Origin of the sequence: Leclercia adecarboxylata (genome assembly GCF_006171285.1) — a bacterium.
In the GTDB taxonomy this organism is placed as follows: Bacteria; Pseudomonadota; Gammaproteobacteria; order Enterobacterales; family Enterobacteriaceae; genus Enterobacter; species Enterobacter barmai.
In genome coordinates, this window is the sequence record NZ_CP040889.1 from 112,825 (window position 1) to 169,721 (window position 56,897).

The window sequence follows — 56,897 nt, forward strand, 5'->3', positions numbered from 1 at the left end:
GCGCCTTTGGCGTTGACGAACTGATCGTCCACCGCGATGACTTTCATGTCATAGCCGCGCGCTTTCGCCACGATGGCGGAGCCCAGTTTTGGGTCCGGAGTACAGATGACAAACCCTTTCGCGCCGCTGGCTGCCAGGCTGTCGATGGCGTTCAGCGTTTTTTCACCGTCCGGCACGGCAATTTTGATCACTTCAAAGCCCAAATCCTTCCCGGCTTTATCGGCAAATTTCCACTCCGTCTGGAACCACGGCTCTTCCGGTTGCTTCACCAGAAAACCGAGCTTTAAGTTCTCCGCCATAGCGGATTGTGACATAACGGCAGCCAGACCGATGGCCGCCAGCGCTTTAGTAAATTTGTGCATGGTTAACTCCAGCTTTAGCGTTCTAATTTGTAGGGGAAAAACAACTCAAATTGGTTTAATCGGACTTAAAACAAGGCATTAGCGCCAGACATGCAGGAAGCGCGTTTGCTTGAGATAGTTTTAGCGGGAAATTAATCATCCATAAGAGAGCGCCATCACACCGCAGAATTACAGTAATTGCGTACATACATTCAGCGAAAAATGACATAACTATGCGGGTATTTGTCGGACAATTAGAAAGGGTGAAAGCAGATTAGTCCATAAGATTAGCTAAGATATCCTTGTGATCCGGGCGCGCTGGCGCCCGGCGTTCTTTTACCAGGGATAATAGATGTGTTCGGCGTGATCGCGCACCGGGGTTTCATCGCCCAGCAGGCGTGCAGAGAGGGTCAGCGCGAAGTCGAAGGCATGGCCCAGGCCTTTGCCGCTGATGAGGTTGCCATCTTCCACCACCGGAGCATCAACGTACTCGCCGTCATGGATATCCTGCCAGAGGTCGCCCGAGCAGACGTAGCGACGGCCTTTCAGCAGGCCATTTCCGCCCAGCACGCGTGCAGCTGCGGAGCAGATGGGGGCGATGAGTTTGCCCGCTTCGTCATGGGCCGCAACAAAACGCACCACGTCGGCACTGGCGGCCAGATTCACGCTGCCCTGCGGCCCGCCCGGTAACACGACGGCGTCATAGTAGCTGTCGATGTTTTCACTGAGGGTGCTGTCCGCGACCATCGGGATATCATGGTAGCTCACTACCGCGCGCGACTCGGCGCAGGCCAGGGTTTCTACCTCAATGTGGAGACGGCGCAGGATATCAATGGTGATAATCGCTTCCGCCTCTTCAAATCCGGGTGCCAGCAGCACCGCAACTTTTGCCATGATGAACTCCATTTGATAAAAACATAAAACAACGTTTCATTTTCACAGAGAGCAGAGCGTTAAACTCCTTGCTGGATCACATTACGCACTATTTCCTGCGAAAATGATCTCGCGCAATTTTCAGCAGTTGTAAAAAGAAATTAATCATCAGAATTATCCCATCTCACGCATGTTAATTAAGGTTCATATGTCTGCTAGGCACAATTCTGCGAATAATCAAATAAATCCCCAAATAATGTGAATAACCACATAGGGTTAATTAGCAATAAATACATAAATTTCAAGTATTTCATTATTTTTACCATCCGGTTGGTCATGTCATTCTCTTAAACTATTTTAATTTCCTGATGAAAGGTAAGGTTTAGTAAGGATATATTTATAAGGATTTTCTTATAAGCGCACGGCTGATATTATGAATTCAGCCGGTGCCAGAAATGAATATCGGATCACATACACGGAGAACAGAATAACTTTATTCTGTGGTGAACTATCATTAACGCTGATGATTTACCAGGTTACATAAACGAAGATAAGGGAATGGTTATGGCAGTCTCGGATATGATTAACAAGCTCAACACACAGATGAACCTTGAGTTTCACGCATCAAACCTCTACTTGCATCTCAGCGACTGGTGTTCAGAACATAAGCTAAATGGTTCCGCAACCTTCCTGCGGACCCAGGCGCAGAGCAACGTCACGCAGATGATGCGCGTTTTTGATTTTCTGAAACAATCTGGCGCGATGCCGGTTCTGAAGCCAGTGGATATGTCGGATGAATATTGCACCTGCCTGGAAGCCGTTTTCCAGCGCACCCTCGAAGAGTACGAGCAACGCTGCCAGACGCTTCATCAGTTAACCGATGAAGCGCGGAAAATGCAGGACATCTCCACGCTCAACTTCCTGAATGACATTGAAAAAGATCAGCTGCAGGATGGCGTATTACTGAAAACCATCCTCGAAGAAGTTCGCCAGGCGCGCCGCACCGGCATGGGCCTTGAGCAGACCGATCGTCACCTGCTTAACGTTGTAAACTACCAGCATCACTAATCCTGCGTATCCTGCTTAATACCCGGCTCTGCGCCGGGTATTTTCGTTAAAAAAACGTTGCCAACTCTTTGCTTTTTCTGAATTTTAACAAATCAGATCTGGCTCCCATCGAATAACCCTTCTTCGTGTAATGATTTGCAAAATTTTGCATTCTTACACGAGGGATACGCATGATTACCGTTGAGTTTCTGGTCATTATTTTGTGCCTGCTAATCGGCACCCGGTTTGGTGGCATGGGGCTGGGCCTGATAAGCGGCATTGGCCTTTTTATTCTCACTTTTGTCTTTGGTCTGCAGCCCGGTAAACCGCCGGTGGATGTGATGCTGACGATCCTTGCGGTTATCGGCTGTGCGGCCACGCTACAAACTGCCGGCGGGCTGAACGTGATGATGCAGTGCGCCGAACGTCTGCTGCGGCGGCATCCACAACACATCACCCTGCTCGCCCCGTTCACCACCTGGATGCTGACCTTCCTGTGCGGCACCGGCCATGTGGTCTATACCATGTTCCCGATTATTGCCGATATCGCGCTGAAAAAAGGTATCCGCCCGGAGCGGCCTATGGCGGTGGCATCTATTGCCTCACAGATGGCCATCACCGCCTCGCCGGTCTCGGTCGCCGTGGTGTCGCTGGTATCTATCCTGGCCGCGCAGCACGGGATTGGTCACGCGTTTGGCATTCTGGAAATCCTTGCCATCTCCGTTCCGGCCTCGCTGTTCGGCGTGGCGATTGCCGCCCTCTGGAGTTTGCGCCGCGGCAAAGATCTGGCCGACGACGAGGAGTTTCAGGCCCGGTTGCGGGACCCCGAGCAGCGTAAATTCATCTACGGCAGCACCGAGACGTTAATGAATGAGCGTTTCCCGAAGCAGGCGTACTGGTCAACCTGGATCTTCTTTGCCGGTATCGCCGTGGTGGTGCTGCTGGGTGCCCTGCCCGAGCTGCGTCCGGCCTTTGAGGTCAAAGGCAAAATGACGGCGCTGTCGATGAACCTGGTGATCCAGATGATGATGCTGATTGCCGGGGCCGTGATGCTGATGGTCTGCAAGGTCAATGCCGCGTCCATCTCAAACGGGGCGGTATTTAAGGCCGGGATGGTGGCGATCTTCTCGGTATTTGGCGTGGCGTGGATGAGCGACACCTTTTTCCAGGCGCATCTGGAGGAGCTGAAGATTGCCCTGGAAGGGGTGGTGAAAAGTCACCCGTGGACCTATGCGATAGTGCTGTTCCTGGTGTCGAAACTGGTCAACAGCCAGGCGGCTGCATTGACGGCGGTGGCACCAATGGGATTAATGCTGGGGATTGAGCCGAAAATGCTGATCGCTTTCTTCCCGGCGTCATACGGCTATTTTGTGCTGCCCACCTACCCCAGCGATCTTGCCTGCATTGGCTTTGACCGCTCGGGCACCACGCGCATCGGCAGGTTCATTATCAACCACAGCTTTATTTTGCCGGGGCTTATCGGGGTAAGCTGTGCCTGTGCGATGAGCTATCTGCTGGTACAGACCTTTATGTAACTGTCATGCCGGGCGACGCTCGTCGCCCGTTCTCATTATTTTCACAAAACCATTTCTAAATTCAAAACGTCGGTTTATTTTAGTGAGATTCGCCCTGCGGCGTGAACTTCAGCTCAATCAGCGCGATGGCTTTCTGTACGGCGCGTAGCGTGACGGGGTCGGCCGATGCAGGATTGCTGGCGAAATCGATGTTTTTCAGCTGGCTCGACATCTTTTCGCGCACCTCTGCGGGGGCGATGATTTCAATCACATCGAGGATTTGTTTGATGACCAGCTGGCATGCAACGACGTCAGAGATCAGCTCCTGATCGGCACTGAGGTTTTGAGACATAGGCTTCTCCTGTTTGAAAGGCCGCCATAGTAGCAAAACGTCAGCGCTGATGCGGCGTACAGGCACAAAAAAACCTGCCGAAGCAGGTTTTTTTATCAGAACATCGCGCCTGGCGGTACGTCCTTGAAGGTCTTGCAGTAGGATTCGAACATGCTTTTCAGGATTTTGCGCAATTTCATCATTATGCTCCGGCTAAATGTTATGCAGGTGTTATTGTTGATGCGCTTATAATGTGACCTGCGTCACAAAAATCAATCTTTTTGTGATATTCATCACGGCAGTTTATTTAAAGCAAAACAGCGTTCCGATTAAAAATAAAAAGAATTCATGGCGTTAGCAGAGAACTTGTTCCTGTAAATTTTTAAAAAAAAGTTTAAGTGGCAGAGGAAAAATGAGCGAAAAACTCTCCGGCAAAGCGGCAAGCGGGATCTCCCCCGCTGCGCTGTTAGTGGCCGGCGCATTCTTTATGGAGTTCCTGGATGGTACGGTGATCGCCACGGCGCTGCCCGACATGGCGAAGAGCTTTGGCGTGCAGGCGGTGGATCTCAATATCGGCATCAGCGCCTATCTCATCACCCTGGCGGTGCTGATTCCGGCCAGCGGCTGGATCGCCGACCGCTTTGGTGCCCGCAAGGTCTTCACCCTTGCCCTGGCCATCTTTACCCTCGCCTCGGTGCTCTGCGGTCTCGCCACCAGCGTCGATCAGTTCGTCGCCATGCGCGTGCTGCAGGGGATGGGCGGCGCGCTGATGGTGCCGGTTGGTCGCCTCGCCGTGCTGCGCACCACGCCAAAACATCTGTTGATTACCGCCATCGCCACCCTCACCTGGCCCGCGCTGGTGGCGCCCATCATCGGCCCGCCGCTGGGCGGCTTTATTACCAGCTACGCCAACTGGCGCTGGATCTTCTTTATTAACGTCCCCCTGGGGCTGATTGCTATTGTGCTTGCGCTGCGCATCATCCCGGATATCTATGAAGAGACGCGCCGCCCGTTCGATACGCCCGGCTTTATCGCCACCTCGGTTGCCATGGTGAGCCTGGTGTATGCCATGGAGATGATGGGGGCGGAGCAGGTGAATACGACGGTTACCCTCGCGCTGCTGGCGATCGGGATGGTGACCATGATCTATGCCCTGCGCCATTTCAGACGCGCCGAGTGGCCGATGATCCGCCTCGATGCCCTGCAGGTGCCCACGTTTCGCGTGACGATGTTTGGTGGCTCGCTGTTTCGTGCCTCCATCAGCGCCGTGCCGTTTTTGCTGCCGCTGCTCTTTCAGGTGGGATTCGGCATGGACGCGTTCCACTCCGGTTTACTGGTGCTGGCGGTGTTCGTCGGCAACCTGACCATTAAACCCGCCACCACGCCGCTGCTGCGCGGGCTGGGGTTCAAAAAGCTGCTGCTGATTAACGGCGCGCTGAACGTGCTGGCTCTGCTGGCCTGCGCCTTCCTGACGCCGCAAACCCCGGTGTGGGTCATCATGCTGATCCTCTACCTGGGGGGCGTGTTCCGTTCCATTCAGTTTACCGCCATCAGCACCCTCGCCTTCGCCGACGTGCCTTCGCCGCAGATGAGCTATGCAAACACGCTGTTCTCCACCGCGACGCAGCTGGCGGTCGGGCTGGGGATTACGCTCGGTGCTATCGGGATCCGCATCGGCGAGCTGTTTAGTGAATTGCTGGGGATGGAATCTCTACCGGGGATCAGCTTCCGGCTGGCGTTTGTCGCCATTGCGCTGGTCTGTCTGCTGGGGATGGTGGATACGCTGCGGCTGGTGAAAGATGCCGGCAGCGCGGTATCCCGAAAACAGGCATAAAAAAAGCCAGCGCAAGCTGGCTTTAACTGATGTTGGCAACTTAGCCGATAATGCCGCGAACAAAGGCTTCGATCTCTTTGTCCTGGCAGTTCTCAAAGAAGCACTGCTGGAAACGCTGACCGGTCACTGCCGTTTTAACCAGCTCCGGATCGATAGCGCGCAGGGTGTCGAGATAGTTCTCTTTCACCACCGCCGCTTTAACCTGGTTCAGGATGCCCGCGTTACGAACCTGAGGCTCTTTACGCTCTGGCGGATAACCTTCGCCATTACGGCCGGTGAAGGCTTTTTCAAAGATAAAGCGCACGTTCAGCTCAGCGCCCCAGCCGAAGCCTTTCGCGAATGGCAGGGAAAGTGCGTTACCGTTGTTGATCTGCGCAAACAGGAAGGCGTCAGCCGGATCGATGCAGTAACCACACACCACGCCCGGGTGGATGTTCAGGGACATCAGCGCGCCCTGGCCGGTACCGCAACCGGTCACCACGAAATCAACTGCTTTTGAATTCAGCAGGATGCTCGCCATGATCCCCAGGTGAATGTAGGTCAGGTGGTGATCGTTTTCGTCGCTCATCCCAACGTTATAAACCGGGAAACCTTTCTCTTCAGCAACGGCGTTCAATTCCTTGAGGATGATGGCGTTTTTTGGCGCCTGGCTGTTTTCCATCATCAGTGCAATTTTCATTCTTCGTCTCCTGAATGCGATGCGGGGCATCCCGCTGTGAATAGCTTACCTGACCAACCTTACTACTAAGCAAACACACTTTCAAATTAAGTGAAAAATAGTTTCAAAAAACAAAGATGCGCTCACAATTTTGCGATCGTAAGGGTTTTCACCGTCGGCTCAGAACCGTATGACACAGGATTGAAGGAAACGGAGGCTCGTGGCAAAGAGAAGGGACAGAACAGGCGGTTATTCCTGGCATTGCGCTGCGCGTCTGGCGCTAGTATAGGTTATTTCAACGCATTCAGAGTGTTCTATGAAGAGATTATGCACGGTCGGACTGGTGCTGTTGCTGGCTGGTTGCGGCATCACCCGCAAGGCTGAAGTCAGCAGCGTCGATGTCAACTCGGGGGTCGTCAGGCTCGATTATGGTCAGCCACTGTTCCAGACCTCTTATGATGATGCTTACGTAACAAGTGGCACGGCAACCCGCGAATGTCAGGCCATGGGATACAGCACGGCACAGGCCTATGGTCAGCCGATCGAAACCTGTAGCGTGATCAGCGGCTCGCTGTGCCTGAATAAAACCGTGACTATCCAGTATCAGTGCCACGGCTATGCCCCCGCCCCTGCCGTTACGACCTCCGCTTATTACTAATTCTGTTGCCAGCGTCTCTGCTGGCAATAATATTCAGAACACGAAACAGAATAATTCTCATTAATATATTTAAAATAGCCGCAATGCGTTTTATTCCCATTCGTATTATAATTTTTCAAATATTTATTTTACTTTTTGCAAATAAATAAATAACAAATTATAGTGGCGCTCACGTTGACCTGTTAATAATAAAACGGAGCTACACCATGCTTAAAACTGAAATGATCGACAAGCTCAATGAGCAAATGAATCTGGAGCTTTACTCCTCCCTGCTTTACCAACAGATGAGCGCCTGGTGTAGCTATCACAGTTTTGAAGGCGCTGCGGCATTTATGCGTCGCCACGCCCAGGAAGAGATGACACACATGCAGCGTCTCTTTGATTATCTTACCGATACCGGCAGTCTGCCGCGCATCAATCAGGTGGCTTCGCCGTTCGCAGAGTATGCGTCGCTGGACGAACTGTTCCGCGCCACCTACGAGCACGAGCAGCTGATCACCCAGAAAATTAATGAACTGGTTCACGCGTCCATGACCAGCCAGGATTATGGCACCTTTAATTTCCTGCAGTGGTATGTGGCCGAACAGCACGAAGAAGAGAAGCTGTTTAAATCCGTTCTCGATAAACTTTCGCTGGCCGGTAAATCGGGTGAAGGGCTGTACTTTATTGATAAAGAGCTGTCGACGCTCGACGCACAAAATTAATATTCATGCGGCGCCATCGGGCGCCGCGTTATTATTAATGGCAGCAGATTTTACTTTCGTGGGTGGAAAAGCCCGCATCCAGCGGAATAAATTTCCCGCGCTGCCAGAAATGCCACCCACTCCCCCCACTCCCCTTGCGCTGGCGCAGTTATCGCGTTCGGACTTCATCGCCGCCGCGCCTGATTTAACTCGTAAAAATAACTTTACAGACATTGTAACGTCGGTTTGACGAACCTGAGCTTTTCCCTTACTCTGCGCCGCAGATTTTGTCGTCGTGACGTTGGGTTTTAGAGGAAAACGTGAAGAACAGAACGCTGGGTAGTATTTTTATCGTCGCCGGAACGACGATTGGAGCCGGGATGCTGGCGATGCCGCTGGCTGCTGCGGGCGTCGGATTTGGCGTTACGCTGGTGTTACTGGGCGTACTATGGGCGCTGATGTGTTATACCGCCCTGCTGCTGCTTGAGGTGTATCAGCACGTTCCCGCCGATACCGGGCTGGGGTCGCTGGCCGGGCGTTATCTGGGGCGATTCGGCCAGTGGATCACTGGCTTCAGCATGATGTTCCTGATGTATGCCCTCACCGCGGCCTATATCAGCGGAGCCGGGGAGCTGATCGCCTCCAGCGTCAACGACTGGTTCAACGCCGATATCTCCCCTACTACTGGCGTGATCTTCTTTACCCTGATTGGCGGGGGCGTGGTCTGCGTCGGCACCTCGCTGGTGGATCTGTTTAACCGCTTCCTGTTCTCGGCAAAAATTATTTTCCTCGTGGTGATGCTGGCGCTGCTTGCGCCGCACATTCATAAGGTCAACTTACTGACGCTGCCGCTGGAGAAAGGGTTAGCGCTATCGGCCATCCCGGTGATTTTTACCTCGTTTGGTTTCCACGGTAGCGTGCCGAGCATCGTCAGCTATATGAACGGCAACGTGCGTAAGCTGCGCTGGATCTTTATTACCGGCAGCGCCATTCCGCTGGTGGCCTACATCTTCTGGCAGATGGTGACGCTCGGCAGCATTAACTCGTCGAGCTTTATGGGGATGCTGGCCAGCCACAGCGGGCTTAACGGGCTGCTGCAGGCCCTGCGTGAAGTGGTTGCGTCGCCGCACGTTGAGCTGGCGGTGCATCTGTTTGCCGACCTCGCGCTGGCGACCTCTTTCCTCGGCGTGGCGCTGGGTCTGTTTGATTATCTGGCAGATCTGTTCCAGCGCAGCCGGACGGTGAGCGGACGCATCCAGACCGGGGCGATCACCTTCCTGCCGCCGCTGGCCTTTGCTCTGTTCTATCCACGCGGGTTTGTGATGGCGTTGGGCTATGCGGGGGTTGCGCTGGCGGTACTGGCACTGCTGTTGCCATCGCTGCTGGTCTGGCAAAGCCGTAAACACCACCCTGACGGCGACTACCGGGTGCCTGGCGGTAAGCCTGCGCTCTGTCTGGTCTTTGCCTGCGGGATCGTGATAATCCTCGTGCAGTTCGGAATTGCGGCGGGTCTGTTGCCGGAAGTGGGATAAAGCGCATTAATGTCCGGCGGCGCTTCGCTTGCGCGGGCCTACGAAGGGTTTTGTAGGCCGGGTAAGCGAAGCGCCACCCGGCAGAAATGGGCGCTGTTAATGCAGACAGCAGTTCTTGAATTTTTTGCCGCTGCCGCACGGACAAGGGTCGTTACGCCCTACTTTGGTGCCGTTGATCACCGGCTGCTGAGCGACCGGCTCTTGCGGGTTGGCAATCCAGTAGTTATAGAGGCGCAGCGCTGCCGGGCGAATGCCCTCAATGCTCTGCTGGAACTCCTCTTCGGTTAAGGTATCCAGACGATCAAAGTTCTCTTCGGAACCGTGCAGCGCAATCAGATCCAGATCGGCGCGCAGGGACTCCGGCAGGGACGACCAGTCGGTCAGCGCCACGCCGCGCATATAGCCGAAGCACCACTCTTCCACCACGGTATAGGTTTGCCCCTCGACATCGTTCATGCCGAACATCGGTTCAAACTGATCCGGGTAGTCGCTCAGGCGCTCGGCGATATCGTTCATATGCTTGAAGCAGAGATCGATAAAGCGGTTCATCTCGCGATCGTTCTTCCAGCGCGGAATGTTTTTCTCCCCGCCCCATACCGCCACCAGCCAGCGATCCGGCTCAACCACCATCGGGCCAGACAGTACCGCGGTCAGCATGCCGTCGAGTTCTGAGACGTCCATAACGGACTCGTCGTCATGACCGTAGGTCATTAAGGTCTCTTCCAGCCACTCCATTTCGGTTTCGTTTAACGGGCCTTGGGTCATGGTGCTTCTCCTGCAGAATAGATTTGCGTGCAGGGTAACACAGAAACCGCGCCTCCCCCTGCTAATTGCGCGGGCTATGCTGGTGCAAAATGGCGCAAATCGTGACCGTTGCACAACTTATGTGCTTTGTTGTTAATGAGATGTGATCCCCGCTGTAATTTCACTTCGTGCCGCCGGGTGGCTTAAAACGGCGCTCTATACTGAAAATTGTCGAAACATGGCAATAGCTGCCCGTTCTGGCAACCATTTTGCTTAACGTTGTTCTGTCGAGGAGATGCGTCAGAAAACCTCGCCTGTTTCTGCAGTTTGTCGTCCGTATAGTGCAGTCCGTTTAGTGCAATGCTTTTGGATTGGGTACGCCTCATGGCGTTCGACTACACAGGGTTCGTGCAAAAAACCACTCAGAAAAGGTACATAATAATGTCGCTGAAATTCATCAGAAGTCCTCTTTCTCTTGTAATGGCAGGCTGCCTGGTCACGGCGTTTTCCGCCCAGGCTGATATCGTGATTGGCGTGGCGGGTCCCTTTACCGGGCCGAACGCAACGTACGGGGATCAGTACTGGCACGGCGCAACGCAGGCTGCGGAAGACATCAACGCCGCGGGCGGCATTAATGGCGAGAAGATCAAACTGGTGCAGGGAGATGACGCCTGTGAACCGAAACAGGCCGTCTCGGTTGCCAACCGTCTGGTTGACCAGGATAAAGTCAAAGCCGTGGTCGGCCACTTTTGCTCCTCCTCCACCATGCCGGCCTCCGAGGTCTATAACGACGCGGGCGTGCTGGCGATCACCCCAGGCTCCACTAACCCGCAGATCACCGAGCGCGGCATGAGCGACATGTTCCGCATGTGCGGACGCGACGACCAGCAGGGCCAGGTCGCCAGCGATTTCATTATTGATAAGCTGAAAGCCAAACGGGTGGTGATCATCCACGACAAAGATACCTACGGCCAGGGTCTGGCGGATGCCACCAAAGCGGCGCTGGCGAAACGCGGCGTTAAGGACGTGATGTACGAAGGGCTGTCGCGCGGTGAGAAAGACTTTAACGCCCTGGTGACCAAAATTGGCGCCCAGAAGCCGGACGTGGTCTTCTTCGGCGGTTGTCACCCGGAAGCGGGTCCGCTGGTGCGTCAGATGCGTGAGCAGGGCGTGCAGGCGAAATTCTTCTCCGGAGACTGCATCGTCAACGAAGAGATGGTCACCGCCGCCGGTGGCGCGCAGTACACCAACGGCATCTACATGACCTTCGGCAAAGATCCACGCCTGATCCCGGAAGGCAAAGCGGTGATCGAGAAGTTCCGCGCCAGCAAGTTTGAGCCGGAAGGCTACACCCTCTACTCCTACGCCTCTATCCAGGCCATTGCTGCGGCCTTTAAAGCCGCCGGCGGCGCCGATCCGGCCAAAGCCAGCGAATGGCTGAAGGCCAATTCGGTGGATACCGTGATGGGCAAAAAATCCTGGGACAGCAAAGGTGACCTGAAAGTCTCCGACTACGTGGTGTACCAGTGGGACGACAAAGGTAAATATAAGGAAGTGCAGTAACCGGACGGAATCACGCTCAACGTCGGTATGGCGACATGCCGACGCACTATAACCAACGGGCCGCCTCCCCCGCGGCCTGAAACACGAGCGCGCGATGATGGAAACTTTCTTTCTGCAGCAGTTAATCAATGGCTTAACGCTGGGCTCCGTCTACGGATTGATAGCCATCGGCTACACCATGGTATACGGCATTATCGGCATGATTAACTTCGCCCACGGCGAAGTGTATATGATCTCCGCCTACCTCTGCGCTATCGGCCTGGCGCTCCTCTCCTTCTTCGGACTGGAATCTTTCCCGCTGCTGATCCTCGGCACGCTGGTCTTTACCATCGTGGTGACGGGGGTGTACGGCTGGACCATCGAGCGCATCGCCTATAAGCCACTGCGTAACTCCACGCGTCTGGCCCCGCTGATCTCCGCCATCGGCATGTCGCTGATCCTGCAAAACTACGCCCAGATCAGCCAGGGTCCGCGCCAGCAGGGGGTGCCTACCATGCTGGACGGCGTGCTGCGCTTCCACATTGGCGAAGGCTTTGTGCAGATCACCTACACCAAGGTCTTTATTCTTATCGCCTCGTTCACCGGCATGCTGGTGCTCACCTGGATAATCAGCAATACCCGTTTAGGGCGGATGTGCCGCGCGGTGCAGCAGGACCGCAAGATGGCGTCAATTCTGGGTATTAATACCGACCGGATCATCTCCCTGGTGTTTGTGATTGGCGCGGCGATGGCCGGACTGGCGGGGGTGCTGATCACCATGAACTACGGCACCTTTGATTTTTACGCCGGGTTTATCATCGGCATTAAGGCCTTTACCGCCGCCGTGCTCGGGGGGATCGGCTCCCTGCCGGGCGCCATGTTAGGGGGACTTATCCTTGGCATTGCCGAGGCGCAGTTCTCCGGGATGGTGAACTCCGATTATAAAGATGTGTTCTCCTTTGGATTGCTGGTGGTGATCCTTATTTTCCGTCCTCAGGGACTGCTTGGCCGCCCTGTCGTGGCCAAAGTATGAGGGAAGCAAAATGACGTCACAGATCGTTTCGCAGCCCGTGGCGCACGACGGGTTTTCACTTAAACGCTGCATCCTCGATGCCATTTTTGCCGGGATGGTCGCGCTGATTATCTTTGGCCCGGTGGCGGGCGTGGTGCTGGATGGCTACAGCTTTAACTTCGAAGGGCGGCGGCTGGTGTGGATCATCGCCACGGTGATGACCGGGCGTTTTTTACTCAGCGCCTTCTTAATGACCGCGCCGGGCAGACGCGTGCTGGCGCGTTTCGATAACGATAACTCGGGGGTGTACGTCCGCCCGCCGGAGTACAAAAGCCGGATGCGCTGGATCCTGCCGCTGATCGTCACCCTGGCGGTCTGCTTCCCGTTTGTTGCCACCAAATACGTGCTGACGGTGGCGATCCTCGGGTTGATCTACGTCCTGCTCGGGCTCGGGCTGAACATCGTGGTCGGGCTCGCGGGGCTGTTGGATCTGGGCTATGTCGCCTTTTACGCCATTGGCGCCTACGGGCTGGCGCTGGGCTATCAGTATCTGGGGCTCGGCTTCTGGACCATGCTGCCGCTGGCGGCGCTGATGGCCGCCGCCGCCGGGGCCTTGCTGGGCTTCCCTGTGCTGCGAATGCACGGCGATTATCTGGCGATTGTGACCCTCGGCTTTGGGGAGATCATCCGCCTGGTGCTGAACAACTGGCTGACCTTTACCGGCGGGCCGAACGGTATCTCCGCCCCGCCCCCCACCTTGTTCGGGCTGGAGTTTGGTCGTCGGGCGAAAGATGGCGGCGTGCCGTTCCATGAGTTCTTCAACCTGACGTTTAACCCGAACCTGAAGTTCATCTTTATCTACGCCATTCTGCTGCTGGTGGTGCTGCTGGTGCTCTACATCAAGCACCGCCTGACGCGGATGCCCATCGGTCGCGCCTGGGAAGCCCTGCGCGAAGACGAGATCGCCTGCCGCTCCATGGGGCTTAACCATGTGCTGGTGAAGCTCTCGGCCTTTACCCTCGGGGCTTCTACCGCCGGGATTGCCGGGGTGTTCTTCGCCACCTATCAGGGATTCGTAAACCCCACCTCGTTCACCTTCTTTGAGTCGGCCCTGATCCTCGCCATCGTGGTGTTGGGCGGGATGGGTTCCACCGTCGGGGTGGTGCTGGCGGCCTTTGTCCTGACCGTCACCCCGGAACTGTTGCGTACCTTTGCCGAGTACCGCGTGCTGCTGTTTGGCGTCCTGATGGTGGTGATGATGATCTGGCGACCGCGCGGGCTGATCCGCATCAACCGCACCGGCTTTGCGGTGCGTAAGGGCGTGGCGCCATGAACGGGACCATCTTAAGCGTTGAGCATCTGATGATGCATTTTGGCGGCATCAAAGCGTTAAACGACGTTAATCTTGAGGTCCAGCGCGGTTCGATCACCGCCCTGATCGGACCGAACGGCGCGGGTAAAACCACGGTCTTCAACTGCCTGACCGGTTTTTACCGCGCCTCTGGGGGCAATATTCTGTTCAATACCCGGAGCAAAACCACCAACGTTATTCAGGTCCTCGGGCAGAAATTCCAGCCGGGGGACTGGATCAATCCGGCGCAGTTCGGCCAGCGGTTGTTCTACAAAATGTTTGGCGGCACTCACCTGGTGAACCGCGCCGGGCTGGCGCGTACCTTCCAGAATATCCGCCTGTTCCGCGAGATGTCGGTGGTGGAGAACCTGCTGGTGGCCCAGCATATGCGGGTGAACCGCAACCTGCTGGCCGGGGTGCTGAATACGCCTGCATACCGCAAGGCGGAAAGCGACGCCCTGGACAGGGCTTTCTACTGGCTGGAGGTGGTGGACCTGGTGGACTGCGCTAACCGGCTCGCGGGCGAGATGTCCTACGGCCAGCAGCGGCGGCTCGAAATCGCCCGCGCCATGTGCACCGGGCCGGAGATGATCTGTCTCGACGAGCCCGCCGCCGGGCTGAACCCGGTGGAGACGCACACCCTGAGCAACATCATTCGCTATCTGCGGGATCACCATGACATCACGGTGCTTCTGATTGAGCATGATATGGGGATGGTGATGGAGATCTCCGATCACATCATCGTGCTCGACCACGGGGATGTGATTGCCCAGGGGAAACCGGAGCAGATCCAGCACGACGAAAAAGTCATTGCCGCCTATCTGGGCACCGATGAGAGCGAGGTCAGCGTATGAGTGAGGCAATGCTGGAGTTTCGTCAGGTGGACGTTTACTACGGGGTGATCCAGGCCCTGAAGCAGGTCTCCCTTCAGGTGCATCCCGGCGAGACCGTGGCGCTGATCGGTGCCAACGGGGCCGGAAAATCGACGTTGCTGATGTCGATTTTCGGCCAGCCGCGGGTACGTAACGGGCAGATCCTCTTTTGCGGCGATGACATCAGCCATAAATCGACCCACTATGTGGCGTCGGGCGGCATTGCCCAGGCCCCGGAAGGACGGCGCATCTTCCCGGATATGACCGTCGAAGAGAATCTGCTGATGGGCACCATCCCCATCGGCAATCAGTATGCGGCGGAGGATCTGCAGACGATGTTCGACCTGTTTCCTCGCCTGAAGGAGCGGCGCAAGCAGCGGGCGATGACCATGTCCGGCGGCGAGCAGCAGATGCTGGCCATAGCCCGTGCCCTGATGAGCCGGCCCAAATTACTACTGCTGGATGAGCCGAGCCTGGGGTTAGCGCCCATCGTGGTGAAACAGATTTTCCAGACCCTGCGGGAGCTGGCGCGCAACGGGATGACGATTTTTCTCGTGGAGCAGAACGCGCACCACGCCCTTAAGCTCTCCGACCGCGGCTATGTGATGGTCAACGGGCAGCTCCGCCTGAGCGGCAGCGGCGAAGAGCTGCTGGGCAATCAGGATGTCAGAAAAGCCTATCTGGGGGGCGTGTAACCGTTATGCGGGGCTGACCCGCTACGGATGGAGATCGTCCGGCAGCTGGTCGTAGTCCACCTTTTGCAGCTTAAAGTTGGTCACCCAGGATTTGCCCGCATCCTGCTCCGAGACAAACGGGTAGGACGGCGTCAGCTCTTTCGTCTGGATCCCGGTCCACGCCGAGAAGAAATCGAGGAAATCATTGGCGGAACGCCGGGCGTTGATCAGCCGGTGTTCTGTATCGTCGCTCGACATGATCATAAACGGTACCTGATAGTTTTGCTGGTAAGCATCACCGTGGGCCATATATTGCCCCCCGGTCAGGCGGGCTTTATAGGTGAGACCGTGATCGGAGAAGTAGACCATCGAGAAAGTTTCGCCGGTGTTCTGCAGCTGCTGATAGAGCTGCTTTAACAGGGCGTCGGTCTGGGTGATGCTGTAGATATAGCATGAGGTCTCTTTCGACTGCACGAACTCGACGTATTTACCCTGGGTGCGTTCGCAGGCCTGCGGGTGGGAGCCCATCAGATGCAAAACGATCAGCCGGGTCTCCTTGCGCGGAGCTGCAAGCACCTGCTGCGTCATCTGCAATAAGGCTTCATCCCGGGGATTGTTTTCATCTTCGTAGTAACCCTTTCTGAGAAACTGCACGTCATCGGCCCGCTTCGCAATACTGGCAATGGCCGTATCGTACTCGCCAATCTGCCCCTGATTGGAGAACCACCAGGTCTGGAATCCGGCGCGATTCGCCAGGGTGACAAAGTTGTTCTGATACTCCGGGGTATCACCGCTGACCCGGCTCAGGGAGTGCCCGAGGGAGGTTTGCGTGGAGGCGCTGGAGGAGACGAAATTGGTAAAGAGCGTTCCCTTCACAGCGCTGGCAAAGGGGGTGTTATTCCACTGCCCGCCAAAGGCGCCCAGCGCATCCCGGCGCGCGCTTTCGCCGATCACCACCACGTAGTTCTGGTAGCGGGGCTTTACCCCCAGCACGGTCCAGTTGTCCTTCATTTTGGCCAGTTCCAGCATATGGGCTTTTTCCGTGACCACTTCCCGGTTGTTGATCACCACGTCCTTCACGAAGCGGAATACCGGATAGCCCACGTCCAGCAGAGTGAAGTGCCCCCAGTACACCAGGTTTTTAAGGGGGGTCATAAAGAAACAGAGAACGGCGAAAACCAGATACAGCATATCTAAACGGCGCAAAGCCTGTCTGGGGATAATTTTACGCCGTAGCGCAATCACGCCCAATGCCAGAATAACCAATGACACCAGGTAGCTGTGCCACGGGAATATCGTCAGGATCTCGACGGACTCATTAAAATTAGTGGAATGTAATGCTAAAAGCGTATTGAAATTAGGCGCACCATAGGCTTGTTGAAAAGGAAAGTACAGGGCGGCCAGCAGACTACAGAGGGCAATAACCCCTTTCTGCAGGCGGGGAGTTATTCGCCAGAGTACTAACAGCACGCAGCAAAATGCCACAGAATAGATTGGGCTGAATGAATAGCCGAAAGAATAGTTTATCAGCACCGATTGCAGATAATAAAAGGCGATCCAGGGATTAAGCGTAATATCGCGGATCCACAGGGTATATTTGCTGGCTGTTATATTCATATTTATCGTAATCCGCAGTTTGTCGCAGCGAAACGCTAACGACAAGGATCAACAAACCGCCGGGAAAGGCGATATATGGATAAAAATGGATCGCAGTATGGAGAAACTTATCAAAAGATAGAGTGCGCGGGCGGGAAGATCAACGTTTCGTAACAATATATTTATAAAACTGAAGCCGTATCATCATAATTTATACATAATTGTGTGGTAATACACCTTTCCCGCATTCACGGGAAAGGCTGGAATACACTATATAAAAATTAAGCCATAATGCATTGGCATTATATTTACAGCTTTTCAATATGATTTAGCTTGGCTGAATAACCTGTTTTCGCCACCGCCTTTAATAATGTCTCCGTCGGGAAACCTTCTGCGACGATAACTTCAGTCTGGCGGGTTTTTAATGAGGCTTTTGCCTTCACTACCCCTTCCGTTTCACGCAGCGCCTGGTTGACCGAAATGACGCACAACGGACAGGTCATGCCCTGCACATCCAGCACCACCTTTTGATTTGCGGCGTGGGCAAACAGCGGCAGCAGTAAACATGCGCTAATCAACAGTCGTTTCATTCCATCACCTCATAAACCCAGGCCACCACCGTGGGATAGAACAGTACCAGCAGCAGCACCGGCAGCGAAAGCCAGAACAGGAAACGCATCTGCCCCAGGGTTAAGCGTCCGGTACACCACAGCCGTTTAGAAAAATAGAGCCGCCAGAACACCCGCAGCATCAGCCCCAGGGAGAGCAGGATCATGGGAACTCGCAGGAACTCGAGCTGGCTGAGCCCGGCAAAACCGGCCGCCGAGATGCCAAACAGCAGATACAGCAGCGGCCCGACGCAGCACAGCCCGGCGGTAACGGCAGCCGCGGCTGCCGTCAGCAGGGTAAGGCCTGCACCCTTAGCGTTGTTCTGTTGAGACATAGTTGTACGCGAACACCTTTGGATCGTAGAAATTGAGCGGATCGCCGTCCACTTCGGCATACGGATAGCCAAAGTTATTGACTGCGCCCTGCTCTGTCGCCGGGTACAGTTCAAAATCGCGCCCGTAGTTGAAGCCCACCCAGTTCATCTCCCAGTTGCCAAACAGATAAGTGTTTACCGCCTGCACATCGGGATTCTGATGGGCTTTTTTCTCCGCCAGACGCATCTTGGTGACGTCCGCCGGGTCGCACGGCAGCCAGCCGTACCCTGCCAGATAGAACTCCGCCCGGCAGTGCTGCCCGCCGCTGACGTCCGCCACGCCCGCACTGTCGGCTTTGCCGAAGGCGCTGGCAGAGTAGCGTTCCAGCTTGTTGGCTCTGCCCAGACGAATGCCGAACAGCTCCCGCGCCGGGATACCGCTGGCGCGCGCCAGGGCGACAAACACCGAGCTGATGTCGGTGCATTTGCCGCTGAGCTTGCCGCTTTGCAGAATGGTCGCCACATCGCCGGTGCCGCAGCCAATCACGTCGTTATCGCGCTCCATATGGCTGCTGACCCATTCGTAGATCAGGCGCGCTTTCTTGAGCGGATCGGTCTCGCCTGCGGTAATTTTTTCCGCCGTTTCGCGCACCAGGCCATCCACCGGGGTATGCGTCGTTGGCAGCAGATACGGCTTCACCGCCAGCGGGTAAACAATCTGCTCCGGCGCCTGCCAGTTTTTCAGCGCATCGTGCTTCAGCGGCTCCCAGTCTGCGGTTTCGATCTCCAGATCGAGCTTAAGCAGCAGATCGCCTTCGCTTTTCGGCCAGGTCGCAAACAGGGTTTTCGCACCGTAAGTATTGTTGGTGGTGACGTACGCCTGCTGGTAGTTGCCGGTAAAGGACAGTCCGGTCATCTGCTGAAAGGCGGTATCTACCGGGAGCGGGATCCAGAGTTTGACCACGCCGCTGGAGCCCTGCGGCGGTGCCAGCTTATAGGTTTGTGATAAGACAAAACGGCGGCGCATTACCGGGGCGGCGGGTGCTACGTTGGTTTTCACCGTCTGGCTGGCCACGGCCGGGCCCACTAAACCTGCGGCAGAGAGAAGAACGCTATTTTTAAGAAATTGTCGACGCTGCATGGCTATCTGTCCCTTGAAAATGAGTCTGGCGTCGGCGACACGGGCCGCAAGCACAGAGGAACATCACAGAAGACAGGCACTGGCGCGAAGCGATGGGGTTTATTCATCAATAACAGACCTGTTAACTGTGAATGAAAGAAATTTTTGAGACGGTATTAGGCGCTTTTCAGCCCCTGTTGTACAGGCCTGAAGTCAAAAAAAGGGGCTGTTATCCGTAAAATTGCAGGGAAAAATGCGAGGGCCGACGCGCCGCTGACAGACGACACACCGATCTTAATAGGTGACGGGAATCTCAAATCAGAGCATTGGCATAATAGTCCATGCCATAAGCCAGTAGTTCCATAACATTATAAATATGAAAACCCTACTGTTAATTCTTTAATACCGCAGCGTTAAGAGGCTATTTCCCATGGTGTTTTCGGGGGTAAAGTCTGTGAGGGAATGCGTTATTTCACCTAATATTAAAAATGCACACGGGTATGTCAAACAGCGAAACAACGTTATCACTATCATTTATTTTCACCACCATTCAGAGGTATGAGATGAGTAAAATGTGCTTAACAAAATTATTGTCGGCTGGTTTGCTCGGATTGATGGTCTTTTCCACTTCCGCAATGGCGAAAGAAATTGAAGTGGTCAATATTTCAAAGATTGATGGCATGCCCTGGTTTAATCGCATGGGGGAAGGTGTCACCCAGGCAGGTAAAGATCTCGGCATTAAAGCCTCTCAGGTAGGCCCTTCCAGCACCGACGCCCCACAGCAGGTCAAAATTATTGAGGACTTAATCGCGAAAAAAGTTTCAGCGATCGGGATTGTGCCAAATGATGCCGATGTCCTCGAGCCGGTATTCAAAAAGGCGCGCGAGGCCGGCATCGTGGTGTTAACCAATGAATCCCCCGGACAACCCAGCGCAAACTGGGATGTCGAAATTATTGATAACGAAAAATTCGCCGCCGACAACGTTGAAGAGATGGCAAAAGCCATGGGCGGTAAAGGGGGCTATGTTATTTACGTTGGCAGCCTGACCGTGCCACAACATAACCTGTGGGCGGATTTGTTCGTGAAATACCAGAAGGAGCACTACCCGGATATGCATGAAGTCACCAGCCGTATGCCGGTGGCCGAGAATATCGACGATGCCCGCCGCACCACCATCGATCTGATGAAAGCCCACCCGGACATGAAAGGGATTGTCTCCTTTGGCTCCCAGGGGCCAATTGGCGCAGGCCGCGCGGTGAAAGAGAAGCGTGCGAAAGGCAAAGTCTTCGTGTACGGCATGATGATCCCGTCCCAGGCCGCTTCGCTGATCAAAAGCGGTGATATCGCCATGGGCATCACCTACGACCCGGCCTCCGCGGGTTACGCCATTACCGCCGTCGCCGACAAGGTCCTGAAAGGGGAAGAGATTACTCAGGGCCTGGATATCCCGAACCTCGGCAAAGCCGATGTGGATAGCGAAAAACGCATCATTAAATTCCATAAAGTCCTGCGCGTGACCAAAGAGAATATCGACAGCCTGTATTAATCCGTTGGTTCTGCACGCCCTGCTCTCAGGGCGTGCCGTCTGAGCCCAAAAGAGGTAGTCATGGAGCCGTTTATTTCACTGGGTCATATCAGCAAAACGTTCTACGGTGTGAAAGCGCTGGATAATATCGCTTTGACGTTATTTCCCGGGGAGGTTCACTGTCTGGCCGGGCAGAACGGCTGTGGTAAATCCACGCTGATTAAAATTATTTCCGGCGTCTATAAACCCGATCCCGGGTTTGAAATCGTGATCGACGGTAAAAGCTGGTCGCATCTCTCCCCCATCGACTCGGTCAAAGCCGGGATCCAGGTTATCTATCAGGATCTCTCCCTGTTTCCGAATCTCACCGTGGCGGAGAACATCGGTATCCACCAGCATCACCGCAATCTGCTGGTGAATAAGAAAGAGATCCGGCTCATCGCCGCGCTCACCGTGAAAAGCATTGAAGCGGAACTGGATCTGGATGCGAACGTGGAGTCCCTGCCCATTGCCCAGCGCCAGATTGTGGCGATCTGCCGGGCGCTGGCCCAGGAAGCCAGGCTGATTATTATGGATGAGCCCACTGCCTCGCTCACCATGCAGGAGGTAAAAGGACTCCTGCGGGTGATCGGCGATTTAAAGAAGAGGAACATCTGCGTCGTGTTTGTCAGCCACCGTCTGGATGAAGTGCTCTCTATCTCCGACCGTATCAGCGTGCTGAAAAATGGCACTCTGGTGGGCACCTTCCCTGCCAGCGAGATCAATAATAAAAAACTGGCTTACCTGATGACCGGGAAAGAATTTTCGTATGCGGTACTGCCGCCGATTGAAAAATTGGGCGAGGTGGCACTGACGGTTAATAACCTCACTAAACAGCACCAGTATAAAGACATCTCTTTTAAGCTCCATCAGGGGGAGATCCTGGCCATCACCGGGCTGCTGGGCGCGGGCAGGACAGAGCTGTGCCTGAGCCTGTTCGGGCTTACGCAACCCGATGCCGGGGAGATACTGCTGGAAGGCAAAGCAGTACATTTCGCCAGCAACCGGGATGCGATCAATGCCGGTATCGGCTATGTCTCTGAAGACCGCATGAGCACCGGCCTGGTGATGGACCAGTCGATCAATGACAATATTATCTCCACCGTTCTCCGCCGCCTGAAAACGCCGTTCAGATTGTTAGACAGATCCAGAGCGGACCGCATCGTCACCGATTTAGTTGAGCAGCTGAGCATTAAAATTGGCAGCGTGGATCTGCCCGTCAATACCCTCTCCGGGGGCAACGCCCAGCGCGTGGCGATTGCCAAATGGCTGGCGATCAATCCAAAGGTCCTGATCCTGGACTCCCCCACCGTCGGGGTCGACATCGCTAACAAAGCGGGGATCTATCAAATCATCTCCGCCCTTTCCCGCCAGGGGATTGCGGTACTGATGATCACCGATGAGATCGATGAGGCGTTCTTTAACAGCCACCGCATTTTAGTCATGCGCAAGGGTGAGATCGTGGCAGAAATCCTGCCGGATAAGACCTCGGAAGCGGCGCTGGCGGAGGTGGTCAATGGTTAATAAATTCGGGGTGAAAACCCATGAGCTGTTTTTGGGCCTGACCATCATCGTTATTGGCGGCTATCTGTCGTTTGCCAGCAGCGATTTTCTGACGCTCGGCAATATCTACGACCTGATCAACAACTACGCCATGCTCACCATTCTGGCCTGCGGCCTTTTTATTGTGCTGATTTCCGGCGGGATCGATATCTCCTTTCCGGCCATGACCATCATCTCCCAGTACGTGATGGTCACCCTGATTCAGGACACTACCGGCAACTTTGCCATCGCTTTTGCGCTCTCCGGCGGGCTGGGGCTGCTGCTCGGATTGATTAACGCCACGCTGGTTAATCGCCTTAACGTGCCTTCCATCATTATTACTATTTCTACCCTCAATATTTTTTACGGCCTGCTGCTCTACCTGACCAAAGGAGTCTGGCTGTACAGCTACCCTGAGTGGTTTGAACAGGGAGTGATGCTGTTCAAATTCACCGCCGCAGACGGCTACGACTACGGCCTGAGCCTGCCGATCATCACCCTTTTAGTCGTGGTGGCGTTAACCGGCTTTATCATGAATAAAACCAGCGCCGGACGGATGATTTACGCCATGGGCGGGAATCGCGAGGCGGCCTCCCGGATGGGATTCGGCATCTTTAAAATGCAGCTGTTTGTTTATGGCTATATGGGGCTGATGTCCGGGGTGGCAGGCGTGGTGCAATCCGCCACCGTCTTAACCGTTGCGCCCGACTCCCTGCTGGGCTATGAGCTGACGGTGCTTGCCGCCGTGGTGTTAGGCGGCACCAGCATCGTCGGCGGACGCGGCACCTTGCTCGGCACCCTGCTGGGGGTCATTTTACTGGCCGTATTACAGAACGGCCTAAATTTGTTAGGGATCTCCTCGTACTGGCATACGGTGGTCACCGGTGTCGTGATCGTCACCAGTATCAGCATGACGGCATGGAGTCAGCGCAAAGGTCAGGGAGTCGTCGTATGAGTACCAATAAAACCCAGGATCGCGTCGAGATATACCTGACCGTGCTCATCGCTGCGGTCGTTATCACATTCAGCTTCCTTATTCCTTCGGTGTTCTGGTCGTCAGCCAACTTCCAGTCCATCGCCTCACAGATGCCGATCCTCGGCGTGCTGGCCCTTGCGATGGCGGTGACTATCCTCACCGGGGGGATTAACCTGTCGATCATCGCCACCATGAATGCCTGCGGGCTGGTGATGGCCTGGGTCGCTACCCACTATCCGCCGACCTTCAGCAGCCTGCTGCTGGTTCTCGCGGCCGGTTTAGTTATGGCGCTGGTTATTGGCTCGGTAATCGGTTTTTTGATCGCCGTAGTGCGGGTCTCGCCGATATTAGCCACCCTTGGCATCATGACCCTGCTGAAGGGCATTAATATCCTGATCTCCAAAGGCTCGGCGATCTCTAACTTCCCGGATTACATTCTGGTCATTAACAGCACCAATGTTCTCGGTATCCCGCTGCCGCTGCTGGTCTTTCTGGCGGTGGTCGTCGCGCTGTGGGTGATCCTTGAAAAATCCGCCTTCGGGCGAACCCTCTACCTGATCGGCTCTAACGAACAGGCGACCCACTACTCCGGGATCAACACCCGTAAAACCCTTATCTGGGTCTATGTGCTCTCTTCAGTCCTGTGCGTGATTGCCGCCCTGCTAATGATGTCGAAACTCAACTCGGCCAAGGCCTCCTACGGTGAGTCTTATCTGCTGGTGTCGATTCTGGCGGCGGTTCTCGGCGGGGTGAACCCGGATGGGGGCTTTGGTAAGGTCTTTGGCATGGTGATGGCGCTTGTTTTATTGCAGATGCTGGAGAGCGGCCTGAACATTCTGGGGGTAAGCAGCTACATCACCATGGCCCTGTGGGGCGGATTGCTGTTAGCGTTTATCTTCCTGAAAGGGGCGCGGCTCTCGCGTCTGTTTGGCAAACCCTGACTGTCCGCGGAGGCCACCAGATGGCGTTAAATCTCTTTTCACAGCTTCCCGAAGCGGGTGCGCGTAACGAAGCGGAAATCTTTGACGCGCTGCTCGCGGCACCAGGGCTCAAAATCGAGCGGATCCTCTCCACCGGCCAGGCCAGCCCGCCCGGTTTCTGGTACTGCCAGGCAGAAAACGAATGGGTGGTGGTGCTGCGCGGCTCGGCAGGCGTGAAATTCGAAGAAGAAGATGAGGTCAGGGTTTTGTATGCGGGGGATTCTCTGCACATCCCCGCGCAATGTCGGCACCGGGTGGAGTGGACCGATCCCGGGGAGCCGACGGTATGGCTGGCGATATTTTATGGCAATACAGATAGTCCTTAACTCTCGATTATTGCCGGTAAGTTGAACCGAAAACCAAAGTACCCCTATAGCAAGCACATAAAGAAAACCTTTATTTTCATATAAATAACAGTAACTTATTCACATCGTCTATGGCATTAATTGACTGGAAATTTCCGCAGGTTATTGGTTTATTGTTTGACGGCAATGAGCCTTAACTAATAAACGGAGTTTTCACAATGGCTATACCGGCGTACTTATGGCTTAAAGATGATGGCGGCGCTCATATCAAGGGGTCAGTAGATGTAAAAGATCGGGAAGGTAGTATTGAAATTCTCGCTTTTGGGCACGGACTGCATCTTCCGACAGATAATCTCACAGGAAAAATTACCGGAACGCGCGTTCACAGCCCTTTTAGCTTTCAAAAAGAATTTGATTCCGCCAGTCCCTACATCTACAAAGCGATAGCAAAAGGTCAGACATTAAAAAGCGCGGAATTTAAATGGTATCGGATAAATGATGCCGGTATGGAAGTTGAATACTTCAATATGTTGCTAGAAAATGTCAAGGTCGTCAGTTCTGCCCCTCATATGCTTGACATCAAAAACCCGATGACAGAAAAGCACAATCATTTAGAAAATGTATCCCTTCGATACGAGAAAATCACCTGGAAATATTGTGACGGCAACGTCCAGTTCTCTGATGCCTGGAACGAAAGATGATTCAATGTACGTTTCATCTTAACGGCGGCCAGTTATCAACGCTGAACTGCCCGGGGATTGGTTTTTTTCCTGCTTACTCAGGTAATAAAGGATTTCACAGAAACAATCCCGATTCAGTTGCGAAACCTAAAAGAGGTCCTCTTCCTCCAGGTAAATACTACATCGTTACCAGACCGACGGGCGGATTACTTTCCCGATGGGATGATGCAATAAAAGGGCTAAGAAGCGGATCCGATCGCGACCTTTGGTTTGCTTTGTACCGGGAGGACAGTCTTATCGATGACACTACCTTCATAAATGAAGTGGAAAGAGGCCACTTTCGTTTGCACCCTGCTGGCAGTTCAGGAAACAGCGATGGCTGCATTACATTACCAAACCATGCTGATTATCGGATACTTATGTTCGCTTTGTATCGTTCTCCCGCCATGATGATTACGGCGCAACTAAAAGCTTTTGGAATAATACAGGTATATTGATGAAACCCATTACCTATGTATGGATATGGCTTACAGAACTACTGACCGTGTCAGTCATTTACAGTGTTATGTGTTTCTTCATGCCTGATGAAGCTATTTTTGACTGGTATGAGGAAAGGTACGGCTTTGTTATCGAAACCAAATGGTACGACTGGTACACCTTGATCCTTTATATCATTGCAATTGCATTGACTTCAGGGCTCATATGGCTGACCGCGTATTTGTCCAGGAAAAGACGTGCGGTAGATCTTCTGAAATGAAGCAAATGTAATAAAAAAACCGCCTTGCGGGGCGGTTTCACGACACTGCTTATTGCTTTGATTATTCTTGTCTTTCCCATGGTAGCCGGAGTGGGACTTGAACCCACACAGCGCGAACGCCGAGGGATTTTAAATTCTACGCAGGATCAATGAGTTACATAGCAGCGCATTGCGAAACTTTGCTGTAATTGTTTACTCATTTGACTGTAATTGGCAGTAAATAGATAGACTTGGATAACGTTGAGCACAGAAAAAACACAGGAGAACAGTTTCCTGCCTGAGAATGTATTAAAGAATGATGATGTGAAGCGCCATGGGGCTACCGGCGTTGTAAGATGATGTGCAATCTAAGTCTTCAACTAAGAAAAGTTCGGTTTATTCAACAAAGCCCCGCTACGAGCAACCCATAACATACACGCGGGGCTTCGATCATGAACTCAGTGGACAATTTAACTACTCATGTGGTCTTCCATTTTTCCATGTGCGGAGAAATAGATTTTGCTGCGCACATACTCCCAGCATTCAGGCTTCTTCGCCCACTCTGAAATCATCCTGCCATTCGCGGATTCGTTCAGAAGACTATTCACCCGATGGGCTAAGCTGACAAGGCGGTTGCCCATCGTTTCCTCAATGCCCTGTTGATTCCAGATCTCTGCAAGATCCGTTTGGTTGCCATAAAGATGTGAATAGGCGGCCACGGTATAGGCGGCAATATTCGACTTAAATGCGGGGAAAAGTGAATTAATCAACTTATAGGCTTTCTTATAAATAATGGCCTGCGCGATGTAATTTTTAAAACTCTCAATGTTTAGTTCATCCCCATAACGCTCAGTATCCTTGTCGATCATCGTCATTAATGCGGCAAAGTTCTTCTGTCCGCCGAGGCTGACTAAATCCGGACGCTGGAGCCAGGCACAATGATATTTTGCGAAATCTGTTTTCGTTATCCGGCGAGAGGCAGGAATCGCATCTTTTAACCGCTTGATTCCAGAGGGTGTTTTACCTTCCCGTTCCAGCATAACCTTATAACTGCCGTTCGCTCGCTCGTAAAACCAACGGCTGTATCCGTCCGGGCAATACACCGTGTTTGCCATTTTTTCCAGCTGTACATGTACCGGTCGATTGGCTGACAGATCGGAAATATTGACTTTATTCTGGCTATTCGAGAAGCGCGAAATATCCGCAATTAGCATCTCTTCTTGTGCATTATTCGTCTGTTTCAGCACAATGACTTTTGCGGGTACACGCACGTTACGCAGATTGGTTGCCGGGAATTTCTTTTTGGTGAAAAACATAGAAGCCGTCGTCTGCCCACCGTTGACAATCTGCATCCCCTGCATCCACGCAATACCAGGACCACCTCCCGGCGCTTCGCCAAGCCTGACCTGATCGGCAACAATCACAATACCGTTGTTATAAGCCATAAAACGCTCAGGCTGCTCGCGTAAAGTGTCACGAATCCCTTTGTTGACTTTCCCCGTCTGGCTCAGAAATGAGCGAACGTTCGCTTCCAGAATCCGGTTGCCATATTTTTCATAGATAAATCGCAGCGTCTCGCCCGGAACCACCGTCAGCGCATAATCATATTCACCCATTTCATCCGGGATCCAGACACAGGGGAGTGCGCCCCCCGCCACCTCATCAAAATTAACCTGCAGTTCGTCGCGTGGCTTACCTTCCTGCCAGTGGTTAAACAGGCGGACAATGTCCATAACCTCTAATTTAATGGTTTTACCGGCCACATCGCGGGACTGATACCAGCGGGTTTTCACCTGACCATCGGTCAGAACATAAATTCTGATTTGCTCCAGTTCCGCGTAGGACTGTTCGATGGTCGTCACCAGTTGCCAGGCATCATTGGACTGATCGAGCGTGGATGATAATTTACCGTCAACGCACTTCTGCAAAAATTGAATGCAGTGACCGGCAATCGCTTTTGTCTCAGCATCCGGGATGTGACAAAGCTCGTCGCTACCGTGATAAATGCTGACAAAAAGGTCAAGTTGATCGCCATCTTCTGAGAAGGCATAACCGCTGAGACGCACATTGTGTCCACTGACTTTCGCCATAAAGTGACACGTCTCGGCATCATCGAATGTCATGCCGATATCGGCCATATGACGCATAACAATATCGGTAAAAATCAGTTCCGGAAAAGGCGACTCAACCCCAGGCTGAGCCATTTGATCCTGATATTCCTTGCGAATCTCATTCTGCGTTTGACGTAAAAAATCAATAAGTTCCATGCGGTAATCCTGCAAAGTCTGACAAGCAATGGTTAAAATTTTGAGCCTGAGGAATAAGTGTCTGGAGTTCGAGTTGATAGCACGCACTCACCACCGGCAACGGGACATTGGCATGCGTCAAAGAGGGAAAATCCGCTTCAATCGGAAGTGCAAACGCCTCTGTCAGCAAGAAATGACGTGTATAGAATTCAGCATGTTCAGTGAAATATCCGACGTGGCAAAGCGATCCCTCAAAAAGACAGGCCGCCGGAGCGTTTCCCTCAAACCGATGACGAAGACTGTAAATGAGGTCATTCAGGGTCGCGCCGGTGGGATGCTCGCTGAAGCGCAAACCGCACAACATGAGCGAGCCAGGCCGCTGCCAGTCCAGTTGTTCAAGCGCGTGGATGGTTACGCAAAAGCCCTGCTCTGCTGTGGTGCTTTTTACCTCAATGGCGCGTTCATCGAGTTCAAAATCCTGTAGGCCATGCTGCGGTCCTACCCATGCTTCGACTGCCGTTGACGGCGCAAGACCGCTCTCGATTAACCGCTCCAGACACGTCAATTCCCCGATTAACCCCACTTCTTCTTCATGACTGAGTGGACAGGTATCGCGCTCCATAAACGCCTGCCATAAACGAATCCGACGGAGCAGGGTTTCAAACAGACGCGGTTCAGAAACGTTCAGGAGCGAATGGAGAATATCCAGAATCATCGTCGTAAAGACATCCGCATTCCCCGTTTGCTGACGACGGATCATCAAACCGTTCTGCCGCCCCTCCTCTGTTCCGGTCATCTCAACGCGAAATCCTTTACAGGACGGCAGCGCCGTCGACCCCGGCGAAAGAGGATGAGGAAACACGGCAATCAGCATTTCTTCATTATCAGGCTGACGACGCCCGGCATGAAAGCTACAGCCCTGGTGCGTAAAAAGCCGAATCCCGCGCCAGCCCTGAGCGCCGGGCTGTTCGTCTATCTGAGATCGATCTAAGGCTTTCCAGGCCGCCAGCAGATCATCTTTACTCAGCCGCACCATACTCTTGCTCCCACAGTACGTTGTTCACTTTGTACTCCACCGTTACCCCACTGCGGCTTCCCGGAAAACTGATGCCAAAAGCCACCACCGGCAAGGCATCGTCCTGATGTTCCGCTGCCGACAACGCCTGTTGCGGGTCCAGTAAGTAAATGAGCAGTAGCCCTTTTTGACGCTGTGCCGGGATGTCGTTTATGCCAAATCCTTTGATCCGACGCAGTACTACGCCACCAGGAATGACGGGCTCCTCTCGCCCTTCATTGCGTCCGGGATCGGCATGAAAAATACGCTGCGTTTCGGCCAACGCGGCAAGCCAGGTCGATTCATCGCAGTCAATCCCTTCATCGCGTGGGGAAAGTAAACGGCCAATAGAATAGCGGTCAGTGACCCCCTCAGACGCTTTACGCATCATAAGCGGGACGGGGAAGCCACAGACAGCATGATGACGATCGACGCCCCCCCCTATCACCGCCACCGTCCATTGGGTGAGTTCATCAACACGATTCATCCGCGTAATGAAATCCGCCAGCAGTTTGCTGTTGGCTTTCCTGGCCTGAGCGTGGGTTTCATATTCCGTTAAGAAATCAATGATCGGCTCGGGAGAGACGTTTTGCCAAATGACCCCTTTCCATTTTTCAATCTTCTCTGCGCGCCGTCTCTCAGGGATCGGCGCGCCAGAACCGACACGCCCGGTCAGATGCTGGAAGGCCGCGTAGTTACGCTTGTGGTACTCCGGTTCTTTAAACAACGAAATCGTTTCGACCACCGTGCCACTGAAAGAGAGCCATAGTGAGCGCGCGCTACGCATTTTTAAAGGGGATGTCACCATTAACACGGGGTGTGATTTCACTTTTAGCCCGAAATCACGCGGGGTTCCGCCGCTGGCGACCATATTGTCAAACTCTTCCCGCAGCTCTTCTGAGGCATCCGCAATGTGCTCAAACCATTCAATCAGCTCATCGGTGGTATACAGCCGACATACATCCAGATATCCCTGTCGATAGCCAAACCAGCGCCCCATCTGCATTAACGTGTCATACATGCGGGAGGCGCGTAAGAAATAACTGGTGCATAATCCCTCAAGTGTTAGCCCTCGAGCCAGTTTGTCTCCGCCAATAGCAATGACTTTTAAGCCTGTCGCACTGTCCGAATAATCAAGCGCATCCTTCGCCGTTCCGTTTATCATTCGTACCGACACGTTTTCGATCACGGTATACAGCTTGTCGACGATCTCCCGCCACGCAAAGGCGTCGTCCGGAATCTGCTGCGGCATGACGTCGCGAATCGTCTGACCAGTCGGCAAAAAGTCGGCCTGCCAGAGTGATTCAAGCTGATGTAAAAAAGGCTCGTGTCCAATCCTTCGCGTCAGTCGCTGTCTCACGTCCTGAATGTAGGCGTCAATATGCTCATAAACGACCGATTGCACTTTATTGAAGCGGGTCACATGGACCAGCATCGAACTGTGTTTATCTACATGACCGCGTAATTCTCTGACACAGCACGCCAGCAAAAAGCTATCGATGGCGTGTTTTAACGAGTCCGGGAAATGGGTTAGCGTATCGAGTGTGGGATAGTGCGAGCTCTTATGAGAAACCGGCATCCACCCTCTTTTTCCGTCATCGCTGCAATGATCGCTCACACGCCTGATCAAAGGCAGTTCACCGGTCCGCCCTTCCGCGGCGGCACGACCAAATACCCTCGCCGGGCCGATGTAATTAGAAGGTGCGCCGAGGTTAATGATAAAGGCGGAAGGGAACAAATCCGGGCCTTCATCACGCGTTTCATTGCTCTCGTGAATAAAAATATTGGCAAAGGGCGTGGCAGTATAGCCGACATACGCCTTACGGCTGAACTGCATCAAAAGCTTACGAATCAGGCTATTGATTGCCGTTGGCTGATGTTCAGCATCCGGTTTTCCATCGTCATCGTAGACGATTTCCCCCGTATCAACTGAGGCATTATCCGCTTCATCATCAATCATCAGCAGCGGTAATTCCGAAACAAAACGCTTTCCGGTGACGGGGTCAACGCTGGTGGCAACATGGTTCTCAATCCAGGTATGCAGGCGTTTCAGAATAGATTTATTTTTCTTTACCACGAACAACCAGGGCCGTTGCTCGGGGCTGATTCCCAGATTCTTAGCCACTCCGGCACTGAAGTCGCCCTTTTCAGATCGGTTGGTGACGTAATTGGGACGAATGACGGGATCGCTATCAATATCGCCTACCCCAATGATGGTCACTTTTTCTCTGAGTGGACTCGTCTCGTAGCCAAGAAATCCTTCATCCAGACGCATTTGGGTCTGCGAGCGGAGGTTATTATGCAAACCCGCAAGCACAATGATTATTTTATATCCCGCATCCGCGGCTTTACAGATTAGACCGGTATAGTGGCTGGTTTTCCCCGACTGAACATGGCCGACCACCAGACCACGCCGGTCCCAGCGCCCTTCCCGCCCTGGCTGCTCAAGTAATCCCAGAACACGATCCGTAGAACGGTCAAGGGTATCCAGGACTCCCCAAGGCATCGTTTTACCAAGCCATTGGCGATAGCGATGCCAGTAGCGCCACTCGCGTTTCGCATCTGCGGTCAGCCAAGGATGATGTCCTTCATTATTACTCAGAGAAGTATCTTCGCCCATCCAGATGCTATAACGGCGGATCAACTCTTCGACCAAAACCTCCCGGTTATCAAGGCGGCTCCACTCCGGTTTCATCTGACAAACCATGTCAATATGTTGGCGCAGAATGCCAGGGGAGATCGTGCTTTTATCCTGGCCTTGCAGGAGCGTTTGCACAATCTGCAATACACTCAGTTGCGTGTCATCCAGGGGATTCAGACTCATAGCGATTTCTCTTGTTGATCGTCGGGGAGTTGTGCAATTAATTCGGGATAATTATCGAAAGGTTCCATATTTTGCAGATGCTGTTTCGCCAGTGCCGGTGACATCGCCTGCTGACCAACCAGGGTCTGGTACATGACCTGCAATACGGATAACACCTCTGCGGGCGGCGCGGTTTCAAAGCCTGTCCGCGGCGTCTCTTTTGTCTCAGCCGTATCAAGCCAGATTTGCTGAACCGGAACGGTTTCCTCAATCAGTCTTATCATGGCCTGAATTTGTGGGGATAACTCACCAGCCTGCGAGAGGACATTGCTGATGACAGGATGTTGTAACGAAATCTGGTAACGAACACCTGATGACGTCTTCTGCGCCTGCCAGAGATGAACGAGTTCCTCACCGGGTTTGCGCTTATTCATTTTCCCGCGTTTGGCAAATGTCTTTACCGCACGATCGCGTGTTGATTGCGCCAGCTGAGTTAACCAAGGACGCAGCGAAACCGGTGGGCGCGCCATCGATTTACGAATATCAATCTTCCAGTCTATGTCGGCATCATTAGGGATATCCAGACGGATCCGCGCAAGGCGGTGGGTTTCATCTTTCGTCCAGGCCCGGGGATTTCCAAGTCCAAGCCAGTTGCCCGCCACCAGCAATCGCTCATTCCGGTATACATAAAATCCTTGCTGAGCCGTCCAGCCTGCCGGTCCTTGAGCCTGTTGATACTCCTGCGTCGTCAGGTGATCCTGATGCGGCAGAACATGACACTCCACCTTCACGGCAGGAGCGCCTGGCGCCATTGCCGAAGGCGAATGCCAGGGCTTGGAAGGATGCCCGCTGAGAAAGGGATCCCAGGCTTTAATTTTGCGACCATTGAGGGTGAGAGTGAGTCGGGGAGCGTTCCCCTCAAGGAATCGGTGAAATACCATCGCCAGATGTTGTTCAACGCCATCCATCAGATTGAGGAAATCTTTCTCACCGTAGCCGGGAGTGACAATTCGGTCTAAAACGCCCCACAGCACCACCGTACCGTGGGAGTCAGGTTCCGCATTTGCTAACGCCTCCTGACTCCCTGGGTCAGCACCTTCAAGCAAATACCAACCGTCGTCCGTACTGGCGGCGAGAATGTCCAGATCCCACCGCAGGATGGTCGTTATCCCCTCTTTTTTAGAGGAGACCGTCAGGCGACGACATTGCGAAAAGGAGGCGGTTTTGAGTCCAAGACCGAAGCGGCCCAAATCGTGTCCTGAGCGCTTTGTCAGCGGATTTTTGACCCCCAGCCGCATCGCAACATCCAGTTCAGCGGCCGACATGCCGCAACCATTATCCCGAACCACGATAAAGCTATCCGACTCACGCCAGTGAAAAGTCAGATCGACCTTACGAGCACCAGCACTAATGCTGTTGTCGATGATATCAGCCAGTGCGGTGGCGGTGTTGTAACCAAGCCCTCGTAGAGCTTCGATCATAATGGCTGCATTCGGTGGCGCATGGCGCATGGTCGTCATTCTTCTTCTTCCTGCATCTCGCTCAACGCGGTTTCCCATTCTTCGACGAAGCCGCCTAATTTCGACGCCCGGCTGTGATGACGGAGCTTACGGAGCGCTTTGGCTTCTATCTGACGTATCCTTTCTCGCGTGACATCAAACTGTTTACCCACCTCTTCCAGCGTGAAATCTTGCGCCATACCGATGCCAAAACGCATTTTTATGATCTGTGTTTCGCGTGGCAACAGCGTATTCAGAACCGATGAAATATGTTCTCTTAGCTCCAGAGACTGAACGGGAGCACTAGTGAAATCCCTTCTGGTCAGCAGCGCGTCTCCCGACAATGCTGCTTCGCGGTCCTGAGTGTCGTCATGAAAATCACCAATCAGCGCCGTCTGTTCTTCATATTTAGCCATCCGAAGAAGTTGACGCTCTGGCAGGTCGGTCATTTCCTGCAACCGTTTGAGGGTGGGCGTTATCCCTTGGCGATGCAGCAACTGCTCCCGACTGCTCCGCCAGCGCCTGAATTGCTCATAGAAGTGAACGGGTAAACGGATGAGCTGCGCCTGATCGGCAATTGCACGGGTGATCTTCTGGCGGATCCACCAGGAGGCATAAGTGGAGAATTTAAATCCACGCCGATAGTCGAATTTTTCAACGGCCTTGATCAAGCCCAGATTACCTTCCTGGATCAGGTCCTCGATATCTAATCCTCGCCCGCAGTGTTTTTTCGCAATCGCGACCACAAGACGTAAATTGGCGTGGATTAACCCTTCCCATGCGTCTCTGTAACTACGGACATACAGACTGATATTATGGCATTCATCAGGGATGAGCGTTTGGGCGCGCTCGACTATCTGCTGCAGGTCACGGTACTCCGGGCGAGGGGTATGATTATCCTGGTACTCTTCAGCTTTCCCACTTCTCAGCAGAATGAGCAGATCGTTAAAGGTGATGGCGTCATCGTCATCGGCTGCGGAAGAGATTTCCTCATCCGCTTCTTCCGCGTCGTCATCCTCTTCAGTAATCTCAGGCGATGTCGCGGGAAGGCAATTCGGATGCAGCAACTGTAGATATTCTGCTTCGGGTAATCTCGCCAGGATCGTCATCAAGTTGATAAGCGCCGTATCCATGCGCTGCCCGAGTCGCTCTTCCTTTGTTTTATCGACGACATCCCATTGGCGAATGTCCACAAGATAACGTTCAAAGATGCCGGACTGCCGCAATGCACCGAAAGCGTCAAACCAGGGCTCGAGATCATCACTCGCCGCTAATTCCCCACAGGCATCACTTTCCGGGAAAGCATCATCGCCATCCACAATCAAAGGTAAGTCCTTGATCAATGCCTCTACGCTGAGCCGGAATTCAGGCCACGGCATGCCGAAATCATCTTCCCCGGCAGACCGGATGTCACGCACAGAGACACGACCGACATCAAGTGCGCTAGTGAGCAACGTTGAGAAATGGGGATAATTTTGCGGAGAGTGAGAAACTGGCGTCGGCGGGTCAGGAAGGAAGAGTTCAATATCGATCCACTCAGCTGCGTTATCTATCGGGCGATAGCGGGATAATAATTGCTGAGCCTCAGCGGAAGCGTGTCGTAATGTCAGATTATCTTCGGCGGGTTCCGATTCGATTTCAGCATCCCACTGCATAAAATCCATTGCGTCTTCGGTTTCGGGAGGTTCTGTTTCGACATCGGCTTCAATTACAAGCTCAACGTTTGCCTCATCATCTAGCCCCCCTGCTAGTTGCTGCCCGTCAGGCGGAGGAGATTGCCGATAACGAGCTAACAGATCACGCAGCGTTTGCTCCTGCGCGAGGTCACTGGCGCAAAACCCAAGGTTGTTTTGATGTTCAACATCAACACCCGCACGCAACAACATTTCGCAAATAGCGAAATGCCCATTCTGGGCCGCAATCATCAATGGGCTATTTCCCAGAGAATCTCGTGAATCTTTCGGCAATCCCCTGCTGAGATGGTAATCCTCCCGAAAAAGCAGTGTGTTCATAAGTAGAATTTTCTCGTAATCTCAACTGAGGAGATCTCTATGAAAAAATCACGTTTCACCGACAGCCAAATCATGACCATTCTGAAACAGGCTGAAGCCGGAACACCGGTCCCTGAGCTGTGCCGGGAACATGGCTTCAGCAGCGCCAGCTTCTATAAATGGCGGTCAAAGTTTGGCGGGATGGATGCCTCTCTGATGGCGCGTCTCAAAGAACTGGAAGATGAAAATCGGCGTCTTAAGAAAATGTATGCCGAAGAGCGACTTAAAGCTGAAGTTATTCAGGAAGCTATGTCAAAAAAGTGGTGAGGCCATCTCAACGCCGACAGATGGCCAGACACGCCGTCAGCACGCAGCAAATCAGTATCCGCCTGGCCTGCCAGATTTTTTCTGTCAGTGAAACGTGCTATCGATATCTGCCACGTCTTTCTGTAGAAAATCAGCGTATTGCTGGCTGGCTACTGCGCATTACAGGCAGCCAGCGGAACTGGGGTTTTGGTTTGTGCTTTTTGTACCTGCGTAATGTGAAAGGTTTTCGCTGGAACCATAAACGCGTTTATCGAATTTACTGCGAATTATCACTGAATATGCGGATCAAACCTAAAAAGAGGCTGAAGCGTGATAAGCCAGAGCCGCTTGCGGTGCCGGAATACAGCAACGAATGCTGGTCAATGGACTTCATGCATGATCAGCTTTCAGATGGCCGTTCAGTTCGGCTTTTGAACATTATTGATGACTTCAACCGGGAAGCCCTGGCAATAGAAGTGGACTTCTCGCTGCCGTCCAGTCGGGTAAAACGCACACTTGAGCAGATCATTGAATGGCGAGGTAAACCCGCCGCAATCAGATGTGACAACGGCCCGGAATACACGAGCCACGAATTAATAAACTGGGCGGAGGATAACGGAATAAAACTCAACTTTATTCAGCCGGGAAATCCGCAACAAAACGCTTATATTGAGCGCTATAACCGGACAGTGCGTTATGACTGGCTGGGGCAGTATTTATTTTGTTCGCTGGATGAATTACAACGCTACGCGACAGAATGGCAGTGGTTTTATAATCACGAAAGGCCGAATATGGCACTGGGTGGTTATACGCCAAGACAACATGAGCTGCGCACAGCCTAAGTTCTACTATTGACCTCTGCTAAAAATGGGGGGATTACCGTATTATATCGTTTTCGAAAAGACTGTATTGCTCTAAACCTTCGACATTCCCGCCAGCAATAAAAACAGGGTTGTCAGAATGGATGGAGTCCCTAGTTGTGTCCGAAATTCGAACAATCCGTATCCCTTCCTCTGCATATAATGATGAATTAAATGCATAGCCTTTTTTATATGTAACCACTTCACCAAGATAACTTTCACTCCACCCCTTAGGCACCATAACCTAACTCCCTCAGATAACCCGCCATCTCAGTTTCCAGCTTAGCCAGTTCCACTTTCAATTGCTCACGTTCGGCATGTACGGCACGTATATCAATCTCGTCCTCTTCCTCAAAGGTATCGACATAACGAGGGATATTGAGGTTATAGTCGTTGTCCTGAATCTCCTTCAGGCTGGCGAGATAGGCGTATTTCTCGACGTTATCGCCATCACGGTAGGTCTTGACGATTTTCTCAATGTTTTCTTCGCTGAGCTGATTCTGGTTTTTACCTGCCTTGAATTCGCGGCTGGCATCGATAAACAGCACCTTATCATCTACTTTCTGCTTTTTGAAAATCAGAATCGCAGCCGGAATCCCCGTACCGTAGAACAATTTCTCTGGTAGACCAATCACCGCATCCAGCAGATTTTCATCAATCAGTTTCTGCCTAATTTTGCCTTCGCTGGAGCCACGGAACAGCACACCGTGTGGTACCACCACGCCCATCCGACCCGTTCCCGGTTTCAGGGTTTCTATCATGTGTGAGATAAAGGCGTAATCTCCTTTAGTCTTCGGCGGTACACCGCGACGGAAACGACCAAACTTATCATTCTCGGCCTCGTCATGACCCCACTTATCCAGGCTGAACGGTGGGTTTGCGGTCACGATATCAAACAGCATCAGGTCGCCATTTTTATCGAGCAGCTTCGGGTTACGAATGGTATCGCCCCACTCGATTTTGTGGTTGTCTTCGCCATGCAGGAACATGTTCATTTTCGCCAGCGACCACGTGGAGCCAATCGCTTCCTGACCGAACAAAGCATAGTTACGGCTGTCATGCCCGGAGACAATCTTACGCCCGCACTTCATTAACAACGAACCAGAACCACAGGCCGGATCACAAATGGTATCACCCGGTTGCGGATCAAGCAGTTCAGCAATCAGGTCCGAGACTTCCGGCGGGGTATAGAATTCCCCGGCTTTCTGCCCACCGCTGGCGGCAAAGTTTTTAATCAGATATTCATAGGCATTACCGATGACGTCCAGCTTACCTACACGGCTTGGCTTGAGGTTAAGATCTTCACCGGCAAAGTCTTCCAGCAGCTGGCGCAGGATGGTGTTCTTCTGTTTTTCTTCACCCAGACGGTCGGTGTTAAACGAAATATCCTGGAACACGCTTTTCCCGGCATCTTTCAGTTTAGTGCCGTTGGCTTCTTCGATTGCATGCAGCGCCTGATCGATACGCTCACCGTTACCCGGCTCATGACGACGTTCATACAGCGCATAAAAGCTGGCACTTTTTGGCAGCACAAAACGCTCGTTAGCCATCATCGCTTCAATCAGCTCCGGCGCATCGCCATACTGTTCTTTGTATTCGTCATAGTGATCCTGCCAGACATCCGAAATGTACTTGAGGAACAGCATGGTAAGGATAAAGTCTTTGTAAGTATCAGCACTGATGGTGCCACGGAACGTATCGCACGCGGCCCACAGGGCCTTGTTGATCGTGTCCTGACTGATTTTGTCGTTCATGAATCATCCTGGTATGAAGAAAAGCTAGCGATGCAGGGCTTTGCATCGTAAAAAATTGTGGTAAATGATACCTCAAGAAACGCCCCTGGACACACCTGAATCACAGTATCTTTACGGGAATTGTCCACCTGATACCGACAGATGACTTACTAATCCCCTCATGTTTACAAGTTAATAAATTCTAATGATATTAGCAGGATAGACTCAATGTAAGCTATGGTGTAAAACTGCCGTTGGGGTAAATAGCCTACTCATGCTCTTGTAATCAAAGCACTACCTTGCAAACCTTCATCAGTAAAAGGGTATCTGACCTAAATAAACGGGGCACATTATGTTTGAAAACTTTCTTGAACACCCTAAACGAGAACAAAAAAACGCTAACCTTCTCGCTAAATATCAGAATGATATTGACAAATTATCCGAAATTTTCACTGAGGATGATTTACTACACCTGATGACACAAGAACAACCGGATGGAACGCGTAAGATGCGCCCGTCATTATCCTCTATCGAGATATTCTCGCCATCCGCATTAATGTCCAATCAGATTAATTTTTTTCAGCATACCGATTACCTTGAGAAATGGTGTGCGCTACAACGCAAGGAGTTCGAGACATTGGCTATTAATATCTATGGCCGTAAATCGATTAAACAAAATAAAATCCCAGCTAAAACCCTAAAGGAAATTGACGAATTCCTGGAGGTATTTATTGATAAGGCATCCAAAGACCCGACACATCCGATTCTCACATTACTAAATATTCTTGATACACTTGCGGATGAAAATACATATCAAAATAACAAACCCTACATCCGGAATGGTAAGTTTTCAATATCCATTCATAATACAGCACTCAAAATTGCCCACAGAAGAATCGTAACCTATATCAAATCATCGGATTTCACTAATTCACTCCCGAAAGTTTCAAATCTGGAAGCCCAGGACACCGCCCTCCTTTTCTTTGCAAGATTTTGTGATGAATTTTATTTTCACTTTTTATTGCAAATATTAGACAAGATGAAAAACTCCGGGCTTATCAAAGATAATTACCTCAACCACCCCGCCATGTTTCAATTGATTACTCTTGCAATGTTACCCCATGAGGTCATGCAACACTTTGTTAATGAAAAAGACGATGCAATTACATTAACCAGCCCCGACCGATTTGTTATTGATGAAACCATTCCCCGCAACAAAGAAAACATGACAGGAATACAAAAAAACATAAACCAGATTTTACACAAGACCTATATTTACATTGCACTACTTTTATTTCCCAAATGGAAACCCACAGCCAAAGAAATCATCCTTTTCCTTGAAGGTAAGAGTAAAACTGTTAAGGGATTGTTAGATCTAAAATCGACAGCACTGGGACTAAGTTCACAGATTAACGATGTAGGTCGTCTCAGCAAAGAGGAATATGTCACCCGATTACTATCACTTGCTCAGACTATATAAACTCATAGCGTCACAACCCACAGAGAATGGCCTCTGTAGATAAAAAGCTCAGTTTTAAATTGAAATGATGAACTGTGAAAACGACAACTCGTAATTAGCTCCCCTGACATCGTATTTTTCCTGGCACACATTCACAGGAGAACTACGATGTCCATTATTGATCTGCGTTTCAGCACTAAATCACTTCAGCAACTGCCGCATCCGACGACTGGTTGTCAGGAATACCGTGATATTCACTGCCCCCATCTGAGGGCGCTGGTCTATCCCAATCAAATCACGCTGGCGTTTCGGGCGACCATCAACAATCAGCGCATTTATGAAACACTGGGCTCTTTTCCACTTCTCGGTGTGGAAGATGCCCGCCTGCACACCATAATTCTTCTTGGCAATAAAAAACGCCTTGCCATACAATCCCGCCGATATACCGTCGAGCAGGCTATCAACGACTTGTGGCTACCTGACATGCGGTTATATAAAAAAAGCCCACAGTCTGAGCTCTCAAAACTCCATCGCTATATCCGCCCCTTCTGGGGACAGCGTCGCCTGCGCGATATTACTGCCGGTGAAATCGAAAAATTCGCGGCTGACCTGCGTTCGACATTACGCCCGGCAACCATAAACCGCCTTCTGGCACTGCTTTCCAAGATATGCTCTCTGGCCGTACGTGCTGAATGGATAAACCATTCCCCCATGACCCACGTTCGTTATCTGAAAGAGAACAACGTCCGGTATCGCACCCTCTCTGTCACTGAAATCCCATTATTTATTGCTGCCGCTGAAGCACTGAATACGCCCGCTGCTGATGCCATATTGCTCGCACTCTATACCGGTATGCGCATTGGCGAAGTTTGTACCCTGAAATGGGAATACTGGCATCCTGATGAACAGCAATTGCTTCTCCCGGATACGAAATCAGGGCACCCATTCACCTGCCCGCTTGCAAATCCCGCAGTGGCTATTATTCAGCGACAGGCACAACTGGCACTCAGCACGACCTGGATTTTCCCACGCATTACCGACACGACTCGCAAGTTGAGCTATCCGCGTGAAACCTTTGCCCGTATCTGTCGGGACGCCCATATAGAAAACCTGCGCATGCATGACCTTCGCCGGACGTTTGCCACCCGTGTGCTACAGGCAACCAGCGATATCGCCATGGCTTCCCGTTTACTGAATCACCATTCACTCACTGCGACCCGCCGCTATGCATTTCATAATGCAGCGGACTCTCAGGCGGTCGTAACACAAGTTGTTGATGCATATAAATAAAAAAACTGACTGAATGAGCTGTGAGTTTTTTGGCGTGTCATCAAACTGCGCGGCTCGTATGGTTAGAGCACACCACTGCAGGGCCCGGCAGTGACTGATAAAACCCTAACGACTTTTAGCTCAGAGGAGCCCTGATATGTACATAAATAGCAAACAGCTTGCTCTCCGCTGGGGCGTTTCACCCAGCAGCATTGCCAGCGATATCACCCGTAACCCGGCCAAGCTCCCTCCGTTCATCCGGCTGGGACGTGCGATCCGTTTTCCAGTGGCTGAGGTGGAAGCCTGGGAAAAGCAGCAACTCACGAACATCCAAATTCCACGTTAATCACATTAATTTCTGATAAGGCGAAGAAATCATGACAACCGCAACAACACTCAGCTCTGATTACCTGGTGAACTCAAGCGATAAGATCATCCCGGTCTCTGATGTCATCAGCATCAGTCTCGTTGAAAACCGCCTGAATTTTATTAGTCGGGCGTGCCGCCTGCTGCACACCGAGTCTTTTGATACGGATGACACAGCGAAAACTGTTTTTAACACCTATGCCAGCATCTTCGAAAGTAACCTGTCTGAAGAGGCTGTCTACCGGGGTAATAACTGTATTGCCCGACTCAAGTTCGTCTACGGCATCAGCCTGTTCCAGAACGACGAGCAGGCTATCCTCATGCTCACTAACCGTTATGGCGGAACACTCATCAGTGAATCAGCGAAACCTGACACTCTTGATGAAGCATTTCAGGAACTGGCTACCACTCTTGGTGGTCGCGCATATGAAGCGATGCACTTTCGCTGGTTACATGCCAATTGCCTGCTTTCATCGCGACTCTTGCCGATGGTAGAAAAGACCCCGAATGGCGTCGTCATTAAAGTCAACGATAACTTCGTATCTTTCGTAGCAACGAAAGACGATGCTCTAAAAGAGCAACTGTTTGCTGAGATTCGTACAGCCCTTGCCTGATTTCCCCTTAATTAGCGGTGTCGATATTGACACCGCTCACCTGAATAAGAAAACACTTATGTTTGACATGAATGCACTGCTCGCAGATGCGGCGGGAGTGACGCAACCTGTCGCCCACTCTGCTAAAACGCTTGATAACTTTCCGTTAATACCGCAAAAATCAAAAAATCGACTGGACGTCAGCAGCGAGCTACATCTTGATATCGGCTTTGATACTGAATATGTTTATAACCCACAGACAAAGCAAAACGACATTCTGTCTTATCAAAGCTATGTCGTGCTGCCTGATGGAACGGGCATTCCTGGTATCCTGTACCCCGCCAGCGCACACAAAAAAGATCGCCTCTCCCTGAAAAACTTTCTCGCGCAAACTCTGACGCTGCTATTAAAGAATGATCAGATTACCGAATGGCCGGGTTCGATTACGCTGTATGCTCATTTCCTGCGGGCTGATGTTGCCTCGTTTGCCGATTTCTGGAGCGATCACAAAATATTGCTGAAAGGAATTCGCAGTACAGTTAGCAGTTTTAAAAACCGCTACGGTATTGATTTTGATCAAGTCGAAAATCGTCGTGAAAAAAATAGCCTCATCACGTTTGATAAACGGACCAGCCCGCCCCGTTGTAGCAATGTGACGTTCACCGATACGTTGTTGATCACTCCGGGTGGGATGGGGCTGGCGGAATGTGGCCAATTACTTGGTCTGCCGAAACTAACCGTTCCAGCCCCTTATTCAATCAACGATATGCGCCAGTATTTAAAAGGCGATCGACGCGGTTTCGAAGCTTATGCAGTTCGTGATGCCGAAATTGCCGTGCGCTATGCCTTACAGGTGAAATCGTTCTGCACTGAAAGTCTGATGATTGAGCGCGTCCCCACTACGATTGGTGCTATGGCTGTTTCCCGGTTTCTTAAGACCATTGATGAAAGCGGCATATCTTCTGAAATTTGCATGGGCACCCGCACGGTATCGAAACAGTGCTGGAATCCCGATACACAGGGGTTCAGAACGGTGAAGACAAGGCAGAGTATACCTGCGAGAGAACTCTATGAAACCTTCCCGATAAACTGCTATCACGGCGGTCGTAACGAATGCTACATGATGGGCATTACCCCGGAAAGGGAATGGTATGACTACGATTTAGCAGGTGCTTACACTACTGGGCTGTTGGATATTTTGCAGCCTGATTACGATAATATTTTCCATAGCCGCAATCCTGAAGATTATTGCGGTCATGTCATGGGATTTGCACTTGTCAGTTTTCAATTTCCGGACTCAGTACGGTTTCCCTGCCTGCCTGTCAGAACCGAGCAGTTTGGCCTATTTTTCCCGCTAGCTGGTGAATCGTGGGCTACAGCACCTGAAATTGCCCTAGCTTTGTCACTGGGTGCAGAAATTACAATTCAGCAAGGCATCATCGTTCCATGGCGCATGGATGAACCGCATGATGCTACAAATCTACGAAAACAGGAATGCTCGGTGTTTTTACCTTTTGTGCAGCAGGTCCGTGAAAACCGTAATCATCATGATAAAGGCTCTCTGGAGGAGAAGTTCTGGAAAGAAATCGGTAATTCACTGTATGGAAAACTCGCTCAGGGTCTTCACGCGAAGACTGCGTTTGATACTGCCCGTGGACTGAATAGCCCCTTACCACCATCCGCAGTCACCCAGCCATTCTTTGCAGCACATGTCACAGGATTTGTTCGCGCTGTGGTAGGAGAGCTGATGAACGCACTCCCGACAAATGCAACCGTGGTCAGTGTGACTACCGATGGTTTTCTGACAGATGTTGTGGTCAACTAAAACTGGCCACCGCGTTAGAGTTTTTCCAGTATCGGTTTTCTGATTCGTTTGGTGGTAACCCACCATTATATTCGTGCGGTCTTAGTGCGCTGTAATATCCAACGATATAGTCCGTTATTGCGTGAGCTGCATCGCTGAAGCTTACATAGCCCGTCGCTGGCACCCATTCGTTCTTCAGACTCCTGAAGAAGCGCTCCATTGGGCTGTTATCCCAGCAGTTTCCACGCCGACTCATACTCTGCCTGATCCGGTATCGCCACAGTAACTGCCGGAACTGCCTGCTCGTATAATGACTGCCTTGATCGCTGTGGAACATCACCCCGACGGGCTTACCACGGGTTTCCCATGCCATTTCCAGTGCTTTCATGGTAAGCCTGCTGTCCGGCGAGAACGACATGGCCCAGCCCACTGGTTTTCTTGCGAACAGGTCGAGAACAACGGCGAGGTACGCCCAGCGCTTACCCGTCCAGATATAGGTCACATCACCGCACCACACCTGATTTGGTTCCGTTACGGCGAACTGTCGCTCAAGATGATTCGGGATAGCAACGTGCTCATGACCGCCACGCTTATACCGGTGAGTCGGCTGCTGGCAACTGACCAGCCCCAGCTCTTTCATGAGTCTGCCAGCAAGCCAGCGCCCCATCTGGTAGCCTCTCTGGGTTGCCATTGTGGCGATGCTTCTTGCTCCGGCAGAGCCGTGGCTGATGCCATGCAGTTCAAGTACCTGGCTGCGTAATACAGCCCGTCTGCCGTCTGGCTTTTCAGGACGGTTTTTCCAGTATTTGTAGCTGCTGCGATGGACCCCGAACACATGGCAGAGAGTGGCCACAGGATAACGCGCCCTGAGTTTCCCGATTATCGAGAACTGTTCAGGGAGTCTGACATCAAGAGCGCGGTAGCCTTTTTTAATATTTCATTTTCCATTTCAATACGTTGTAGCTTTTTCCTGAGCTCACGGATTTCAATTTGTTCCGGGGTAATGGGGGAGGCTTTTGGTGTTTTTCCCTGCCGCTCATCACGTAATTGTTTCACCCATCGCGTCATTGTGGAAAGGCCGACATCCATAGCGCTGGCTGCATCTGCCACGGTGTAATTCTGGTCAACGACCAGTTGAGCGGATTCGAGTTTAAACTCTGCGCTGAAATTTCTTTTTTTCATTATGGCACCTGTGTTGTTCTGAGGTGAGCATATCACCTCTGTTCAGGTGGCCAAATTCAGTAAACCACTTCAAGATGCCTCTCTCGAGAATATCGATATGTCTGGTCCACTATCCTCACGTTTTCAGACGTTATGCGACATTGCGGATCCGGGTTCGTCCATGCTGACCTGTAAACATCAGGTCCGGCAGCTTGTCGCCATGAAAACCCGGGGACAGTTAACCTATAAAGCATCAGAGGGTTACCCTATCGTCCATGCTCGCGCAGGTGTTAAACCACCTGTCGATATTCCACGCGACGACTATAACCGCTATATGGTAGACCTCTATATAAACAGGGCTCCGGGTCAGAAACTACGCAGAGGGTCTCTCATTTCAACCCGTGATATGTGGTTGAATGAAAGCGATCTGGTCGCTGTTGAGTCCGAGATCAGGTTAAACCTGGAATTCGACTTCAAACGCCAATTGATAACACCCACTATGAATGAAGGGCATTTGTTAATGCATTCCCGTCCGTGGGATGATATGTCACAGGCACTTAAGCAACGCCAGCTATTCGATGACTGGCGGCAGACACATGCTTTGAAAGATGAAGCCGACTGGGAAGACTGGTGTGATTTCCTCTATTGCAGAAACGTTTTTACCCCACTGAAACTAAAAGTAGGACAAAATCGAAGCGATGATGTCCTTGTTCGCCTTTTCCTGCGGGCCCTGGCTCAACATCAATGGGGGCTCACGCCGGACGACAGAAAGCGACAAACCAGTGTGGAGATAGCTGCATGGCTGGTCGAGGCAGGCTACTCTGTGACACCCAGCGATGTAAAAAATGCAGGTCGGGCTAAGCTCCCACCCATTATCTTTGATCCTGTGACTCCCCGAATGACTCGCCTGATGGACCATATAAAGCTGAAATATCCTGGCTTCGTATTGCCCTCGGCAGTGTTGTAAATCCTTGACGCTGAATATCTGTTTGCTGAGCCCACGCTCCCTGTCGTGGGCTTTACTGCCTGGTAGATAATGAAACTCCTGTAATAAAGCCGCTTCCCCCCACATTCAGGACAGGTTGAGTCCACAAAGACTGCATTGAAAATATACCACTGTATTTTAAGGATTTTATTTTTTAGAAATTCCCTTTCAACCTGGACTCATCTTGTCCAGCACCCTACTGAAAATATCCTTCCAGCTTCAATTGATTGGATGCCTGAATGGATAAGCATGACAAACTTGGGTATCGCCTTGGATTGATACTGACTCGCCTTAACAACGGTGAATCGGTCACGGTGAGTGGGCTCGCTGAAGAATTTAATGTCTGTGATAAAACCATCCGGCGTGACCTCACGCAGCGGTTGGCTTATCTCAACCTTCTTCGCAGTGGTAAGAAATATCACCTTCCCGTTGGCGTTCTGGGACAGCGCAGCAATACGGACTTGCGCCGCTTTACGCGTATTCTGGGTATTGAGGGGTTATTTCCACGCTGGGATGACCGTCTGTTAGGCATATTGCTGGGCAATGCCGAAAATAATCCGTTTCTGATCAAACAACGTCCATACGAAAATTGCGGGCTTTTTATGTCTACGTTGAATACATTGTCAGACGCGATTCGCGGCAGTCAAAAAATTAGCTTCATATATAAAGCGAAAAGCTACAGCACCATTGAGCCCTACCGTCTCGTCAGTGACAGAGGGATCTGGTATCTCGCTGCGATTGAGGGAGGAGTGCTGAAGAGTTTCGTCATTTCAGACATGAAAAAGGTTCTCCCCAGTAACGTGTCGTTTACCATGTCGCCGGAGATTCATCTGCAAATCGAGAATGCGGAAAGTATCTGGTATGGCGCAGAGCTTACTGAAGTACTGATGTCAGTTTCTGCACGTATAGCCCCATGGTTCTTGCGCCGTGCGCTGTTGCCTAGTCAGGAAATTATTCACACTTCCGCAAGCGGTGATTTGCTCGTGATTTCACGGGTGGCTCACTTCGGCCAAATTATCCCTCTCATAAAATACTGGATGCCCGAGGTTGAAGTTCTAAAACCAGCATCGATTCGTAATCAGGTGACGCAAGACATACGCCTTGCTCTGGAACGATACGAGCAGAATGAAAGTACAGAATCAACCGGAGATACCTCTAATGAATAAAGAAGAAAAAGCGCTCGAGAATTTTTTCGAAACCATAGCAACGGATTTACTCAGCGGTCTTCTTGACGCCAACGATAATGAACAGAATGCGCATCTTAAAGCCTGGCTTGACGCACCATTCAATGTGGTTCCCGAAAAACTTCTCCGACATGCCGAGATGATTTGCAATCACTTCAGTGCTGGTGAAGACGGTCATTTGTTAATGCACGGTATTGATGATCAACTGGCTGCAATGAACCTTTCCCGCAAGGAACGCTTCAACCCTATGAAAAAAGGGATCGTCGGTTACGCGGCACCCCGTGATCTGGAAAAAGTGAATGCCTTGCTAAAAGTAGTTATTTCTTATTACGAGTGTGCGTTAATTAAAGCGAAAATGGAGAATGGTGCTCATGATGAATAATACAGAAACTAAAAATCGAAATCCTGTGAAGGATGCTCTTGAAATATTACCTGAAAATATCAGGGACAGTATTGCCCGACGCATCAATGACGTTATCAGTTATGAGCCGGTCATTGGCATTATGGGAAAGACCGGAGCCGGGAAGTCCAGCTTATGTAATGCGATTTTTAAGGGTGATATTTGTGCAGTCAGCGATGTTGCGGCCTGTACCCGTGAAACGCAGGAAATGCGCATCCAGTTTGGCAAACGCTCAGTGCGGTTGATTGATATTCCGGGTGTGGGAGAAAATGCTGAGCGTGACGCTGAATATGAACAACTTTATCGCGACCTGTTACCACAACTGGATCTGGTTCTCTGGGTGATTAAAGGTGATGACCGCGCCTTTTCTGCGGATGAACATTTCTACAAAAATGTGCTGGCTCCTGCTGGCGGTGAGGCTAAAACACTGTTTGTGCTCAATCAGGTCGACAAAATTGAGCCATTCCGTGAATGGGATGTTGTCAACGCCCGGCCTTCTCCATCCCAGATGCAAAATATCCTCGATAAAGAAGCGTATATCACACAGCGATTTGGGTTTACTGACCATCCGGTGATCGCTGTCGCCGCCAGTGAGGGATACAATGTGACCCATTTGGTGGAGGCAATGGTTCGTGCGCTCCCAAAACACGCTCAAAGCGGCGTCGCTTCTCAGGTGAGAGACGAGCACAAAACCCGTACAGTTACAGAAGAGGCAACGGAAGGATTTGGTGATACCGTTGATCGCGTTCTTGATGATATTATTGTTGGTATCCTGCCAGCGCCTTTGCGCGCGGTGGTAAAAGCTGCCAAAAAAGCTGTAGTCAATGGGCTGAAGAAAGCCTGGAACTGGATCTTTGGATAAAAAAATAACGGGAGCAACTGCTCCCGTAATATTCATATCCCATTAATCATTATAATTTCACCAGCCCTGCTTTAATTGCCAGGCGGACACAATTATTGGCCTCCTGCATAATGACGTCCTGGGGATATCTGTTCATTTCCCGATACCCATCAGATTTAGCCATGCGGCCTTCCATTCCGGCATTATCCAGAATGGCCTTCCAGGCATCCCGAATTTTCTTTGAGTCCCTTTCACCGACGCCACCGGAGAGTGTGCCAAATAGCTCTTTGGCATTACTGTTAAGATTTTTGTATTCTGCTGCGTTTGGATCCAGTAACATCGCCATTTGAGTTGACTGACGAGTTGCTTCATAACATCGTCCTGCTGTATCAAGTGAAACAGAAGCGGCTATTGAGGTGACAGGCACGATGGCCGCAATACATGCGGTAATTATCTTTTTCATATCATTATTACCCAATTGGGTGAGAAAGATTATCTGTTCTCACTACTGTCTGTTTGATGGTTTTCGGTAAAATGTCACACACTTATCTGCAAACGCTGCCTGCTGGTATGCCCGAGGCAGTTCATTCTCCAGGGCGATGGTGTTTTCATTAATCGATTCTTCGTCAACGCCATAATGTTGCAGTTCTCCCTCCAGATATTTATGAATTAAAGTAGTGACTTTTTTATCTGACTCCATTAGTTGCCTGTTTATACTGTCCATCGCAAGGTAACAGGCTACACGATTATTTACCTGAACAAGCCCGGCATACGCCTGTGACAGAAACCAGTGAATAGCAGAGTCGCTATTATCTTTCTTTTCATCTTATATCCTTAATTAAGGTGATTTATTTGGTTCATTGTAGAGCCTAATGCGATGCGAGAACAGGTTATGTCCATGTAGAGAAAATTATTTGAATATTCCTTGCCTGACTCGCTCTCTTATCAGAGGAGCCAACCGCACTTTCCCGGGGGAAATAACTTCCGTTACTGTTTCCACTCTCAATAAGTCCCGTAGCCCTGTTCGACGGGACACAGAAAACTGCTGGCAAATATCATTAACCGACAGGGAATTACCGGTATAGAGCTGGAGCAATATCCACCCCAGTCTTTCAGCGATCTTCTCGCCTCGTGACTGACGCATCATAGGTACCTGTATAGTTTTGTTTTAACAGTCCATCGGCCAAGACCGACCCTAACACACTGTAATATCGATGTTATTTATGCGGTGTAAAACTGCCGTTGGGGTAATGGAGTCATCGTTATCACCCCGTCACTGAGTAATGCGACATTTGGGCCTAAACCACGAGGGATCTGAGATCCCCCGTGTCTGCACATGTTTATGCGAACAGCCAGGAAAAAGAGACATCATCACCATGCTGTGTTGCACGCCACATGCAGAAGATTACAAAGCCGCCCGCTTTCTTCCTGTTCATAACGGGTCAACAACTTTCCACAGTTACCGTTACCCGGTAAATCCCCATAGAGAGATATTCCATAAAATTACTCTCCCACAGGGACCAGAGTTCATTCTTCTCAGATGCCAATGAAATATCTCCAATCAGATAATGGGAGACGTAATGACCCGACCAGCAAAAGTCCATTTCCTTTTCCAGCTCCGGGTAAACTCGCCCCATGTAACTAAAGTCTGTGACATAATCGAAATACCATTCGTTATCCTGTCGGATGAACCGCATTTCAACCGGATGAAATCCCCCGGATTCTGCACTGTAGTCCGGGTTACGAAAATTAATGACCACTGCCCTGACCGATGTTTGCTGAGATTGTTCTGCCAGAAGCGTAGCGATGTGCTGCTGAAATAATTTAGTGACAGGCAGCGTTAATCCTTCCTGTTTTAAGACATACTGGGTTTGCATAATGAATTTTCCTGAAGAAGATGAACAGTGGTGAGTAGCCGTTTCTGGTTGTATGAACGTACTGGTAAAGAATTAATCCTCCGCGTTGTTTTCTCTATCCCCAACTTTGCTGAGTGTTTTCAGGCGCACCCGCCAGTCGGCATATAAAACATGCGTAAATAATTTCTCCGGATGCGCCTCCAGCAGGCATATATCTGGCGAGCGCAGAACAGCAGCCAGAAAACCAGCATTATTGGCACTAGCCCCTTTAAATAATGGTCTGAATACGCCAGATGTGAAGCCCGTTGTCGGTTGCACTTCGAGTACACTTTCAATCTTAGAAAGTGCGATCCAGTCTTTAGAGAACAATCCTCCGCTACCATTTGCCATGAGACGCAGGTAAAGTTCATTATCCGTTTCAGACATTGCCAGTTGCCATGTCAGCATACCACTGGATTTAGGACTAATTTTTTCCGCCTGTCCTGATTCAATGAGCAGCTTATAACTCTCTTCAGGTAATATTCGCTCATCTTCAGTGATACCTTTTTCAACATCACTTAAATCATTATTTAACGCCAGCTCATCGTGTTCATTATTGTTTTTCACTGCCTTTGATTTTCTCATTTTCTTCTCCTGATTTTAATCTGATTTACAGACGCAATTGCGCCATAGACATTAATGTATCAATCCCAACAAGAGAACAATTGGGGTGAAATAACAAATAAATACCATTCCCGTTATCTTCTGTAATGGATAGCATCAAATAATATTCATCTGTCAGACGGACCACGAACTCAGGGTTTGCAATTAAATGATGAATTACATCTAATACGTGCCGTTTAAAATCTTCGGGAACATCATGAGGTTCAATGTACATTAATGTTACGCCAACCTCACCCCAGAAATCCCTTGCGGAGAATTCATCATCAAATGGAATTATCAGTTCTTTTTTCAAGACGGTCATAACCGAATCGGGAAGAAGGAGCGATGGCAGGTCTTTCCAGCTCGAGACAAATTTCATTGAATAATCCTCATAAACAAAAACCCCGATACGTCTTAAGTATCGGGGTTATATAGACAGGGTTAAGAATCTTAAATTTCCTTCCGAGGTCATCTATATTCTTTCATAATATCCACACGATTTACAGATCAGCACTGGTGCATTATTTCTTTCTCGTTGCTCCAGAAATCCAAAGAGGCGTTTTATTGCCGTGATGATGTTTTTGAGCAATTCACATAATTGCTCCGGGCTGATATAACCAGCAGACGTTGTCAGGAACCGATCATCGCGAGTCAACTCAGCTATCTTTCCGGCTGTTTCTGTCACTGTGTTTCGGCTACCGCACTTAGGACATTTTAACGACATAATCATTCTCCACGTTTTAGGGATGCTAAAATCAATGTTCTTTACCGGTTGTAACGGTGTTCAAAAGAAGGTCGGTAACGCCCTGCCCGGTCTGACGCATACGCTCTGGTGTCAATTTTGCGTAGCGTTCAGTACTCTGAATGCTGGCATGGGCCAGTTGGGCTTTAACGTCATACAAACTGTACTGACCACTGGAGACAAGTAATGATGCGACGGAATGGCGCGTAGTGTGGAAACAGACTTCACTTTTATCTATCCCGCACTCTGTCAGTATTTTTTCATAGGCCCACCGGGGTTCTGATATCGGTTTTCCATTATCTTTTACGGCAAACAGATAGGGGTTGCTGCCAGCCCGTGGGATCGAATCAATAATGGATAATGCAACATCACTGAGATACACAGTTCTGCTGCGACCATTCTTAGTATAAGGAATGAATAACGACCTGTTATCCCGATCAATATGTTTGTACATGACGTTCAGCATTTCTGATTTGCGTGTACCGGTTAACAGCAGCATGGCTATCAGTCCCCCGGCTGCCTTATTGGGGTATCGTACCGCAGCGTCGAGGATCCTTCTGATCTCATCGGCATCAAAAAAGCGCGTCCGCTGATTATTCTCCTTCAGCAAAGGGAGCTTATCGGCTTCATTCTTCTCCAGGACATCCTGTCGTAGCGCATAACGCCCCATAGTTTTCAGAATAGCCAGTGCCCTGTTACAGGTAGACGGTGCATACTGCTGGCCGTGAATACGACCTTCAAGCATGTCGAAAAGCACCTGCTGGATTTCCCGGGCCCGAAGGTCACAGTAACGTATCTTCCCCAGACGAGGTTCAATGTATTGCGTGAAACGCTGAACATCCTTATGCCAGGACTTTTTATGGCGCTTGATGAACGGAACATAGGTCTGGTGAAAAAACTCACTAAGCGTTGGCATCGCACGATAATTATCGCGCTCTGCCTTGGGGTCATTTCCCAGTGCAATCGCCTCCTTATGACGGCGAGCTATCTGGCGAGCTGTCCCCACATCAATTTCAGGGAATCTGCCAATACTGATACTTTTTTTGGTACCGTGGAATGTGTAGCGCAGGAGGAAACGTTTGTTACCTGTTCGGCCTGAGAGACATTTAAGGCCGATGACTTCGGTATCAGACACCTCAAGCTCTGTAGATCGGGTATCTGTGTTTGCCGGAAGGGCTTTGATGGATGAATTGGTGAATCGGAAGGATTTCTGCATGATTATCCTCATGTATCTTACTGATATCATGAAAATAATATATATCTGAAGGTGTATTTATTACGGGGCGTGATTGGAGAATGGAAAAGCTATTAGACGCGTACAAACGGATATTACAGGAGGTTGACGCCCGGTCATTTAACCTGAGTGAGGATAAATACTCAAGCGTCTTTTTACCTGTACCCTTTGAAGAATACTTGCATTCACCGGTGAAAATCATGCTGGTTGGACGTGAAACCGCTGGCTGGAATACGCTGAATGGTAAGAATACGATGTCACGGGTGCTGGGACTTATACCTGACGTCACCATCGGGCAGGTGGTTGAAGAGGCTGTAGCTCGTTACAGGAATCATCTTCCGGTACAAAATGAAGGCACCACCAACCTCAAATCACGTAGCCACTTCACGCAATATCATTTCCGACTGGCCCGGGAGCTTAATTTTCCTCCTCAGGCTATCGTGTATGCCAATCTACTGGCGTGGGATTACGACGGACTGACCCCTCTCAATCGCCCTCAAAATGAAGTGCAGGAAGTCATATTAGCCTCGCTGAAACTTCTGGCGGTACAAATTAAAAACCTTGAGCCTGATTTCATCATCTTTGCATCCGGAGCACGGAGAACAGACTACATCATAAAACAGTTGCTTACTGAACTGGGCGGCAATGAGACTTCTTCAGTCATTTTGGGGAAGCTATGGGAGTTCAAAACAGATAATACAATCTGTTTCAGAATTGCTCATCCAAGGGCTATGCGCGGACACCAGAAGTACAGAGAAGAGGTGATTGCGCGAATTACGCAACTTGTACTCAGGGTGGCTAGAACATTACAGTTTTCTCAGCAGGCCCCCCTTCCCGGAAGAGTACCGGAAAACAGGCAAAGCAACCTGGTTCTCTATGCTGGAGGCGACACGTTCAATTCGGCATTACCAGGCTGTAGATTGCAGCTCATTGCACCCCGTGAGCACAGGATATGCACAGGGCGTGAATTGCATGCACAAAAAAACCACCCGAAGGTGGTTTCACGACACTGCTTATTGGTTTGATTATTCTACTTTTTCCCATGGTAGCCGGAGTGGGACTTGAACCCACACAGCGCGAACGCCGAGGGATTTTAAATCCCTTGTGTCTACCGATTCCACCATCCGGCCTCGGGAAGAAAGTGGAGGCGCGTTCCGGAGTCGAACCGGACTAGACGGATTTGCAATCCGCTACATAACCGCTTTGCTAACGCGCCTTAAATCTTTTGTCTTGCGACTGACACCCGCTATTGCGTATGTCTTAAATTTGGAGCGGGAAACGAGACTCGAACTCGCGACCCCGACCTTGGCAAGGTCGTGCTCTACCAACTGAGCTATTCCCGCATTTATCAAGTCATTACGCTAATCACTTGATTTTGCTATCGACTAACGGACCGTGCCGTCGTTCGATGCGTTGCATTCTACTTACCTGACGTTTTGAGTCAACGTTAATTTTCACCCCAACAGATCGTTTGCTGAAAATTACGTCGAAACGATCACTGATCAAGCAAATCGCCCCGTGCGGCGTTCAAATATTGCAACATTGACCACAGGGTCAGCACTGCGGCGACCATAAACAGGCCAATACCAGCCCACTCTACCCACTCGTTTGGACGCCACAGCATCCACACCAGTGCCGCCATCTGCGCGGTAGTTTTGACCTTGCCAATCCAGGAGACCGCCACGCTGCTGCGTTTACCCAGTTCCGCCATCCACTCTCGCAGGGCAGAGATGATAATTTCACGGGCAATCATGGTCGCCGCAGGCAGGGTGACCCACCAGCTGTGATAGTGCTCAACCACCAGCACCATTGCGATGGCCACCATGACTTTGTCTGCTACCGGGTCGAGGAAGGCGCCAAAACGGGTGCTCTGGTTCCAGCGACGTGCGAGGTAACCGTCAAACCAGTCAGTCACTGCCGCGACAAAAAAGATAAGCGCACATGCGAAAGGAGCCCAGACAAAGGGCAGATAAAACGCCAGTACAAAGAAAGGAATGAGCACGACGCGGAAGAGCGTCAGCAACGTAGGGATATTTAATCGCATAGTGACGGTAACTGTTTGTTGTCAGTAATTATTAGCCCTATGTTGCTACAGAGCCCTCAATGTTTCAACGAGTAGTAGATCTTTTCTGCCAGCCCTTGCGAAATACCTGGCACTTTTGCAATTTCCTCGACGCTGGCGTTGAGTAATCCTTGCAAACCGCCCATATATTTCAGCAACATCTGGCGACGTTTTGGCCCGACCCCTTCGATCGTCTCCAGCGTGCTGGTATTTTTCACTTTTGCCCGTTTTTTGCGGTGGCCGCTAATAGCGTGATCGTGTGACTCATCGCGAATATGCTGGATCACATGTAACGCAGGCGAGTCCGGCGGCAGGCTAAAGCCCTCCCCTTCCGGCTCCAGGAACAGGGTTTCCAGCCCGGCTTTACGATCGGTACCTTTTGCCACGCCTAACAACAGCGGATGATGCTTGTCCCAGGTCACGTCCAGTTCGGCAAACACCGATTTTGCCTGGGCGAGCTGGCCTTTACCCCCGTCAATCAGGATAACGTCCGGGATCTTACTTCCTTCGATAGCTTTACCGTAGCGACGGCGCAGCACCTGATTCATGGCGGCGTAATCATCCCCGGGGGTGATATCAGTAATGTTGTAGCGCCGGTATTCCGCACGCAGCGGGCCGTTCGCGTCGAACACCACGCAGGAGGCCACGGTCTGCTCCCCCATCGTGTGGCTGATATCGAAACACTCCATGCGTTTCACTTCCGGCAGTTTGAGCACCGTCGCCAGCGCAACAAGACGCTGATGAACGGTCGACTGCTGCGACAGCTTGGTGGTCAACGCCGTTGCGGCATTGGTGCGCGCCAGCTTCAGGTAGCGGGCACGATCGCCGCGCGGTTTGGTCTGCACGTTTACCCGACGCCCGGCCAGCTCCGACAGCGAATCTGCCAGCAGGGTTTTATCGCTCAGATTAAAATCGAGCAGAATCTCAGACGGCACCGTTCGCATCTGGCTGCCCTGGAGATAGAACTGCCCGACAAAGGTCTCCACCACTTCGCCCAGCTCCGTACCACCCGGTACTTTCGGGAAATAACTGCGGCTGCCCAGCACCTTACCCTGACGGATAAACAGCACATGCACGCAGGCCATGCCCGCATCGAACGACACGCCAATCACGTCCAGGTCGTCGCCGTTATTGGAGACGAACTGTTTTTCCGTTACCCGTCGCACGGCCTGGATCTGATCGCGGATCCGCGCCGCCTCTTCAAAGTTCAGCGCCTGGCTGGCCTTCTCCATGCGGGCGATAAGCTGATTCAGCACCTGGTCGTCTTTACCGGCCAGGAACAGGCGCACATATTCCACCTGTTGAGCGTACTCCTCTTCGCTGACCAGCCCTTCGACGCACGGCCCGAGGCACCGACCTATCTGATACTGCAGGCAGGGGCGAGAGCGGTTGCGATAAACACTGTTTTCACACTGGCGAATCGGGAAGATCTTCTGCAGCAGCGCCAGGGTTTCCCGCACCGCGTAGCCGTTAGGGAACGGGCCGAAGTACTCGCCTTTCGCGTGCTTGGCCCCGCGATGGCTAGCGAGGCGCGGGTGAGTATCGCCACTCAGGAAAATAAACGGGTAGGATTTATCATCGCGCAGCAGCACGTTGTAACGCGGCTGATACAGCTTGATGTAGTTATGCTCCAGCAACAGCGCTTCGGTCTCTGTGTGGGTCACAGTGACGTCAATCTGCTGGATCTGAGCGACCAGCGCTTCTGTTTTGCGGGAGGCA

At 51.5% G+C, this 56,897-nt stretch carries 54 protein-coding genes, 3 tRNA genes and 2 pseudogenes (2 of these 59 only partly in view); 31 read left to right on the top strand and 28 right to left on the bottom strand.

Features of this window, described 5'->3' with window-relative positions; all coding sequences use genetic code 11:
• Positions 1-362: the beginning of an arabinose ABC transporter substrate-binding protein AraF gene (gene araF / locus FHN83_RS02380; protein ID WP_039030864.1), read on the bottom strand. 628 nt of this gene lie to the left of the window's left edge; 362 of the gene's 990 nt are visible here — the first part of the coding sequence; the start codon lies at positions 360-362; its stop codon lies beyond the left edge, outside the window.
• Between the two features lie 315 nt (positions 363-677).
• A complete protein-coding gene (locus tag FHN83_RS02385; RefSeq protein ID WP_139563148.1) occupies positions 678-1,235 on the bottom strand; it encodes a DJ-1 family glyoxalase III in 558 nt (185 codons plus the stop codon).
• Between the two features lie 543 nt (positions 1,236-1,778).
• Here FHN83_RS02385 and FHN83_RS02390 point away from each other — a divergent pair.
• Both FHN83_RS02390 and FHN83_RS02395 read left to right on the top strand, forming a co-directional pair.
• Positions 1,779-2,282 (top strand): non-heme ferritin-like protein, encoded by a 504-nt coding sequence (locus FHN83_RS02390; protein WP_138369372.1) that lies wholly within the window; start codon positions 1,779-1,781, stop codon positions 2,280-2,282.
• Positions 2,283-2,452: 170 nt separating this feature from the next.
• Positions 2,453-3,796, top strand: coding sequence for an anaerobic C4-dicarboxylate transporter (locus tag FHN83_RS02395; RefSeq protein ID WP_139563149.1), 1,344 nt, complete (start codon positions 2,453-2,455; stop codon positions 3,794-3,796).
• 79 nt (positions 3,797-3,875) lie between these two features.
• On the opposite strand, the gene FHN83_RS02400 is transcribed toward FHN83_RS02395, so the two are convergent.
• Together FHN83_RS02400 and azuC are read right to left on the bottom strand one after the other, a co-directional pair.
• The gene (locus FHN83_RS02400) at positions 3,876-4,127 is read right to left on the bottom strand and encodes a DUF2766 family protein (protein ID WP_039030868.1); all 252 of its coding nucleotides are present in this window, start codon (positions 4,125-4,127) and stop codon (positions 3,876-3,878) included.
• A gap of 95 nt (positions 4,128-4,222) precedes the next feature.
• A complete protein-coding gene (gene azuC, locus FHN83_RS02405; protein WP_098946254.1) occupies positions 4,223-4,306 on the bottom strand; it encodes a stress response protein AzuC in 84 nt (27 codons plus the stop codon).
• A gap of 212 nt (positions 4,307-4,518) precedes the next feature.
• On the opposite strand from azuC, the gene FHN83_RS02410 reads away from it, so the two are divergent.
• Positions 4,519-5,940 (top strand): MFS transporter, encoded by a 1,422-nt coding sequence (locus FHN83_RS02410; protein WP_139563150.1) that lies wholly within the window; start codon positions 4,519-4,521, stop codon positions 5,938-5,940.
• Positions 5,941-5,980: 40 nt separating this feature from the next.
• Here FHN83_RS02410 and FHN83_RS02415 read toward each other — a convergent pair whose 3' ends face one another.
• Positions 5,981-6,619, bottom strand: a complete 639-nt coding sequence (locus FHN83_RS02415; protein ID WP_032612023.1) for an RpiB/LacA/LacB family sugar-phosphate isomerase — start codon at positions 6,617-6,619, stop codon at positions 5,981-5,983.
• 295 nt (positions 6,620-6,914) lie between these two features.
• On the opposite strand from FHN83_RS02415, the gene yecR reads away from it, so the two are divergent.
• From yecR to tyrP, 4 genes are all read left to right on the top strand, one after another.
• Entirely contained in the window at positions 6,915-7,256 is a 342-nt protein-coding gene (gene yecR / locus FHN83_RS02420; protein WP_039030870.1) for a YecR family lipoprotein, read from the top strand.
• A gap of 206 nt (positions 7,257-7,462) precedes the next feature.
• Positions 7,463-7,960, top strand: a complete 498-nt coding sequence (gene ftnA / locus FHN83_RS02425) for a non-heme ferritin (RefSeq protein ID WP_139563151.1) — start codon at positions 7,463-7,465, stop codon at positions 7,958-7,960.
• 37 nt (positions 7,961-7,997) lie between these two features.
• Complete coding sequence (locus FHN83_RS28380) at positions 7,998-8,189, top strand: hypothetical protein (RefSeq protein ID WP_218015342.1); 192 nt, start codon at positions 7,998-8,000, stop codon at positions 8,187-8,189.
• Positions 8,190-8,259: 70 nt separating this feature from the next.
• Entirely contained in the window at positions 8,260-9,471 is a 1,212-nt protein-coding gene (gene tyrP / locus FHN83_RS02435) for a tyrosine transporter TyrP (protein ID WP_139563152.1), read from the top strand.
• Positions 9,472-9,567: 96 nt separating this feature from the next.
• On the opposite strand, the gene FHN83_RS02440 is transcribed toward tyrP, so the two are convergent.
• Positions 9,568-10,236, bottom strand: a complete 669-nt coding sequence (locus FHN83_RS02440; RefSeq protein ID WP_039030873.1) for a YecA family protein — start codon at positions 10,234-10,236, stop codon at positions 9,568-9,570.
• Between the two features lie 420 nt (positions 10,237-10,656).
• Here FHN83_RS02440 and FHN83_RS02445 point away from each other — a divergent pair, with 420 nt between their 5' ends.
• The 5 genes from FHN83_RS02445 (at position 10,657) to FHN83_RS02465 (ending at position 15,687) form a co-directional block, all read left to right on the top strand.
• Entirely contained in the window at positions 10,657-11,778 is a 1,122-nt protein-coding gene (locus FHN83_RS02445; protein WP_138369377.1) for a branched-chain amino acid ABC transporter substrate-binding protein, read from the top strand.
• A 97-nt stretch (positions 11,779-11,875) separates the two neighbouring features.
• The gene (locus FHN83_RS02450; protein WP_039030925.1) at positions 11,876-12,790 is read left to right on the top strand and encodes an ABC transporter permease subunit; all 915 of its coding nucleotides are present in this window, start codon (positions 11,876-11,878) and stop codon (positions 12,788-12,790) included.
• A 10-nt stretch (positions 12,791-12,800) separates the two neighbouring features.
• Positions 12,801-14,102, top strand: a complete 1,302-nt coding sequence (livM, locus tag FHN83_RS02455) for a high-affinity branched-chain amino acid ABC transporter permease LivM (RefSeq protein ID WP_171029936.1) — start codon at positions 12,801-12,803, stop codon at positions 14,100-14,102.
• Entirely contained in the window at positions 14,099-14,974 is an 876-nt protein-coding gene (locus FHN83_RS02460; RefSeq protein ID WP_039030875.1) for an ATP-binding cassette domain-containing protein, read from the top strand. Before livM ends, FHN83_RS02460 begins: the two co-directional genes overlap by 4 nt.
• Positions 14,971-15,687, top strand: a complete 717-nt coding sequence (locus tag FHN83_RS02465; protein WP_139563153.1) for an ABC transporter ATP-binding protein — start codon at positions 14,971-14,973, stop codon at positions 15,685-15,687. The genes FHN83_RS02460 and FHN83_RS02465 overlap by 4 nt, the downstream gene beginning before the upstream one ends.
• A gap of 21 nt (positions 15,688-15,708) precedes the next feature.
• Here FHN83_RS02465 and FHN83_RS02470 read toward each other — a convergent pair whose 3' ends face one another.
• The 4 genes from FHN83_RS02470 to FHN83_RS02485 form a co-directional block, all read right to left on the bottom strand.
• Positions 15,709-17,283: a phosphoethanolamine transferase gene (locus FHN83_RS02470; RefSeq protein WP_139563154.1), complete on the bottom strand. Its 1,575-nt coding sequence runs from the start codon at positions 17,281-17,283 to the stop codon at positions 15,709-15,711.
• 287 nt (positions 17,284-17,570) lie between these two features.
• A complete protein-coding gene (locus FHN83_RS02475) occupies positions 17,571-17,852 on the bottom strand; it encodes a heavy-metal-associated domain-containing protein (RefSeq protein WP_138369380.1) in 282 nt (93 codons plus the stop codon).
• Positions 17,849-18,205, bottom strand: coding sequence for a mercuric transporter MerT family protein (locus FHN83_RS02480; protein ID WP_139563155.1), 357 nt, complete (start codon positions 18,203-18,205; stop codon positions 17,849-17,851). The genes FHN83_RS02475 and FHN83_RS02480 overlap by 4 nt, the downstream gene beginning before the upstream one ends.
• On the bottom strand, positions 18,183-19,325 hold the full coding sequence (locus FHN83_RS02485; protein WP_139563156.1) for a transglutaminase-like domain-containing protein: 1,143 nt from the start codon (positions 19,323-19,325) through the stop codon (positions 18,183-18,185). Before FHN83_RS02485 ends, FHN83_RS02480 begins: the two co-directional genes overlap by 23 nt.
• Positions 19,326-19,867: 542 nt before the next feature.
• On the opposite strand from FHN83_RS02485, the gene FHN83_RS02490 reads away from it, so the two are divergent.
• From FHN83_RS02490 to FHN83_RS02525, 8 genes are all read left to right on the top strand, one after another.
• Positions 19,868-20,851 carry an autoinducer 2 ABC transporter substrate-binding protein gene (locus FHN83_RS02490; protein WP_039030881.1) on the top strand — a complete coding sequence of 328 codons (984 nt, stop codon included), beginning with the start codon at positions 19,868-19,870 and terminating at the stop codon, positions 20,849-20,851.
• 60 nt (positions 20,852-20,911) lie between these two features.
• On the top strand, positions 20,912-22,393 hold the full coding sequence (locus FHN83_RS02495; protein ID WP_139563157.1) for a sugar ABC transporter ATP-binding protein: 1,482 nt from the start codon (positions 20,912-20,914) through the stop codon (positions 22,391-22,393).
• Positions 22,386-23,366 carry an ABC transporter permease gene (locus FHN83_RS02500; RefSeq protein WP_139563158.1) on the top strand — a complete coding sequence of 327 codons (981 nt, stop codon included), beginning with the start codon at positions 22,386-22,388 and terminating at the stop codon, positions 23,364-23,366. Before FHN83_RS02495 ends, FHN83_RS02500 begins: the two co-directional genes overlap by 8 nt.
• The gene (locus FHN83_RS02505; RefSeq protein ID WP_139563159.1) at positions 23,363-24,328 is read left to right on the top strand and encodes an ABC transporter permease; all 966 of its coding nucleotides are present in this window, start codon (positions 23,363-23,365) and stop codon (positions 24,326-24,328) included. Before FHN83_RS02500 ends, FHN83_RS02505 begins: the two co-directional genes overlap by 4 nt.
• Before the next feature lie 20 nt (positions 24,329-24,348).
• Positions 24,349-24,693 (top strand): cupin domain-containing protein, encoded by a 345-nt coding sequence (locus FHN83_RS02510; RefSeq protein ID WP_139563160.1) that lies wholly within the window; start codon positions 24,349-24,351, stop codon positions 24,691-24,693.
• A 197-nt stretch (positions 24,694-24,890) separates the two neighbouring features.
• A complete protein-coding gene (locus FHN83_RS02515) occupies positions 24,891-25,373 on the top strand; it encodes an Hcp family type VI secretion system effector (protein ID WP_139563161.1) in 483 nt (160 codons plus the stop codon).
• On the top strand, positions 25,370-25,849 hold the full coding sequence (locus tag FHN83_RS02520) for a DUF2778 domain-containing protein (RefSeq protein ID WP_072036697.1): 480 nt from the start codon (positions 25,370-25,372) through the stop codon (positions 25,847-25,849). Before FHN83_RS02515 ends, FHN83_RS02520 begins: the two co-directional genes overlap by 4 nt.
• Positions 25,849-26,109 (top strand): hypothetical protein, encoded by a 261-nt coding sequence (locus tag FHN83_RS02525; protein WP_039030887.1) that lies wholly within the window; start codon positions 25,849-25,851, stop codon positions 26,107-26,109. The genes FHN83_RS02520 and FHN83_RS02525 overlap by 1 nt, the downstream gene beginning before the upstream one ends.
• A 449-nt stretch (positions 26,110-26,558) precedes the next feature.
• Here FHN83_RS02525 and mzaE read toward each other — a convergent pair whose 3' ends face one another.
• Genes mzaE through FHN83_RS02550 form a run of 5 tightly spaced genes read right to left on the bottom strand, consistent with a single transcriptional unit; the run spans position 26,559 to position 35,702 of the window.
• Positions 26,559-28,355: an MZA anti-phage system associated AIPR family protein MzaE gene (mzaE, locus tag FHN83_RS02530; protein WP_059362293.1), complete on the bottom strand. Its 1,797-nt coding sequence runs from the start codon at positions 28,353-28,355 to the stop codon at positions 26,559-26,561.
• A complete protein-coding gene (gene mzaD / locus FHN83_RS02535) occupies positions 28,342-29,370 on the bottom strand; it encodes an MZA anti-phage system associated PD-(D/E)XK motif protein MzaD (protein WP_047741680.1) in 1,029 nt (342 codons plus the stop codon). Before mzaD ends, mzaE begins: the two co-directional genes overlap by 14 nt.
• Positions 29,354-32,212, bottom strand: a complete 2,859-nt coding sequence (gene mzaC / locus FHN83_RS02540; RefSeq protein WP_059362299.1) for an MZA anti-phage system associated Z1 domain-containing protein MzaC — start codon at positions 32,210-32,212, stop codon at positions 29,354-29,356. The genes mzaD and mzaC overlap by 17 nt, the downstream gene beginning before the upstream one ends.
• Positions 32,209-33,711 carry an MZA anti-phage system associated ATPase MzaB gene (gene mzaB, locus FHN83_RS02545; protein WP_047741678.1) on the bottom strand — a complete coding sequence of 501 codons (1,503 nt, stop codon included), beginning with the start codon at positions 33,709-33,711 and terminating at the stop codon, positions 32,209-32,211. The genes mzaC and mzaB overlap by 4 nt, the downstream gene beginning before the upstream one ends.
• On the bottom strand, positions 33,708-35,702 hold the full coding sequence (locus tag FHN83_RS02550; RefSeq protein WP_255296494.1) for a sigma-70 family RNA polymerase sigma factor: 1,995 nt from the start codon (positions 35,700-35,702) through the stop codon (positions 33,708-33,710). Before FHN83_RS02550 ends, mzaB begins: the two co-directional genes overlap by 4 nt.
• A gap of 39 nt (positions 35,703-35,741) precedes the next feature.
• On the opposite strand from FHN83_RS02550, the gene FHN83_RS02555 reads away from it, so the two are divergent.
• A protein-coding gene (locus FHN83_RS02555) for an IS3 family transposase (protein ID WP_088569307.1) occupies positions 35,742-36,829 on the top strand; the annotation gives its coding sequence in 2 pieces (ribosomal slippage) (positions 35,742-35,994 and positions 35,994-36,829; 1,089 coding nt in all).
• Positions 36,830-37,077: 248 nt separating this feature from the next.
• On the opposite strand, the gene FHN83_RS02565 is transcribed toward FHN83_RS02555, so the two are convergent.
• Positions 37,078-38,601: a type I restriction-modification system subunit M gene (locus tag FHN83_RS02565; protein WP_139563163.1), complete on the bottom strand. Its 1,524-nt coding sequence runs from the start codon at positions 38,599-38,601 to the stop codon at positions 37,078-37,080.
• A 331-nt stretch (positions 38,602-38,932) separates the two neighbouring features.
• Between FHN83_RS02565 and FHN83_RS02570 the strand changes: the two genes are divergently transcribed.
• The 5 genes from FHN83_RS02570 (at position 38,933) to FHN83_RS28495 (ending at position 44,092) form a co-directional block, all read left to right on the top strand.
• Complete coding sequence (locus FHN83_RS02570; RefSeq protein WP_139563164.1) at positions 38,933-40,060, top strand: hypothetical protein; 1,128 nt, start codon at positions 38,933-38,935, stop codon at positions 40,058-40,060.
• Between the two features lie 147 nt (positions 40,061-40,207).
• The gene (locus FHN83_RS02575; protein WP_139563165.1) at positions 40,208-41,329 is read left to right on the top strand and encodes a tyrosine-type recombinase/integrase; all 1,122 of its coding nucleotides are present in this window, start codon (positions 40,208-40,210) and stop codon (positions 41,327-41,329) included.
• Between the two features lie 136 nt (positions 41,330-41,465).
• The gene (locus tag FHN83_RS02580; protein WP_139563166.1) at positions 41,466-41,654 is read left to right on the top strand and encodes a helix-turn-helix transcriptional regulator; all 189 of its coding nucleotides are present in this window, start codon (positions 41,466-41,468) and stop codon (positions 41,652-41,654) included.
• A 31-nt stretch (positions 41,655-41,685) separates the two neighbouring features.
• Complete coding sequence (locus tag FHN83_RS02585; RefSeq protein ID WP_139563167.1) at positions 41,686-42,288, top strand: hypothetical protein; 603 nt, start codon at positions 41,686-41,688, stop codon at positions 42,286-42,288.
• A gap of 58 nt (positions 42,289-42,346) precedes the next feature.
• Entirely contained in the window at positions 42,347-44,092 is a 1,746-nt protein-coding gene (locus FHN83_RS28495; protein WP_419146404.1) for a hypothetical protein, read from the top strand.
• Here the strand turns inward: FHN83_RS28495 and FHN83_RS02595 are convergent.
• A protein-coding gene (locus FHN83_RS02595; protein ID WP_139563168.1) for an IS3-like element ISEc52 family transposase occupies positions 44,085-45,253 on the bottom strand; the annotation gives its coding sequence in 2 pieces (ribosomal slippage) (positions 44,085-45,004 and positions 45,004-45,253; 1,170 coding nt in all). The two genes, FHN83_RS28495 and FHN83_RS02595, sit on opposite strands and share 8 nt — an antisense overlap.
• An 88-nt stretch (positions 45,254-45,341) precedes the next feature.
• Here FHN83_RS02595 and FHN83_RS02600 point away from each other — a divergent pair.
• From FHN83_RS02600 to FHN83_RS02615, 4 genes and pseudogenes are all read left to right on the top strand, one after another.
• Positions 45,342-46,199 (top strand): annotated as a pseudogene (locus tag FHN83_RS02600) (hypothetical protein); the annotation flags it as partial.
• 257 nt (positions 46,200-46,456) lie between these two features.
• Positions 46,457-47,383 carry a helix-turn-helix transcriptional regulator gene (locus FHN83_RS02605; protein WP_139563169.1) on the top strand — a complete coding sequence of 309 codons (927 nt, stop codon included), beginning with the start codon at positions 46,457-46,459 and terminating at the stop codon, positions 47,381-47,383.
• Positions 47,376-47,783: a hypothetical protein gene (locus FHN83_RS02610; protein WP_139563170.1), complete on the top strand. Its 408-nt coding sequence runs from the start codon at positions 47,376-47,378 to the stop codon at positions 47,781-47,783. Before FHN83_RS02605 ends, FHN83_RS02610 begins: the two co-directional genes overlap by 8 nt.
• The gene (locus tag FHN83_RS02615) at positions 47,773-48,663 is read left to right on the top strand and encodes a GTPase family protein (RefSeq protein ID WP_255296495.1); all 891 of its coding nucleotides are present in this window, start codon (positions 47,773-47,775) and stop codon (positions 48,661-48,663) included. Before FHN83_RS02610 ends, FHN83_RS02615 begins: the two co-directional genes overlap by 11 nt.
• Before the next feature lie 49 nt (positions 48,664-48,712).
• Here the strand turns inward: FHN83_RS02615 and FHN83_RS02620 are convergent, their stop codons facing one another.
• The 6 genes from FHN83_RS02620 to FHN83_RS02650 all read right to left on the bottom strand — a co-directional run bounded on the left by FHN83_RS02620 (position 48,713) and on the right by FHN83_RS02650 (position 53,098).
• Positions 48,713-49,105 carry a hypothetical protein gene (locus tag FHN83_RS02620; protein ID WP_139563171.1) on the bottom strand — a complete coding sequence of 131 codons (393 nt, stop codon included), beginning with the start codon at positions 49,103-49,105 and terminating at the stop codon, positions 48,713-48,715.
• Positions 49,106-49,147: 42 nt separating this feature from the next.
• Positions 49,148-49,342, bottom strand: coding sequence for a hypothetical protein (locus FHN83_RS02625; RefSeq protein ID WP_139563172.1), 195 nt, complete (start codon positions 49,340-49,342; stop codon positions 49,148-49,150).
• 742 nt (positions 49,343-50,084) lie between these two features.
• Positions 50,085-50,519: a DUF2787 family protein gene (locus FHN83_RS02630; RefSeq protein ID WP_139563173.1), complete on the bottom strand. Its 435-nt coding sequence runs from the start codon at positions 50,517-50,519 to the stop codon at positions 50,085-50,087.
• A gap of 72 nt (positions 50,520-50,591) precedes the next feature.
• Positions 50,592-51,122: a hypothetical protein gene (locus FHN83_RS02635; RefSeq protein WP_139563174.1), complete on the bottom strand. Its 531-nt coding sequence runs from the start codon at positions 51,120-51,122 to the stop codon at positions 50,592-50,594.
• 25 nt (positions 51,123-51,147) lie between these two features.
• Positions 51,148-51,519, bottom strand: a complete 372-nt coding sequence (locus tag FHN83_RS02640; RefSeq protein ID WP_226478923.1) for a hypothetical protein — start codon at positions 51,517-51,519, stop codon at positions 51,148-51,150.
• Positions 51,520-51,895: 376 nt separating this feature from the next.
• On the bottom strand, positions 51,896-53,098 hold the full coding sequence (locus FHN83_RS02650) for a site-specific integrase (protein WP_139563175.1): 1,203 nt from the start codon (positions 53,096-53,098) through the stop codon (positions 51,896-51,898).
• A gap of 80 nt (positions 53,099-53,178) precedes the next feature.
• On the opposite strand from FHN83_RS02650, the pseudogene FHN83_RS02655 reads away from it, so the two are divergent.
• Positions 53,179-53,918 (top strand): annotated as a pseudogene (locus FHN83_RS02655) (hypothetical protein).
• Positions 53,919-54,159: 241 nt separating this feature from the next.
• Here the strand turns inward: FHN83_RS02655 and FHN83_RS02665 are convergent.
• The 5 genes from FHN83_RS02665 to uvrC form a co-directional block, all read right to left on the bottom strand.
• Positions 54,160-54,246, bottom strand: a tRNA-Leu gene (locus FHN83_RS02665).
• A 12-nt stretch (positions 54,247-54,258) separates the two neighbouring features.
• Positions 54,259-54,332, bottom strand: a tRNA-Cys gene (locus FHN83_RS02670).
• A gap of 51 nt (positions 54,333-54,383) precedes the next feature.
• Positions 54,384-54,459, bottom strand: a tRNA-Gly gene (locus FHN83_RS02675).
• 152 nt (positions 54,460-54,611) lie between these two features.
• Positions 54,612-55,160: a CDP-diacylglycerol--glycerol-3-phosphate 3-phosphatidyltransferase gene (pgsA, locus tag FHN83_RS02680; protein ID WP_032612063.1), complete on the bottom strand. Its 549-nt coding sequence runs from the start codon at positions 55,158-55,160 to the stop codon at positions 54,612-54,614.
• 56 nt (positions 55,161-55,216) lie between these two features.
• A protein-coding gene (gene uvrC, locus FHN83_RS02685; RefSeq protein WP_039030888.1) for an excinuclease ABC subunit UvrC crosses the window boundary here: on the bottom strand, positions 55,217-56,897 show its 3' portion. Its footprint extends 152 nt past the window's final position; the window shows 1,681 of its 1,833 coding nt (coding positions 153-1,833); the start codon falls outside the window, past its right edge; its stop codon occupies positions 55,217-55,219.

Excerpts from the sequence above, each read along its gene's own strand:
- FHN83_RS02385 (WP_139563148.1), bottom strand. The coding sequence starts at position 1,235 with ATGGCAAAAGTTGCGGTGCTGCTGGCACCCGGATTTGAAGAGGCGGAA.
- FHN83_RS02390 (WP_138369372.1), top strand. The coding sequence starts at position 1,779 with ATGGCAGTCTCGGATATGATTAACAAGCTCAACACACAGATGAACCTT.
- FHN83_RS02395 (WP_139563149.1), top strand. The coding sequence starts at position 2,453 with ATGATTACCGTTGAGTTTCTGGTCATTATTTTGTGCCTGCTAATCGGC.
- FHN83_RS02400 (WP_039030868.1), bottom strand. The coding sequence starts at position 4,127 with ATGTCTCAAAACCTCAGTGCCGATCAGGAGCTGATCTCTGACGTCGTT.
- azuC (WP_098946254.1), bottom strand. The coding sequence starts at position 4,306 with ATGAAATTGCGCAAAATCCTGAAAAGCATGTTCGAATCCTACTGCAAG.
- FHN83_RS02410 (WP_139563150.1), top strand. The coding sequence starts at position 4,519 with ATGAGCGAAAAACTCTCCGGCAAAGCGGCAAGCGGGATCTCCCCCGCT.
- FHN83_RS02415 (WP_032612023.1), bottom strand. The coding sequence starts at position 6,619 with ATGAAAATTGCACTGATGATGGAAAACAGCCAGGCGCCAAAAAACGCC.
- yecR (WP_039030870.1), top strand. The coding sequence starts at position 6,915 with ATGAAGAGATTATGCACGGTCGGACTGGTGCTGTTGCTGGCTGGTTGC.
- ftnA (WP_139563151.1), top strand. The coding sequence starts at position 7,463 with ATGCTTAAAACTGAAATGATCGACAAGCTCAATGAGCAAATGAATCTG.
- FHN83_RS28380 (WP_218015342.1), top strand. The coding sequence starts at position 7,998 with ATGGCAGCAGATTTTACTTTCGTGGGTGGAAAAGCCCGCATCCAGCGG.
- FHN83_RS02440 (WP_039030873.1), bottom strand. The coding sequence starts at position 10,236 with ATGACCCAAGGCCCGTTAAACGAAACCGAAATGGAGTGGCTGGAAGAG.
- FHN83_RS02445 (WP_138369377.1), top strand. The coding sequence starts at position 10,657 with ATGTCGCTGAAATTCATCAGAAGTCCTCTTTCTCTTGTAATGGCAGGC.
- FHN83_RS02450 (WP_039030925.1), top strand. The coding sequence starts at position 11,876 with ATGGAAACTTTCTTTCTGCAGCAGTTAATCAATGGCTTAACGCTGGGC.
- livM (WP_171029936.1), top strand. The coding sequence starts at position 12,801 with ATGACGTCACAGATCGTTTCGCAGCCCGTGGCGCACGACGGGTTTTCA.
- FHN83_RS02460 (WP_039030875.1), top strand. The coding sequence starts at position 14,099 with ATGAACGGGACCATCTTAAGCGTTGAGCATCTGATGATGCATTTTGGC.
- FHN83_RS02465 (WP_139563153.1), top strand. The coding sequence starts at position 14,971 with ATGAGTGAGGCAATGCTGGAGTTTCGTCAGGTGGACGTTTACTACGGG.
- FHN83_RS02470 (WP_139563154.1), bottom strand. The coding sequence starts at position 17,283 with ATGAATATAACAGCCAGCAAATATACCCTGTGGATCCGCGATATTACG.
- FHN83_RS02475 (WP_138369380.1), bottom strand. The coding sequence starts at position 17,852 with ATGAAACGACTGTTGATTAGCGCATGTTTACTGCTGCCGCTGTTTGCC.
- FHN83_RS02480 (WP_139563155.1), bottom strand. The coding sequence starts at position 18,205 with ATGTCTCAACAGAACAACGCTAAGGGTGCAGGCCTTACCCTGCTGACG.
- FHN83_RS02485 (WP_139563156.1), bottom strand. The coding sequence starts at position 19,325 with ATGCAGCGTCGACAATTTCTTAAAAATAGCGTTCTTCTCTCTGCCGCA.
- FHN83_RS02490 (WP_039030881.1), top strand. The coding sequence starts at position 19,868 with ATGAGTAAAATGTGCTTAACAAAATTATTGTCGGCTGGTTTGCTCGGA.
- FHN83_RS02495 (WP_139563157.1), top strand. The coding sequence starts at position 20,912 with ATGGAGCCGTTTATTTCACTGGGTCATATCAGCAAAACGTTCTACGGT.
- FHN83_RS02500 (WP_139563158.1), top strand. The coding sequence starts at position 22,386 with ATGGTTAATAAATTCGGGGTGAAAACCCATGAGCTGTTTTTGGGCCTG.
- FHN83_RS02505 (WP_139563159.1), top strand. The coding sequence starts at position 23,363 with ATGAGTACCAATAAAACCCAGGATCGCGTCGAGATATACCTGACCGTG.
- FHN83_RS02510 (WP_139563160.1), top strand. The coding sequence starts at position 24,349 with ATGGCGTTAAATCTCTTTTCACAGCTTCCCGAAGCGGGTGCGCGTAAC.
- FHN83_RS02515 (WP_139563161.1), top strand. The coding sequence starts at position 24,891 with ATGGCTATACCGGCGTACTTATGGCTTAAAGATGATGGCGGCGCTCAT.
- FHN83_RS02520 (WP_072036697.1), top strand. The coding sequence starts at position 25,370 with ATGATTCAATGTACGTTTCATCTTAACGGCGGCCAGTTATCAACGCTG.
- FHN83_RS02525 (WP_039030887.1), top strand. The coding sequence starts at position 25,849 with ATGAAACCCATTACCTATGTATGGATATGGCTTACAGAACTACTGACC.
- mzaE (WP_059362293.1), bottom strand. The coding sequence starts at position 28,355 with ATGGAACTTATTGATTTTTTACGTCAAACGCAGAATGAGATTCGCAAG.
- mzaD (WP_047741680.1), bottom strand. The coding sequence starts at position 29,370 with ATGGTGCGGCTGAGTAAAGATGATCTGCTGGCGGCCTGGAAAGCCTTA.
- mzaC (WP_059362299.1), bottom strand. The coding sequence starts at position 32,212 with ATGAGTCTGAATCCCCTGGATGACACGCAACTGAGTGTATTGCAGATT.
- mzaB (WP_047741678.1), bottom strand. The coding sequence starts at position 33,711 with ATGACGACCATGCGCCATGCGCCACCGAATGCAGCCATTATGATCGAA.
- FHN83_RS02550 (WP_255296494.1), bottom strand. The coding sequence starts at position 35,702 with ATGAACACACTGCTTTTTCGGGAGGATTACCATCTCAGCAGGGGATTG.
- FHN83_RS02565 (WP_139563163.1), bottom strand. The coding sequence starts at position 38,601 with ATGAACGACAAAATCAGTCAGGACACGATCAACAAGGCCCTGTGGGCC.
- FHN83_RS02570 (WP_139563164.1), top strand. The coding sequence starts at position 38,933 with ATGTTTGAAAACTTTCTTGAACACCCTAAACGAGAACAAAAAAACGCT.
- FHN83_RS02575 (WP_139563165.1), top strand. The coding sequence starts at position 40,208 with ATGTCCATTATTGATCTGCGTTTCAGCACTAAATCACTTCAGCAACTG.
- FHN83_RS02580 (WP_139563166.1), top strand. The coding sequence starts at position 41,466 with ATGTACATAAATAGCAAACAGCTTGCTCTCCGCTGGGGCGTTTCACCC.
- FHN83_RS02585 (WP_139563167.1), top strand. The coding sequence starts at position 41,686 with ATGACAACCGCAACAACACTCAGCTCTGATTACCTGGTGAACTCAAGC.
- FHN83_RS28495 (WP_419146404.1), top strand. The coding sequence starts at position 42,347 with ATGTTTGACATGAATGCACTGCTCGCAGATGCGGCGGGAGTGACGCAA.
- FHN83_RS02605 (WP_139563169.1), top strand. The coding sequence starts at position 46,457 with ATGGATAAGCATGACAAACTTGGGTATCGCCTTGGATTGATACTGACT.
- FHN83_RS02610 (WP_139563170.1), top strand. The coding sequence starts at position 47,376 with ATGAATAAAGAAGAAAAAGCGCTCGAGAATTTTTTCGAAACCATAGCA.
- FHN83_RS02615 (WP_255296495.1), top strand. The coding sequence starts at position 47,773 with ATGATGAATAATACAGAAACTAAAAATCGAAATCCTGTGAAGGATGCT.
- FHN83_RS02620 (WP_139563171.1), bottom strand. The coding sequence starts at position 49,105 with ATGAAAAAGATAATTACCGCATGTATTGCGGCCATCGTGCCTGTCACC.
- FHN83_RS02625 (WP_139563172.1), bottom strand. The coding sequence starts at position 49,342 with ATGGAGTCAGATAAAAAAGTCACTACTTTAATTCATAAATATCTGGAG.
- FHN83_RS02630 (WP_139563173.1), bottom strand. The coding sequence starts at position 50,519 with ATGCAAACCCAGTATGTCTTAAAACAGGAAGGATTAACGCTGCCTGTC.
- FHN83_RS02635 (WP_139563174.1), bottom strand. The coding sequence starts at position 51,122 with ATGAGAAAATCAAAGGCAGTGAAAAACAATAATGAACACGATGAGCTG.
- FHN83_RS02640 (WP_226478923.1), bottom strand. The coding sequence starts at position 51,519 with ATGAAATTTGTCTCGAGCTGGAAAGACCTGCCATCGCTCCTTCTTCCC.
- FHN83_RS02650 (WP_139563175.1), bottom strand. The coding sequence starts at position 53,098 with ATGCAGAAATCCTTCCGATTCACCAATTCATCCATCAAAGCCCTTCCG.
- pgsA (WP_032612063.1), bottom strand. The coding sequence starts at position 55,160 with ATGCGATTAAATATCCCTACGTTGCTGACGCTCTTCCGCGTCGTGCTC.